Annotated in this window: 58 protein-coding genes (2 of these 58 running past the window's edge); 31 read left to right on the top strand and 27 right to left on the bottom strand. The window is 67.3% G+C overall.

The window, feature by feature from the left end; all coding sequences use genetic code 11:
* The 9 genes from WS54_RS13545 to WS54_RS13505 form a co-directional block, all read right to left on the bottom strand.
* Positions 1 to 788, bottom strand: the 5' portion of a protein-coding gene (locus tag WS54_RS13545) for a branched-chain amino acid ABC transporter permease (RefSeq protein ID WP_059780426.1). It extends 268 nt beyond the left edge of the window; only the first 788 of its 1,056 coding nucleotides appear in the window; its start codon is at positions 786 to 788; the stop codon falls past the left edge of the window.
* 201 nt (positions 789 to 989) lie between these two features.
* Positions 990 to 2,147, bottom strand: coding sequence for an ABC transporter substrate-binding protein (locus WS54_RS13540; protein ID WP_059780427.1), 1,158 nt, complete (start codon positions 2,145 to 2,147; stop codon positions 990 to 992).
* A gap of 82 nt (positions 2,148 to 2,229) precedes the next feature.
* Positions 2,230 to 2,994 carry a hypothetical protein gene (locus WS54_RS33650; RefSeq protein ID WP_159086675.1) on the bottom strand — a complete coding sequence of 255 codons (765 nt, stop codon included), beginning with the start codon at positions 2,992 to 2,994 and terminating at the stop codon, positions 2,230 to 2,232.
* A gap of 212 nt (positions 2,995 to 3,206) precedes the next feature.
* Complete coding sequence (locus WS54_RS13530; protein ID WP_034209655.1) at positions 3,207 to 4,184, bottom strand: branched-chain amino acid ABC transporter permease; 978 nt, start codon at positions 4,182 to 4,184, stop codon at positions 3,207 to 3,209.
* Positions 4,184 to 5,068: a branched-chain amino acid ABC transporter permease gene (locus WS54_RS13525; RefSeq protein ID WP_027783150.1), complete on the bottom strand. Its 885-nt coding sequence runs from the start codon at positions 5,066 to 5,068 to the stop codon at positions 4,184 to 4,186. Before WS54_RS13525 ends, WS54_RS13530 begins: the two co-directional genes overlap by 1 nt.
* A 128-nt stretch (positions 5,069 to 5,196) precedes the next feature.
* Positions 5,197 to 6,396, bottom strand: a complete 1,200-nt coding sequence (locus WS54_RS13520; protein WP_034209656.1) for an ABC transporter substrate-binding protein — start codon at positions 6,394 to 6,396, stop codon at positions 5,197 to 5,199.
* Positions 6,397 to 6,473: 77 nt separating this feature from the next.
* Positions 6,474 to 7,229, bottom strand: a complete 756-nt coding sequence (locus WS54_RS13515; protein ID WP_034209657.1) for an ABC transporter ATP-binding protein — start codon at positions 7,227 to 7,229, stop codon at positions 6,474 to 6,476.
* Positions 7,226 to 8,005, bottom strand: coding sequence for an ABC transporter ATP-binding protein (locus WS54_RS13510; protein WP_027783147.1), 780 nt, complete (start codon positions 8,003 to 8,005; stop codon positions 7,226 to 7,228). Before WS54_RS13510 ends, WS54_RS13515 begins: the two co-directional genes overlap by 4 nt.
* 428 nt (positions 8,006 to 8,433) lie before the next feature.
* The gene (locus WS54_RS13505) at positions 8,434 to 10,122 is read right to left on the bottom strand and encodes a GMC family oxidoreductase (protein ID WP_059780428.1); all 1,689 of its coding nucleotides are present in this window, start codon (positions 10,120 to 10,122) and stop codon (positions 8,434 to 8,436) included.
* Between the two features lie 458 nt (positions 10,123 to 10,580).
* Here WS54_RS13505 and WS54_RS13495 point away from each other — a divergent pair, with 458 nt between their 5' ends.
* Both WS54_RS13495 and WS54_RS13490 read left to right on the top strand, forming a co-directional pair.
* Positions 10,581 to 11,480, top strand: coding sequence for a LysR family transcriptional regulator (locus tag WS54_RS13495; protein WP_059780429.1), 900 nt, complete (start codon positions 10,581 to 10,583; stop codon positions 11,478 to 11,480).
* A 194-nt stretch (positions 11,481 to 11,674) separates the two neighbouring features.
* A complete protein-coding gene (locus WS54_RS13490) occupies positions 11,675 to 12,208 on the top strand; it encodes a class IV adenylate cyclase (protein WP_059780430.1) in 534 nt (177 codons plus the stop codon).
* 64 nt (positions 12,209 to 12,272) lie between these two features.
* Here the strand turns inward: WS54_RS13490 and WS54_RS13485 are convergent, their stop codons facing one another.
* Positions 12,273 to 12,758 (bottom strand): Lrp/AsnC family transcriptional regulator, encoded by a 486-nt coding sequence (locus tag WS54_RS13485; RefSeq protein WP_006408082.1) that lies wholly within the window; start codon positions 12,756 to 12,758, stop codon positions 12,273 to 12,275.
* A gap of 138 nt (positions 12,759 to 12,896) precedes the next feature.
* Here WS54_RS13485 and phhA point away from each other — a divergent pair, with 138 nt between their 5' ends.
* Positions 12,897 to 13,790 (top strand): phenylalanine 4-monooxygenase, encoded by an 894-nt coding sequence (phhA, locus tag WS54_RS13480; protein ID WP_059780478.1) that lies wholly within the window; start codon positions 12,897 to 12,899, stop codon positions 13,788 to 13,790.
* Between the two features lie 101 nt (positions 13,791 to 13,891).
* A complete protein-coding gene (locus WS54_RS13475; RefSeq protein ID WP_257127321.1) occupies positions 13,892 to 14,269 on the top strand; it encodes a 4a-hydroxytetrahydrobiopterin dehydratase in 378 nt (125 codons plus the stop codon).
* Between the two features lie 93 nt (positions 14,270 to 14,362).
* Here the strand turns inward: WS54_RS13475 and WS54_RS13470 are convergent, their stop codons facing one another.
* Entirely contained in the window at positions 14,363 to 14,593 is a 231-nt protein-coding gene (locus WS54_RS13470; RefSeq protein WP_006401493.1) for a DUF3717 domain-containing protein, read from the bottom strand.
* 122 nt (positions 14,594 to 14,715) lie between these two features.
* Between WS54_RS13470 and WS54_RS13465 the strand changes: the two genes are divergently transcribed.
* Together WS54_RS13465 and WS54_RS13460 are read left to right on the top strand one after the other, a co-directional pair.
* Complete coding sequence (locus WS54_RS13465; RefSeq protein WP_006401494.1) at positions 14,716 to 15,408, top strand: response regulator; 693 nt, start codon at positions 14,716 to 14,718, stop codon at positions 15,406 to 15,408.
* A 118-nt stretch (positions 15,409 to 15,526) separates the two neighbouring features.
* The gene (locus tag WS54_RS13460; RefSeq protein ID WP_034209861.1) at positions 15,527 to 17,011 is read left to right on the top strand and encodes a sensor histidine kinase; all 1,485 of its coding nucleotides are present in this window, start codon (positions 15,527 to 15,529) and stop codon (positions 17,009 to 17,011) included.
* Between the two features lie 111 nt (positions 17,012 to 17,122).
* Here WS54_RS13460 and WS54_RS13455 read toward each other — a convergent pair whose 3' ends face one another.
* From WS54_RS13455 to mnmC, 7 genes are all read right to left on the bottom strand, one after another.
* Positions 17,123 to 17,653, bottom strand: coding sequence for an SET domain-containing protein (locus WS54_RS13455; RefSeq protein WP_059780431.1), 531 nt, complete (start codon positions 17,651 to 17,653; stop codon positions 17,123 to 17,125).
* A 177-nt stretch (positions 17,654 to 17,830) separates the two neighbouring features.
* Entirely contained in the window at positions 17,831 to 18,943 is a 1,113-nt protein-coding gene (locus WS54_RS13450; RefSeq protein WP_059780432.1) for an NADH:flavin oxidoreductase/NADH oxidase, read from the bottom strand.
* A 210-nt stretch (positions 18,944 to 19,153) separates the two neighbouring features.
* Positions 19,154 to 19,864: a glutamine amidotransferase gene (locus WS54_RS13445; protein WP_059780479.1), complete on the bottom strand. Its 711-nt coding sequence runs from the start codon at positions 19,862 to 19,864 to the stop codon at positions 19,154 to 19,156.
* A gap of 28 nt (positions 19,865 to 19,892) precedes the next feature.
* Positions 19,893 to 20,531: a MarR family winged helix-turn-helix transcriptional regulator gene (locus WS54_RS13440; protein ID WP_034209663.1), complete on the bottom strand. Its 639-nt coding sequence runs from the start codon at positions 20,529 to 20,531 to the stop codon at positions 19,893 to 19,895.
* Positions 20,532 to 21,038: 507 nt separating this feature from the next.
* Positions 21,039 to 22,154: a YbdK family carboxylate-amine ligase gene (locus tag WS54_RS13435; RefSeq protein WP_034209664.1), complete on the bottom strand. Its 1,116-nt coding sequence runs from the start codon at positions 22,152 to 22,154 to the stop codon at positions 21,039 to 21,041.
* A gap of 14 nt (positions 22,155 to 22,168) precedes the next feature.
* Complete coding sequence (locus WS54_RS13430; RefSeq protein WP_034209665.1) at positions 22,169 to 23,383, bottom strand: cation:proton antiporter; 1,215 nt, start codon at positions 23,381 to 23,383, stop codon at positions 22,169 to 22,171.
* A gap of 669 nt (positions 23,384 to 24,052) precedes the next feature.
* Complete coding sequence (gene mnmC / locus WS54_RS13415) at positions 24,053 to 25,984, bottom strand: bifunctional tRNA (5-methylaminomethyl-2-thiouridine)(34)-methyltransferase MnmD/FAD-dependent 5-carboxymethylaminomethyl-2-thiouridine(34) oxidoreductase MnmC (RefSeq protein ID WP_059780433.1); 1,932 nt, start codon at positions 25,982 to 25,984, stop codon at positions 24,053 to 24,055.
* A gap of 388 nt (positions 25,985 to 26,372) precedes the next feature.
* Between mnmC and WS54_RS13410 the strand changes: the two genes are divergently transcribed.
* Positions 26,373 to 26,651, top strand: coding sequence for an HU family DNA-binding protein (locus tag WS54_RS13410; RefSeq protein WP_006401505.1), 279 nt, complete (start codon positions 26,373 to 26,375; stop codon positions 26,649 to 26,651).
* Between the two features lie 131 nt (positions 26,652 to 26,782).
* Here the strand turns inward: WS54_RS13410 and WS54_RS13405 are convergent, their stop codons facing one another.
* Positions 26,783 to 28,093, bottom strand: a complete 1,311-nt coding sequence (locus tag WS54_RS13405; protein ID WP_059780480.1) for a GTP-binding protein — start codon at positions 28,091 to 28,093, stop codon at positions 26,783 to 26,785.
* A gap of 143 nt (positions 28,094 to 28,236) precedes the next feature.
* Entirely contained in the window at positions 28,237 to 28,722 is a 486-nt protein-coding gene (locus tag WS54_RS13400; RefSeq protein ID WP_059780434.1) for a lytic transglycosylase domain-containing protein, read from the bottom strand.
* Positions 28,723 to 29,102: 380 nt separating this feature from the next.
* Between WS54_RS13400 and gspD the strand changes: the two genes are divergently transcribed.
* Genes gspD through gspF form a run of 3 tightly spaced genes read left to right on the top strand, consistent with a single transcriptional unit; the run spans position 29,103 to position 34,163 of the window.
* Positions 29,103 to 31,445, top strand: a complete 2,343-nt coding sequence (gspD, locus tag WS54_RS13395) for a type II secretion system secretin GspD (protein WP_059780435.1) — start codon at positions 29,103 to 29,105, stop codon at positions 31,443 to 31,445.
* A 5-nt stretch (positions 31,446 to 31,450) separates the two neighbouring features.
* Entirely contained in the window at positions 31,451 to 32,941 is a 1,491-nt protein-coding gene (gene gspE, locus WS54_RS13390; RefSeq protein ID WP_306453340.1) for a type II secretion system ATPase GspE, read from the top strand.
* A gap of 4 nt (positions 32,942 to 32,945) precedes the next feature.
* Positions 32,946 to 34,163, top strand: a complete 1,218-nt coding sequence (gspF, locus tag WS54_RS13385) for a type II secretion system inner membrane protein GspF (protein ID WP_034209670.1) — start codon at positions 32,946 to 32,948, stop codon at positions 34,161 to 34,163.
* Between the two features lie 31 nt (positions 34,164 to 34,194).
* Here the strand turns inward: gspF and WS54_RS13380 are convergent, their stop codons facing one another.
* Positions 34,195 to 34,605, bottom strand: a complete 411-nt coding sequence (locus tag WS54_RS13380; RefSeq protein ID WP_034209671.1) for a type II secretion system protein N — start codon at positions 34,603 to 34,605, stop codon at positions 34,195 to 34,197.
* 175 nt (positions 34,606 to 34,780) lie between these two features.
* Between WS54_RS13380 and gspG the strand changes: the two genes are divergently transcribed.
* The 8 genes from gspG to WS54_RS13340 are packed head-to-tail and all read left to right on the top strand — an operon-like array spanning position 34,781 to position 40,765.
* The gene (gspG, locus tag WS54_RS13375) at positions 34,781 to 35,233 is read left to right on the top strand and encodes a type II secretion system major pseudopilin GspG (RefSeq protein ID WP_027783126.1); all 453 of its coding nucleotides are present in this window, start codon (positions 34,781 to 34,783) and stop codon (positions 35,231 to 35,233) included.
* 39 nt (positions 35,234 to 35,272) lie between these two features.
* Positions 35,273 to 35,842, top strand: a complete 570-nt coding sequence (locus WS54_RS13370) for a GspH/FimT family pseudopilin (protein ID WP_059780436.1) — start codon at positions 35,273 to 35,275, stop codon at positions 35,840 to 35,842.
* Between the two features lie 2 nt (positions 35,843 to 35,844).
* Positions 35,845 to 36,246 carry a type II secretion system minor pseudopilin GspI gene (gspI, locus tag WS54_RS13365; RefSeq protein ID WP_059780481.1) on the top strand — a complete coding sequence of 134 codons (402 nt, stop codon included), beginning with the start codon at positions 35,845 to 35,847 and terminating at the stop codon, positions 36,244 to 36,246.
* Between the two features lie 7 nt (positions 36,247 to 36,253).
* Positions 36,254 to 36,922: a PulJ/GspJ family protein gene (locus tag WS54_RS13360; protein WP_034209673.1), complete on the top strand. Its 669-nt coding sequence runs from the start codon at positions 36,254 to 36,256 to the stop codon at positions 36,920 to 36,922.
* Positions 36,923 to 36,924: 2 nt separating this feature from the next.
* On the top strand, positions 36,925 to 38,034 hold the full coding sequence (gene gspK / locus WS54_RS13355) for a type II secretion system minor pseudopilin GspK (RefSeq protein WP_059780482.1): 1,110 nt from the start codon (positions 36,925 to 36,927) through the stop codon (positions 38,032 to 38,034).
* A gap of 26 nt (positions 38,035 to 38,060) precedes the next feature.
* The gene (gspL, locus tag WS54_RS13350) at positions 38,061 to 39,437 is read left to right on the top strand and encodes a type II secretion system protein GspL (RefSeq protein ID WP_059780437.1); all 1,377 of its coding nucleotides are present in this window, start codon (positions 38,061 to 38,063) and stop codon (positions 39,435 to 39,437) included.
* On the top strand, positions 39,434 to 39,940 hold the full coding sequence (gene gspM / locus WS54_RS13345) for a type II secretion system protein GspM (protein ID WP_034209865.1): 507 nt from the start codon (positions 39,434 to 39,436) through the stop codon (positions 39,938 to 39,940). Before gspL ends, gspM begins: the two co-directional genes overlap by 4 nt.
* A 36-nt stretch (positions 39,941 to 39,976) precedes the next feature.
* Positions 39,977 to 40,765, top strand: a complete 789-nt coding sequence (locus WS54_RS13340) for a type II secretion system protein N (protein ID WP_059780483.1) — start codon at positions 39,977 to 39,979, stop codon at positions 40,763 to 40,765.
* A 25-nt stretch (positions 40,766 to 40,790) separates the two neighbouring features.
* Here WS54_RS13340 and WS54_RS13335 read toward each other — a convergent pair whose 3' ends face one another.
* Both WS54_RS13335 and WS54_RS13330 read right to left on the bottom strand, forming a co-directional pair.
* A complete protein-coding gene (locus tag WS54_RS13335; protein ID WP_059780438.1) occupies positions 40,791 to 42,356 on the bottom strand; it encodes an efflux transporter outer membrane subunit in 1,566 nt (521 codons plus the stop codon).
* 297 nt (positions 42,357 to 42,653) lie between these two features.
* Positions 42,654 to 42,938: a multidrug ABC transporter ATPase gene (locus tag WS54_RS13330; protein ID WP_082725042.1), complete on the bottom strand. Its 285-nt coding sequence runs from the start codon at positions 42,936 to 42,938 to the stop codon at positions 42,654 to 42,656.
* Positions 42,939 to 43,112: 174 nt separating this feature from the next.
* Here WS54_RS13330 and WS54_RS13325 point away from each other — a divergent pair, with 174 nt between their 5' ends.
* The 4 genes from WS54_RS13325 to WS54_RS13310 all read left to right on the top strand — a co-directional run bounded on the left by WS54_RS13325 (position 43,113) and on the right by WS54_RS13310 (position 46,078).
* A complete protein-coding gene (locus WS54_RS13325; RefSeq protein WP_059780439.1) occupies positions 43,113 to 43,601 on the top strand; it encodes a MarR family winged helix-turn-helix transcriptional regulator in 489 nt (162 codons plus the stop codon).
* Between the two features lie 177 nt (positions 43,602 to 43,778).
* Positions 43,779 to 45,341, top strand: a complete 1,563-nt coding sequence (locus tag WS54_RS13320) for a DHA2 family efflux MFS transporter permease subunit (protein ID WP_059780440.1) — start codon at positions 43,779 to 43,781, stop codon at positions 45,339 to 45,341.
* 105 nt (positions 45,342 to 45,446) lie between these two features.
* Positions 45,447 to 45,695 (top strand): type II toxin-antitoxin system Phd/YefM family antitoxin, encoded by a 249-nt coding sequence (locus tag WS54_RS13315; protein ID WP_034209681.1) that lies wholly within the window; start codon positions 45,447 to 45,449, stop codon positions 45,693 to 45,695.
* A complete protein-coding gene (locus WS54_RS13310) occupies positions 45,692 to 46,078 on the top strand; it encodes a type II toxin-antitoxin system VapC family toxin (protein WP_059780441.1) in 387 nt (128 codons plus the stop codon). Before WS54_RS13315 ends, WS54_RS13310 begins: the two co-directional genes overlap by 4 nt.
* A 22-nt stretch (positions 46,079 to 46,100) precedes the next feature.
* On the opposite strand, the gene WS54_RS13305 is transcribed toward WS54_RS13310, so the two are convergent.
* Positions 46,101 to 47,027, bottom strand: coding sequence for a LysR family transcriptional regulator (locus WS54_RS13305; RefSeq protein WP_059780442.1), 927 nt, complete (start codon positions 47,025 to 47,027; stop codon positions 46,101 to 46,103).
* A 141-nt stretch (positions 47,028 to 47,168) separates the two neighbouring features.
* On the opposite strand from WS54_RS13305, the gene WS54_RS13300 reads away from it, so the two are divergent.
* The 5 genes from WS54_RS13300 (at position 47,169) to fliN (ending at position 50,640) form a co-directional block, all read left to right on the top strand.
* Complete coding sequence (locus WS54_RS13300; RefSeq protein WP_059780484.1) at positions 47,169 to 47,642, top strand: CidA/LrgA family protein; 474 nt, start codon at positions 47,169 to 47,171, stop codon at positions 47,640 to 47,642.
* A gap of 13 nt (positions 47,643 to 47,655) precedes the next feature.
* A complete protein-coding gene (locus WS54_RS13295; protein WP_059780443.1) occupies positions 47,656 to 48,378 on the top strand; it encodes an LrgB family protein in 723 nt (240 codons plus the stop codon).
* Positions 48,379 to 48,637: 259 nt separating this feature from the next.
* Positions 48,638 to 49,138 (top strand): flagellar basal body-associated protein FliL, encoded by a 501-nt coding sequence (gene fliL / locus WS54_RS13290; RefSeq protein WP_179955215.1) that lies wholly within the window; start codon positions 48,638 to 48,640, stop codon positions 49,136 to 49,138.
* Positions 49,139 to 49,160: 22 nt separating this feature from the next.
* A complete protein-coding gene (gene fliM, locus WS54_RS13285) occupies positions 49,161 to 50,159 on the top strand; it encodes a flagellar motor switch protein FliM (RefSeq protein ID WP_034209687.1) in 999 nt (332 codons plus the stop codon).
* On the top strand, positions 50,152 to 50,640 hold the full coding sequence (gene fliN / locus WS54_RS13280; protein WP_034209688.1) for a flagellar motor switch protein FliN: 489 nt from the start codon (positions 50,152 to 50,154) through the stop codon (positions 50,638 to 50,640). Before fliM ends, fliN begins: the two co-directional genes overlap by 8 nt.
* Positions 50,641 to 50,656: 16 nt before the next feature.
* Here fliN and WS54_RS13275 read toward each other — a convergent pair whose 3' ends face one another.
* Positions 50,657 to 51,709, bottom strand: coding sequence for an RNA-guided endonuclease InsQ/TnpB family protein (locus WS54_RS13275; RefSeq protein WP_059780485.1), 1,053 nt, complete (start codon positions 51,707 to 51,709; stop codon positions 50,657 to 50,659).
* Positions 51,710 to 51,802: 93 nt separating this feature from the next.
* Between WS54_RS13275 and fliO the strand changes: the two genes are divergently transcribed.
* The 4 genes from fliO to fliR are packed head-to-tail and all read left to right on the top strand — an operon-like array spanning position 51,803 to position 54,250.
* Positions 51,803 to 52,357 (top strand): flagellar biosynthetic protein FliO, encoded by a 555-nt coding sequence (fliO, locus tag WS54_RS13270; protein WP_059780445.1) that lies wholly within the window; start codon positions 51,803 to 51,805, stop codon positions 52,355 to 52,357.
* Positions 52,358 to 52,393: 36 nt separating this feature from the next.
* A complete protein-coding gene (fliP, locus tag WS54_RS13265) occupies positions 52,394 to 53,155 on the top strand; it encodes a flagellar type III secretion system pore protein FliP (protein ID WP_034188215.1) in 762 nt (253 codons plus the stop codon).
* 17 nt (positions 53,156 to 53,172) lie between these two features.
* On the top strand, positions 53,173 to 53,445 hold the full coding sequence (fliQ, locus tag WS54_RS13260; RefSeq protein WP_006491272.1) for a flagellar biosynthesis protein FliQ: 273 nt from the start codon (positions 53,173 to 53,175) through the stop codon (positions 53,443 to 53,445).
* A 22-nt stretch (positions 53,446 to 53,467) separates the two neighbouring features.
* Entirely contained in the window at positions 53,468 to 54,250 is a 783-nt protein-coding gene (gene fliR / locus WS54_RS13255) for a flagellar biosynthetic protein FliR (RefSeq protein WP_059780446.1), read from the top strand.
* A gap of 54 nt (positions 54,251 to 54,304) precedes the next feature.
* Here the strand turns inward: fliR and WS54_RS13250 are convergent, their stop codons facing one another.
* Both WS54_RS13250 and WS54_RS13245 read right to left on the bottom strand, forming a co-directional pair.
* Positions 54,305 to 54,880 carry a CPBP family intramembrane glutamic endopeptidase gene (locus WS54_RS13250; RefSeq protein ID WP_236872785.1) on the bottom strand — a complete coding sequence of 192 codons (576 nt, stop codon included), beginning with the start codon at positions 54,878 to 54,880 and terminating at the stop codon, positions 54,305 to 54,307.
* A 27-nt stretch (positions 54,881 to 54,907) separates the two neighbouring features.
* Positions 54,908 to 55,002 carry the 3' portion of a hypothetical protein gene (locus WS54_RS13245; RefSeq protein ID WP_159086674.1) on the bottom strand. Its footprint extends 133 nt past the window's final position, so 95 of the gene's 228 nt are visible here — the last part of the coding sequence; its start codon lies off the right edge, out of view; its stop codon occupies positions 54,908 to 54,910.

Raw genomic sequence — 55,002 nt, 5'->3', positions numbered from 1 at the left:
ACGCCGAGCCCTGCCGCGAACGTGAACGCGAGCCGCCCGGCTTCGGTCGTGCCGATGCCGACGAGCCGCGCGCCGAGCCGGTTCACCGACGTCGCGCGCAGCGCCTTGCCGGCGATCGTGCGGCCGAAGTACACATAGAGCGCGCCGATCAGCACGAGCGCCGTGACGACGACCAGGATGCTCTGCACCGATACCGTCATGCTGCCGATCGCGAGCGACGCGTCCGAGAATCCGGCGGTGCGCGAGCCCTCCGCACCGAACATCACGAGGCCGAGGCCGACCATCGCGAAATGGACGGCGACCGACACGATCAGCAGCAGCAGCGTCGTGCCTTCGGCGATTGGCTGGTACACGAGCCGGTAGACGAACGGCCCCATCGGCACGACGATCGCGAGCGTCAGCGCGATCTGCGCGAGCATCGGCAACGGCTGCGCGGCAAAGCTGCGCGTGATCGCAAACACCGCGAGCGGCAGCAGCACGTAGCGGCTCGCCAGCGTCGCGAGCGTGCGGCCGAGCGGGTGACGGCGTTCGCGATGGCGGATCAGGCCGCCGACTTCCAGCAGAAAGCACGCGATGCCCATCACGAACAGCAGCCAGCAGGTGGCGGGGAATTTCTGCGCCTGCAACGCGGCCAGCGTCAGCGCACCATAGGCGACGAATTCGCCCTGGGGAATGAAGATCACCCGCGTGACGGAAAACACCAGCACGAGCGCCAGCGACAACAATGCATAAATGGCGCCGGTCGTGATGCCGTCTTGCGCGAGGATCGCCGCAATCGAGAGATCCATACGTTTCGTGTATCGAGAGAATGCTGCGGAGAAACGAAAGGCGGAAAACGCTCGGGACGCGCGCGAAGCGATCGGCACGTCGCGCGTCATGCGGCGGGCCCCGGCGATTCCAGGCGGCATGGGTGCGGCCGTCAGGCGCGCGACCCCGCCGACGGCACAGGCGGCGCCGTTCGCGCCGCCTGTGCCGGTTTCACGTGATGCTTACTCGGCCTGCAACTTCCACTTGCCGTCGACGATCTGCACCATCACGCGCGCACGCGTGTCGAAGCCGTTGTGATCGGTCGCCGTCATGTTGATCACGCCGTGCGAGACGGGCAGGTCCTTCACGCTTTCGAGCGACGCGCGCAGCGCTTCGCGAAACGCCTCGGTGCCCGGCTGGCCCTTCTTCAGCGCTTCCGGGATCGCCCGCTGCAGCAGCAAGCCCGCATCCCACGCATGGCCGCCGAACGTCGACAGCGAGCCCGCGCCGTAGGCCTTCTCGTACGCGGCCTTGTAGCCGAGCGCCGGCTTCTTCACCGGATTCGAATCGGGCAACTGGTCGGTCACGAGCACGGGGCCGGCCGGCAGGATCTCGCCTTCGCAATCCTTGCCGCACACGCGCAGGAAATCGTTGTTCGCGACGCCGTGCGTCTGATACACCTTACCCTTGTAGCCGCGCTCCTTCAGCGTCTTGGCCGGCAGCGCCGCCGGCGTGCCCGAGCCCGCGATCAGCACCGCATCCGGGTTCGAGCCCAGCAGCTTCAGCACCTGCCCCATCACCGACGCGTCGGTCCGGTTGTAGCGCTCGTTCGACACCAGCTTCAGCCCGTTCTTCACGGCCGCCGCGTCGAACGTCTTGTACCAGCTGTCGCCGTACGCATCGGCGAAGCCGATGAAACCGACCGTCTTCACGCCGTGCTTCGCCATGTAGCCGGCGATCGCGTCGGCCATCAGCTGATCGTTCTGCGGCACCTTGAACATCCACGCGCGCTTCGCGTCCATCGGCGCGATGATCTGCGCGCTCGCGGCAAGCGAAATCGCCGGCGTCTTGCCCTGCGACACGGGATCGAGCATCGCGAGCGAGTTCGGCGTGACGGAGGAGCCGATGATCGCGTCGACGTGGTCCTCGTCGATCAGCTTGCGCACGTTCTGCACCGCGCGGCTCGTGTCGGAGGCGTCGTCGAGCACGATGTACTGCACGCTCTTGCCCGCGATTTCCTTCGGCAGCAGCGCGATCGTGTTCTTTTCCGGAATCCCGAGCGAGGCGGCCGGGCCCGTCGCCGACAGCGTCACGCCGATCTTGACCTGCGCCGACGCCGTCGCCGCCGCACACACGAGGCCCGCGGCAAGCATGGCCTCCATCCATCGATTCATCTTCATTTACGTTGTCTCCAAACGCTGCTCGAAAAAACCACGGGTCGCTCGGGCGGCTCCCGGTCCCCAGAAACAGTTAATATCTTAATTATCCGATCCACCCGCGCCCATGCTCGTTTTCCCGTGACGCCGCGCCCATGCGCCGCATGCCGGCCGAAACGGTCATTCGGCCATCACGATGCGCAGCAGCAATGTCGTCAGGATGAAGAAGGCGAATAAAGGGGGGATCGCGCGGAAAATCGGTGCGTGCGCAACGATGGCGGAAACGGCCGCCATACCGGCCCGATGCGGCCCGGTACGCGCGCGACGAAACGTCGGAAAGCCGGCGGCTCATGACGATGCGGATACGGGTGCGAGCACAACGATCGCCGGGGCGTGCATACAGGCCGCAGGACGGCTCGGGACTGCCGCGACGACCCGTCGCGCACCCGATGACGAACGAGCGGCGCCCGCCGCCTCTCCTGCCCCGATCCACCGCGCTGCGCTGCTCATCCAACCGTACTCCCTCTTCTGCATTGTGCTTGTAGGAGAACTGCCGACCGATTTTCCCGACCGCACGGTCGGCGAAAGCCGAGTGTAACGGACGCCTTTCGCGCACGCCAACCGGGTAAGCCCGAAGCGCCTGTGCAGGACTGCGCATCGTCCATGGACGATCGCGGAAAGGGAAAACGGGGGACGCGGCGAAGCGCGGAAAAAACGCGGTGCGAATGCAAACGCGAGAGACGGCCGTCACGCAGGCCGATGCACCATCGATGGAATCCGTGCACGCAAATGAAAAAGCGCTGTTGGATTCCGTCCAACAGCGCTTTGGGGTCCGGGCACTTTGTGCCTCGATTGTCTCCTCGTTCTCCACCTGCAAATTCGTTTCGCGGTGCATCAGAACTAGGGTGAATCTTAAAGAGGCTTAAGCACCACGACAACTTAGCATTTACCCCTATGGTGCATCGCCGCACGAAAATGGGGCACCAGTCTGCCGCGCGGCGCCGGCCCGAACCCGCCGCGACGCCCTTCCCGGGCGTGCCGGATGGTGCTTCGCATCAACGCGCGGCGACGCGCACGGCCTGCTCACGACGACGCTCTCAACGGCTTGATCCGCGCGACCATCTCGCCGACGATGCCGCGCCGGAAGGCCAGCACGCATGCGATGAAGATCAGCCCGGTGACGATCGTCGCCGATTCGCCGAGCGAATGGAACCACGCGACGCCCGTCGTCGACGCGAGCCATTCGCCGATGTCGCCGAGCCGGTCTTCCAGCGCCACGATCAGCGCGGCGCCCAGCAGCGGCCCGAACAGCGTGCCCATCCCGCCGACGAGCGTCATCAGCACGACGAGGCCCGACATCGTCCAGTACGCGTCCGACAGCGTCTCGAAGCCGAGCACGAGCACCTTCAGCGAGCCGGCCAGCCCCGCGAGCGCGGCCGACAGGATGAACGCGAGCAGCTTGAAGCGGTCGGTGTCGTAGCCGAGCGAGATCGCGCGCGCTTCGTTCTCCTTGATGGCGACGAGCACCTGGCCGAACGGCGAATGGACGACCCGCACGATGAACGCGCACGCGGCGACGACCACCGCCAGCACGACGTAGTACAGCGCGACGTCGTTCGACAGGTCGAGCAGCCCGAACAGGCGGCCGCGCGGCACGCCCTGCAGGCCGTCCTCGCCGTGCGTGAACGGCGCCTGCAGATAGATGAAGTAGACCATCTGCGCGAACGCGAGCGTGATCATCGCGAAGTAGATGCCCTGCCGGCGGATCGCGAACAGCCCGACGACGAGCCCGAGCAGCGTCGCGCCGACGGTGCCGGCCAGCACGCCGAGCTCAGGCGTGAAACCGAGCGTCTGCATCGAATAGCCGGTCGCATAACCGGCCGTCGCGAGGAACATCGCATGGCCGAACGACAGCAGCCCCGTATAGCCGATCAGCAGGTTGAACGCGGCCGCGAACAGCGCGAAGGCGAGCACCTTCATCACGAACACCGGATACGCGCCGATGAACGGCGCGGCGAGCAGTGCGGCGAGCAGCACGCCGTAGAGCACTTTTCTCTGCATCATTTTTCCTTGCCGAAGAGGCCCGCCGGGCGGAACAGCAGCACGATCGCCATGATCACGAACACGACGGTGGCCGACGCTTCGGGATAGAACACGCGCGTGAAGCCCTCGATCACGCCGAGCAGCAGGCCCGTGACGATCGAGCCGAGGATCGAGCCCATCCCGCCGATCACGACCACCGCGAACACGGTGATGATCATCGGCTGGCCCATCAGCGGCGACACCTGGATCACGGGCGCGGCCAGCACGCCCGCGAACGCGGCGAGCGCGACGCCGAAGCCGTAGGTGAGCGTGATCATCATCGGCACGTTCACGCCGAACGCCTCGACGAGCTTCGGGTTCTCGGTGCCCGCGCGCAGGTACGCGCCGAGCCGCGTCTTCTCGATCACGAACCACGTCGCGAGACACACCGCGAGCGACGCGACGACGACCCACGCGCGATAGTTCGGCAGGAACATGAAACCGAGGTTGGTCGCGCCGGACAACTGCGACGGCACGTCGTACGGCTGGCCGGACGACCCGTAGATCGACCGGAACACGCCTTCGACGACCAGCGTGAGGCCGAACGTGAGCAGCAGCCCGTACAGGTGATCGAGCTTGTACAGCCAGCGCAGCATCGAGCGTTCGATCGCGATCCCGAACGCGCCCACGAGCACCGGCGCCAGCACGAGCATCGCCCAGTACGGCAGCCCGAAATACGACAGGCCCATCCACGCGAGCATCGCGCCCAGCATGAACAGCGCGCCGTGCGCGAAGTTGATCACGTTGAGCAGCCCGAAGATCACCGCGAGCCCGAGGCTCAGGATCGCGTAGAACGAGCCGTTGACGAGCCCGAGCAGCAACTGGCTCAGCATCGCCGGCAACGGAATGCCAAAGATTTCCATCGACTTAGCCGTCAGAATGAGTTTCGTTGCGTGCGCAACATTCATGCGTCGCGCACGCGGGCGGCGCAGCGGGCACGTCGCCGCAGCCGCCACCGTGCGGCGCGCCCGTGCGCGCCGCTACGCGATGCTTACTTCCACAACGCGCAGCGCGTTTCCTGCTTGGTGCCGAACGCCTGTTCGCCCGGAATCGTCGCGAGCACCTTGTAGTAATCCCACGGCTCCTTCGATTCCGACGGCTTCTTGACTTCCATCAGGTACATGTCGTGGATCATGCTGCCGTCCTGGCGGATATAGCCCTTCGCGTAGAAGTCGCTGATCTTGATCTTCTTCAGCTCGGCCATCACCTTGTCGGAGTCGGTCGTACCGGCGGCCTGCACGGCCTTCAGGTACGTCGTCACCGACGAGTAGTCGGCCGCCTGCAGGCTCGACGGCATCTTCTTCATCTTGCCGAAGTAGCGCTGCGCCCACTGGCGCGACGCCGCATCGCGGTTCCAGTACCAGCTGTCGGTCAGCACGAGGCCCTGCGTCGTTTCGAGGCCGAGGCTGTGCACGTCGTCGATGAACATCAGCAGCGCGGCGAGCTTCATCGTCTTCGTGATGCCGAACTCCTTCGCGGCCTTGATCGAGTTGATCGTGTCGCCGCCCGCGTTCGCGAGGCCGAGGATCTGCGCCTTCGACGATTGCGCCTGCAGCAGGAACGACGAGAAATCCGACGCGGACAGCGGGTGACGCACCGCGCCGAGCACCTGGCCGCCGTTCGCCTTCACGACGTCCGACGTGTTCTTCTCGAGCGCCTTGCCGAACGCGTAGTCGGCCGTCAGGAAGAACCAGCTCTTGCCGCCCTGCTTCACCACCGCCGAACCGGTGCCCTTCGCGAGCGCCATCGTGTCGTACGCGTAGTGGACCGTGTACGGCGTGCACTGCTCGTTGGTCAGCGTGTCGGCGCCCGCGCCGATGTTGATGTAGACCTTCTTCTTCTCGGCCGCGACCTGGTTCATCGACAGCGCGGTCGCGGAGTTCGTGCCGCCGACCAGCAGGTCGAGCCCGCCGCGATCCATCCATTCGCGCGCCTTCGACGCGGCGATGTCGGCCTTGTTCTGGTGATCGGCGTAGACGACCTCGATCGGCTTGCCGAGCACCTTGCCGCCGAAGTCCGCGACCGCCATGCGGATCGCCTCGAGACCGCCCTGCCCGTCGATATCCGCGTAAAGCCCCGACATGTCGGTGATGAAGCCGATCTTCACGGTATCCGCCGCGTGGGCGGCGCCGGCGGTGAACGCGGCGGCCGCGAGCGCGAGACAGGCCTGTGCGAGGGTCTTCATTTTCATTGACGTCTCCTGTTGTTCTGATGCGTTGTGGTTGTTCGAGAGCCGCCACGGCTAGCGGCAACGGAAACGGGGCGGCGTCACACGCCGAGCAGGTCGTGCAGGATCGGCATCTTGCCTTCCAGTTCGGATGCACGGAAATGCTCGACGATGCGGCCATGCTCCATCACGTAGAAGCGGTCGGCGAGCGGCGCGGCGAAGCGGAAATTCTGTTCGACCATCACGATCGTGTAGCCGCGCGCCTTCAACGCGACGATCATCCGTGCGAGCGCCTGCACGATCACCGGCGCCAGGCCTTCGGAGATCTCGTCGAGCAGCAGCAGGTTCGCGCCGGTGCGCAGGATCCGCGCGACCGCGAGCATCTGCTGCTCGCCGCCCGACAGCCGCGTGCCCTGGCTCTGCCGGCGCGACGCGAGGTTCGGGAACATCGCGTAGATCTCGTCGAGCGACATCGCGTGCTCGTGCGGCCCGATCAGCGGCGGCAGCATCAGGTTCTCCTCGCACGACAGGCTCGAGAAGATCCCGCGCTCCTCCGGGCAGTAGCCGATGCCGTAATGGGCGATGCGGTGCGTCGCGAGGCCGATCGTCTCGTGGCCCGCGACCTTGATCGACCCGCTGCGACGGCCCGTGAGGCCCATGATCGCGCGCAGCGTCGTCGTGCGGCCCGCGCCGTTGCGGCCGAGCAGCGTGACGACCTCGCCGCGATGCACGGTCAGGTCGACGCCGTGCAGGATGTGGGATTCCCCGTACCAGGCCTCCAGGCCCGTGATCTCCAGCGCAGGCGTACCGCTCTCGACGCCGCTCAATTCGCGTTCCTCCCGTTCGCTGTGCTTCATGCGTGCGCCCCCGCGAGCGCGGCATCGGCGCTGCCCATGTAGGCCTCGATGACGAGCGGATTCTTCGACACTTCCGCATACGAGCCTTCGGCCAGCACCTCGCCGCGTTGCAGGACGGTGATCGTGTCGGAGATCCCCGCGATCACGTTCATGTTGTGTTCCACCATCAGGATCGTGCGGCCGCTCGCGACCTTCTTGATCAGCGCGGTCACGCGGTCGACGTCCTCGTGGCCCATCCCCTGCGTGGGCTCGTCGAGCAGCATCAGTTCGGGCTCCATCGCGAGCGTCGTCGCGATCTCGAGCGCGCGCTTGCGGCCGTAGGCGAGCTCGACGGTCGGCACGTGCGCGAAATCGGTGAGGCCGACCTGCGTGAGCAGATCCATCGCGCGATCGTCGAGCCGCTTCAGCGTGCGTTCGCTGCGCCAGAAATGGAATTCGGTGCCGAGTGCCCGCTGCAGGCCGATGCGCACGTTCTGCAGCGCGCTCAGGTGCGGGAACACGGCCGAGATCTGGAACGAGCGGATGATGCCGCGCCGCGCGACCTGCGCGGGCCGCTCGTCGGTGATGTCGATGCCGTTGAAGACGATCTGGCCGGCCGTCGGCGTCAGAAATTTGGTGAGGAGGTTGAAACAGGTGGTCTTGCCCGCGCCGTTCGGCCCGATCAATGCGTGGATCGCACCGCGCCGCACACGCAGGTTGACGCCGTTCACGGCGGTGAAGCCCCTGAATTCCTTCGTCAGTCCGCGTGTTTCCAGAATCGTGTCGCCGAGAATCATGTTCCCTTCCGTACGAAGTCAGGCGAAGCACCGGGAAGCCTGGCGCAAGCGGCCGCGAACGGGTCAGCGGATCAGCGGGCTGCCCCCGGGCGCCGTGGTACGCCTCGAGGGTGGTCTCCCGCGCCGACGCGTATGCACATTGCGCAACATTGTCGCGCCGTTGGTGCAGTGCAATCATCGGGATTTGCACTTATAGGGATGGCCGCCTTGTCGGACGCGGCTGCGCACGGTTTTCACCGCGTTTTTTTGATACGTGCATCATCACGCGTTGACCGGTTGCAGGACGTGGTACGTACGTGCCAAAAAAAAGCCGCGCGACGGCGCGGCTTGCACGGATCTTGCCGTTCGAAAGCGACGGCAGCTTGTTTCGCATATCGAATCAGCGGGCAGTCGCATGACGGCCTGCCGACACGCGTGTCAGCGGGCCGTCATGCTGCCGTCACCGCGGCCTCGGTGCGCACCGGCGTCGTTTCGCGCGCCGCACGGCGGTCGGCACGAATCATGTCGCTCGCGCGCTCGGCGATCATCAGCGTCGGCGAATTGGTGTTGCCCGACGTGATGAACGGCATCACCGACGCATCGACGATCCGCAACCCGGCGATGCCGCGCACCCGCAGCCGGCTGTCGACTACCGCGCGCTCGTCGTCGGCGCGCCCCATCCGGCAGGTACCGACCGGGTGGAAGATCGTCGTGCCGACGGCGCCGGCCGCCTCGATCAGTTCGGCCTCGGTCCGGTACTGCGGGCCCGGCAGGACTTCCTCGGGACGATAGCGCGCGAGCGCCGGCGCGGACGCGATCCGGCGCGTGAGGCGCAGCGCGTTCGCGGCGACGTGCCGATCATGATCGGTCGACAGATAGTTCGGCGCGATCGCCGGTGCGCTGCCCGGATCGGCGCTCGTGACGTGCACGCTGCCGCGCGACGTCGGCCGCAAATGGCAGACCGACGCCGTGAAGGCGTTGAAGCCGTGCAGCGGCTCGCCGAAGCGTTCGAGCGACAGCGGCTGCACGTGGTACTGGAGATCGGGGCGCGTGAGTGCGGGATCGTCCGGGTCCGATTTCGCGAATGCGCCCAGTTGCGACGGCGCCATCGACATCGGCCCGCGCTGCAGCAGCGCATATTCGGCGCCGATCATCAGCTTGCCCCACCAGTGCGCGGACAGCGTGTTGAGCGTGCGCACGCCGTCGACGCGAAACGCCATCCGCAATTGCAGGTGGTCCTGCAGGTTTTCGCCGACGCCCGGCAGATCCTGCACGACGTCGATGCCGAGCGCCTGCAGCCGCCGGCCATCGCCGATGCCCGACAGTTCGAGCAGTTGCGGCGAATTCACCGCGCCCGACGTCAGCAGCACTTCCGCCCGCGCCCGCGCGACGTAATCGGCGCCGCCGCCGCGGTACTCGACGCCGACCGCGCGCCGCCCGTCGAAGATCACGCGCTGCGCGTGCGCGCCGGTGATCACGGTCAGGTTCGGGCGCGCCATCGCGGGCCGCAGGAACGCCTTCGACGTATTCCAGCGCACGCCGCGCTTCTGGTTCACTTCGAAGTAACCGACCCCGGCATTGTCGCCGCGGTTGAAATCGTCGGTGGCGGGGATGCCCGTCTGCTGCGCGGCCTGCGCGAACGATTCGAGGATCTCCCAGCGCAGCCGCTGCTTCTCGACGCGCCAGTAGCCGCCCGCGCCGTGCGCGTCGCTCGCGCCCGCATGGTGATCTTCGCTGCGCTTGAAGATCGGCAGCACGCTGTCCCACGACCAGCCGGCGTCGCCGGTTTCCTGTGCCCAGTTGTCGTAGTCCTCGCGCTGGCCGCGCATGTAGATCATCCCGTTGATCGACGAGCAGCCGCCGAGCACGCGGCCGCGCGGATACGACAGTGCGCGGCCGTTGAGCGCCGCTTCGGGTTGCGTCTTGTACAGCCAGTCGGTGCGCGGGTTGCCGATGCAGTACAGATAGCCGACCGGGATATGAATCCAGTGATAGTCGTCCTTGCCGCCCGCTTCGATGAGCAGCACGCTGATATCGGGATCCTCGGTCAGGCGGTTCGCGAGCACGCAGCCTGCGGTGCCCGCGCCGACGATCACGTAGTCGAATTCGCCTTCGAGCGTGCGTTGAGTAGTAGTCACTGCTTGTCTCCTGTCGACCAGCGTAAGCGCTTAAGCGCTTACGCTGGTCCCATGGCGTGGCTGGATGGAGTTAGCGCTTCAGCGCTTACTCCATCCCCACGGCGGTCGATCAGCGTTGGCGCTTTAGCGCTTACGCTGGTCCCATGGCGTGGCCGGACGGAGTCAGCACTCCAACGCTTACTCCATCCCCACGGCGGTCGACCCGAGTTAGTGCTTCAGCCCTTACCCGGCCCCCATGACGTGGCTGGACGAAGTCAGCGCTTCAGCGCTTCCTGCGCTCCATGCAAACCTCTTTGTTGTGCACCGCGCGGCGCAATACCGCGCGCATTTTCAGCATAGTGCGTCGCGCCGCGCCTGCGGCCTGCGCGCCACGACCCGATGAAGCGTACTCCCGCGCCCGGCCGCCGATCCAATGAGTTATGCTGAACTGCGTTATAAGCCGCGCTCATATCACGACGATGGATCTCGCCCTGCTCCGCGCGTTCGCGACGGTCGCCCGCGAAGGCAACCTGACGCGCGCGGCCGCGCAACTGCACCTGACGCAACCGGCCGTCAGCCTCCAGATCAAGCATCTGCAGGAAACGCTCGGCGTCGCGCTGTTCACGCGCACGTCGCGCGGGCTCGCGCTCACGCGCGACGGCCAGACGCTGCTGCCGCATGCGGAACGCGCGCTCGCCGCCGCCGCCGACGTGCAGCGCGCCGCCGCCGCGCTGCGGCACGAGGTGCGCGGCCGGCTGCGGATCGGCACGATTCTCGACCCGGAGTTCCTGCGGCTCGGCGGCTTCCTGCGCGCGCTGGTCGAGACCCATCCGCAGATCGAGACCGCGCTGCGGCACGGGATGTCGGGCTGGGTGATCGAACAGGTGCGCGCGCAGGCGCTCGACGTCGGCTACTACATCGGCCGGCCGGGCGAGGACGATCCGCTCGACGGCGCGCTGTTCCACACCCTCGCGCTCACGCATTTCGAGTACCGCGTGCTCGCGCCGGCCGGCTGGAAGGAGCGCGTGCAGCGCGCGCACGACTGGCGCGCGCTCGCCGCGCTGCCGTGGATCTGGACGCCGCCGGCGTCCGCGCACCATCGGCTGCTGTCGCGGCGTTTCGCGGACGCCGGCGCGCAGCCGGTGAAGGTCGCCGAGGTCGACCAGGAGCAATCGATGCTCGACCTCGTCAAATCGGGGATCGGGTTGACGCTCGCGCGCGATTCGACCGCGCTGGCCGAAGCCCACGTGCATGCGCTGACGATCGTCGAGCGCGTGACGGTGCCGACCGAACTGACGTTCGTGACGCTCGCCGAGCGGCGCGACGAACCGGCGATCGCGGCCGCGCTGCGGCTGATCGAAGCGCAGTGGGCGATATGAGCGTTGCTGATGTCGACGCGGCCGATCGCGCAGCGGGTTTCGATGCCCGACGCATTCCGCGGATCGCCGTGACGGATCGATCGCCCGCCCCGCGTCGTGTCGCCGCGTGCCGTCCGCTCGTCACGCCACCATCGCAGGCTTTTTGCTAGATTGTGCGTTCGCACACCGCGAGACCCCGATTGAAGGAGACCCGCATGGCCCGCAACATCGAGATCAAAGCCCGCGCCCGTGAATTCGACCGGCTGCGCGAACAGGCGGCTCAGCTCGCGACCGAAGCGCCGTTGTTCTATCGCCAGCAGGATTTCTTCTACGACGTGCCGCGCGGCCGGCTGAAGCTGCGCCGCTTCGAGGACGGCACGCCGGCCGAGCTGATCTTCTATCAGCGCGACGATCGCGACGGCCCGAAGGCGTCGTACTACACGCGCAGCCCGGTGACGAACCCCGACGCGATGCATTCGCTGCTCGCGACCGCGCTGACCACGCGCGGGATCGTGACGAAGGAACGGCACGTGTACCTCGCGGGCCGCACGCGCATCCACCTCGACCGCGTCGACGGGCTCGGCGATTTCATCGAGCTCGAAGTCGTGCTCGGCCCGGATGACGACGAAGCCGGCGGCGAAGCCGAAGCGCACGAGGTGTTCGCGAAGCTCGGCGTGGCGCAAGACGATCTCGTCGCGGTCGCGTACGTCGATCTGCTGAACGCCGACGCCCACCCCGAAACGGCCTGAACCAACCCCGCCGAGGGCGCCCCGCGCGGGCCGCTCTCGGCGCCGGCGCCGCGGCCCCTTCCCGTCACGCGGCGCCGGGCGCCAGATGCGCGAGCGGTAGCGCGCCGTTGCGCTTGAAGGTCGTCAGCACGATGTTCGAGCGCACGCTGTCGACGCCCGGTACGCGCATCAGCTTCTTCATCACGAACTGCGACAGCGCGTTGAGATCCGGCGCGACGATCCGCAGCAGGTAGTCGGCATCGCCCACCACCGCATGGCATTCGAGCACTTCCGGCAGCACGTCGATCTGTTGCTGGAACTGCTCGATGATCGAATCGCCGTGATGCTTGAGCTTCAGGCTCGTGAACGCGGTCACGCCGAGCCCGAGCTTTTCGGGCCGCAGCATCACGCGGTAGCCTTCGATCACGCCGGCCGCCTCGAGCCGCTGCAGCCGCCGGCCGATCTGCGACGGCGACAGCGGCACCTCCTCGCCCAGCTGCTGATGGGTCGCGCGACCGAAGCGCTGCAGCACGTCCAGCAGCGCGAGATCGAAGTGATCGAGTTCCAGCATGAGTATTCTCCGCATTGATCCTTGATTTAATGCACGATTATCGCATTATCGAGCAATTCAACGCCAACTATGCGCCCAATCCGCGCACAGCCCGCTCTACACTTGCATGATCTCAACCCCAGCGTGCAGAGCCTGATCATGTCCACCGTCGTCACCGCGAAACTGCAGGAGCAGTTCGACGCGGGCCTCGAAACTCCCGCCGATTTCACCATCGACCAGCCGCTTCAGCGCTACGGCCAGGTCGACCACGCGGTGTGGAAGCAGCTCTATGCACGCCAGTCGACCCTGCTGCGCGGTCGCGCGTGCGATGCATTCGTCGCCGGGCTCGGCAAGATCGAACTGCCGGCCGATCGGGTGCCGTCGTTCGCCGACGTGAACCGCCAGTTGAAGCCCGTGACCGGCTGGGAAATCGTGGCGGTGCCGGGCCTCGTGCCCGACCGCGTGTTCTTCGAGCACCTCGCGAACCGGCGTTTTCCCGTCACCTGGTGGATGCGCCGTCCCGACCAGCTCGACTACCTGCAGGAACCCGACTGCTTCCACGACCTGTTCGGCCACGTGCCGTTGCTGATCGATCCGGTGTTCGCCGACTACATGCAGGCGTATGGCCGCACCGCGCTCGCGGTCGCCGACGACGAAGCAGCGCTGGCGCGGCTCGCGCGCCTCTATTGGTATACGGTGGAATTCGGGCTGATCCGCGACCCGCGCGGGGTCGACGGGCTGTCGATCTACGGCGCCGGGATCGTATCGAGCAAGGGCGAAAGCCTGTACAGCCTCGAAAGCGCGGCGCCGAACCGGCTCGGGTTCGACCTCGAGCGCGTGATGCGCACGCAGTACCGGATCGACACGTTCCAGAAGACCTACTTCGTGATCGACGATTTCGCGCAGCTGTTCGCGCTCGCCGACGTCGACGGCCGCGCCCTGGCCAGCCGGCTCGCGGCGCTGCCCGAATTTCCGGCCGGCGCGGTGCTGGAGACCGACCGCGTGCTGCATCGCGGCACGGGCGAGGGTTGGCCGGACGACGACGACGCGTGATGCGCCGGGCGCCGCGGCGCCCGCCGGTTGCCCGTCGCCGGTTGCCCGTCGCCGGCCGCCCGTCGCCGGCTGCCCGTCGCCCTTCCCGCAACTATGAAACAATGAACGACGCCGGCTTCGCCGCGCGGCGCAGCCGCGGGCGGACGCCGTTACCGAACGAGAGGTGCAAGATGATTCACAAGCTCACATCCGAAGAACGCAAGACCCGGCTCGAAGGCCTGCCGCTCTGGACGGCCGTGCCGGGCCGCGACGCGATCCAGCGCCGCCTGCGCTTCGCCGATTTCAACGAGGCATTCGGCTTCATGACGCGTGTCGCGATCAAGGCGCAGGAGATGAATCACCATCCGGAATGGTTCAACGTGTACAACCGCGTCGACGTCACGCTGTCGACCCACGACGCCGACGGGCTGACCGAACGCGACATCGAACTCGCGCGGTTCATCGACGGCGCCGCCGCGCACGCGCAACCGGGCGCCTGAGTATCGCCTCTACCGCCGCGCGTCCTTTCGATGCGCGGCGCGTCAACTTTTCATTTCGCTAAACGTTTTCTAGGATGTACTCAGCGAAAGCCTTCAGCTTTCCAAGCCATCCTTAAGGCGCACGTAAGTCTCGTACGCTTTCCGCGCCTTGGGGTCCAATCCTTCCAGTTGCAGCGCGCTTTCGCGCTGTACAATCAGCAGCGCATACGGCTTGGAGAGCGCGCTGGCCTCTTCGCAGAGTTTGAGTTCGTCGCCGCTCGACGGCGAGCGGGCGCGCCAGAAATTGATCGCGGCTTCTAGGTCGTGGATCGAAATATCGGACATGATTGGATCTAATCGTTCGCTGGCCGCCATGCTTGATGTCAGGCGATGCGGCGTCCCTGTGGAAACGGCTTCGTGCTGTCCGCGTGCCTGAACCGCCAACCCATTGTACTTGAGCGAACTTCATGCGACTCCTTCTGATCGAAGACGACCGCCCCATCGCACGCGGTATCCAGAGCAGCCTCGAGCAGGCTGGCTTCACCGTCGACATGGTGCATGACGGCATTTTTGCCGAGCAGGCGCTGGCACAGAACCGCCACGAACTCGTGATCCTCGACCTCGGCCTGCCGGGCATCGACGGGATGACGCTGCTCACGCGCTTTCGCCAGACCAACCGCCACACGCCCGTGATCGTGCTGACCGCGCGCGACGAGCTGAACGACCGGATCCAGGGCCTGAACTCCGGCGCCGACGACTACATGCTCAAGCCGTTCGAGCCGGCCGAGCTCGAAGCGCGCATCCGCGCGGTGATGCGCCGCAGCGGCCCGCACAGCGACATGCCGCGTCCGGAAGTGTCGCTCGGCGGCGTTCGCCTGTCGGGCGTCGACCGCCGCATCTTCAACGACGACAAGCCGCTCGAACTGTCGCCGCGCGAATTCGCGGTGCTCGAGATGCTGCTGCTGCGTCACGGCCGTGTCGTCAGCAAGGCCCAGTTGCAGGATCACCTCACGCACTTCGGCGGCGATCTCGGCGACACCGCGATCGAAGTCTACGTGCACCGCGTACGCAAGAAACTCGAACAGTGCCGGGTCGAAATCGTCACGGTGCGCGGCTTCGGCTACCTGCTGCAGGAAATCCGCCAAACGGCGAGCGTCTGAGCGACGCCGCGCGCCGGTCGGCCGCGTGCCGCCGGCGCATGCGCTGCTCCGCGTCGCCGCTCCCGGCGCACGACCGCGCCGCTCCCCGTGAGCGGCGCTTATCCATTTGCCCGTCGAAATGTCCCCTGATCCGGCTGTGACCACCAGCCTGCGCCGCTCGCTGCTCCGGCGCCTCGCCGCGCCGCTGTCGATGCTCGCGCTGATGAGCGGCCTGATCGCCTACTGGCTCGCGTGGCAATACACGCAGCACGTGATCGACCGCTCGCTCGCCGATCTCGCGACCGCCATCTCCAAACAGATCCAGATCGCCGGCCCCGACGCGCCGTTCACGGTGCCGCCGCTCGCGCAGGCGATGTTCTCCGATCCGGCCGAAGCGCTGATCTACCGGATCAGCGACGGCGAGCAGGAACTCGCCGGCGATCCGAAGCTGCCGCTGCAGGGCATCAACGTGCGCCGCATGCATCATGCGTACGTGTTCGAGGCCGAATACGACAACCGCGCGGTGCGGGTCGCGCAGGTGCGCGTCGACAACGTCGAAGGCGGCCGGCCGATGGTCGTCGAAGTCGCGCAGCCGGTGCGGCACCGCTACCGGATCGCGGCCGAATTCCTCGTCGCGATCATGATGCCGCTGCTGCTGTTGCTGCTCGCGGGCTGGGGCATCGTGTGGCGCGTCGTGAACCAGCAACTGGGCCCGCTCACGCATCTGGCCGATTCGCTGAACCGGCAGACCCACACGTCGCTGGAACCGGTCGACGAAACCGACGTGCCGCTGGAGATCCGGCCGCTGACGAGCGCGATGAACGCGCTACTCGGCCGTCTGAAGACCGCGCTCGACGCGCAGCGCAAGTTCATCGCCGATGCCGCCCACCAGTTGCGCACGCCGCTCACCGCGGTGAAGCTGCATGCCGAGCAGGCGGTGGTCGCGCGCGACCCGCACCAGACCTTCGCCGCGGTGCGCGAGCTGCGCGCGGCCGCGGACCGCGCGGTGCGGCTGTCCAACCAGTTGCTGTCGCTCGCGCGTGCCGAGCCGGGCGAACAGGCCGCGCGCTTCGTCGACGTCGATCTCGCGGCGATGGCGTTCGAGACGGGCGCCGAATGGGTGCCGCGCGCGCTCGCGTCGCATGTCGACCTCGGCTTCCAGCGCAGCGACGACGCGGGCGACGACGAGACGCTGATCGTGCGCGGCAACCCCGTGCTGCTGCGCGAGGTGATCGCGAACCTGCTCGACAATGCGCTGAAGTACGTGCCGCTCGCGCGGCCGGACGGCGCGCGGATCACGGTGAACGTCGCGCGCGCCGCGCTCGAGGACAGCCAGCCTGCCGCCGAGATCGTCGTCGAGGACAACGGCCCCGGCGTGCCCGCGAACCAGCAGGCCGACCTGTTCAAACGCTTCTTCCGCGGCGACGCGCAAAGCGGCAACGGCGTCGAAACGGGCGCCGGGCTGGGGCTCGCGATCGTGCACGACATCATCGCGATGCACGGCGGCACCGTGTCGTACGAAGATGCACCGGAAGGCGGCTCGCGCTTCGTGGTGAGGGTGCCGCTCGCCGCGCGCACGGAGAAGCCGGCCGGCGAAACGCCGGCTGCGGCGCCGACGCACTGAGCGATTCGCGGCGGGCGGCCCGCCGGAGAAGGACAGCGAACGACGGCCGCTACAACGCGCCAACCGTCGGCCGAAACGACAGCGGCAGCGCGAAATGCGCTGCCGCCTGCATCACTTCCGGTTCTTCTTGTCCTTCGAACCGGACACGGATTTGCCGTCCTTCTTGTCCTTCTTCTTTTTCTTCTTCCCGCCTTCGTCGGACGTCGCGAGCAACGTGCCGCGGCACGACTCCGCCCCGCAGTGGCACGCGTATTCGCGCTTGAGCTTCTTCGTCAGCTTCGCATCGATCACGAGGCCGTAGTCGTAGAACAGCTCCTCTTCCGGCGCGATGTCGCGCAGCGCGTGGATGTACACGCGGCCCTTGACTTCCTCGGCTTCGCAGTTCGGCGCGCACGAATGGTTGATCCAGCGCGCGCTGTTGCCGTCGATCTTGCCGTCGATCACGCCACCTTCGTCGAGTGCGAAGTAGAACGTATGATTCGGCTCGCTCGGGTCGTGCGGATGACGACGCAGCGCTTCCTTCCAAGAGATTCGCTCGCCCTTGTATTCCACTACGCGCTCGCCGGCCTTGATCGGCGCCACGGCGAACACGCCCTTGCCGTGTACTCCCGAGCGGCGCACCGCGATCCTGCGTGAACTCATCGAACGAATCCTTGTGAAGACGACTTGTATGGAAGCGACCGCGAACGCGGCCGGGCGCCGCGCCAAACGAAAACGCGGCACCAGTCGGTGCCGCGTCGGGGCATGCGGCGAATCACCCGCATCCTACACGTTCAAGATTGCTTCGTTCAACATCGCGCGCAATATTGCGCGATGCGCTCAGCGCTGGCCGAATGCGACGTCGCCGAACAGCGCCTTGTGCTCGCGCGGCTGCGAGCGCCAGTATTGCGGCGGCGCCGTCACCTGCGCGCCGAGTTCGGCCGCCGCGTGCCACGGCCAGCGCGGGTCGTACAGCATCGCACGCGCCATCGCGACGAGATCGGCATCGCCGGCCTCGATCAGCCGGTTCGCATGCTCGGGTTCGTTGATCAGGCCGACCGCGATCGTCGGCATGCCGACCGCCCGCTTCACGGCCTGCGCGAACGGCACCTGGTAGCCGGGCGACAGCGGAATCTTCTGCAGCGGCGACACGCCGCCGGACGACACGTCGATCCAGTCGCAGCCGCGGCGCTTCAGTTCGTGCGCGAACGCGATCGTATCGTCGAGCTCCCAGCCGCCTTCGACCCAGTCGGTCGCGGACACGCGCACGCCGACCGGCCGGTCTTCCGGAAACGCGGCACGCACGATCTCGAAGATCTCGACCGGAAACCGCATCCGGTTTTCGCGCGAGCCGCCGTATTCGTCGGTGCGCCGGTTCGCGAGCGGAGACAGGAACTGATGCAGCAGGTAGCCGTGCGCCGCATGCACTTCGATCGCATCGATGCCGAGCCGCGCAGCCCGCCTGGCCGACGCCGCGAAGGCTTCCCGGATGCGGTTCAGACCCGCGGCATCGAGTGCGAGCGGCGGCGTCTCGCCGTCCTTGTGCGGCACGGCCGACGGCCCGTGCGGCAACCAGCCGCCCTCGGCGACCGGCACGAGCTGGCCGCCTTCCCACGGCGCCGCGCTCGACGCCTTGCGCCCCGCATGCGACAACTGCATCGCGACGCGGACCGGCGAATGCTTGCGGATCGCGGCCAGCACCGGCTTCAGCGCGGCTTCGGTCACGTCGTCCCACAGGCCGAGGTCGCCATGCGTGATGCGCCCGTCGGGTTCCACCGCGGTCGCTTCGATGCACAGCAGCCCCGCGCCCGACAGCGCGAGATGGCCGAGGTGAATCATGTGCCAGTCGGTCGCTTCGCCGCGTTCGGCCGAGTATTGGCACATCGGGGAGATCACGATCCGGTTCGGAAGGGTCACGCCGCGCAGCGTGAACGGGGAAAACAGCGCAGTCATGGAAGCCGCTCGCCAGGAAAGGGAAAGAGCGGACGAGCGTAGCACGCACGCCCGAAGCGTGCAGACGGCGCGATCGACAGTAAGCGGATGGTCAGGTGCGGCCGGCCGGATGCCGGCGATGCGCGGAATGTGCGGTGTCCGGCGACGCGCCGGCCCGCACCGGATGCAGGCCGGGCTCAACCGTTGCAGCGGGCGGGACTGCCCGCGACGTCAGAGCCCGACGCTGTCGAGCCACTCCGCGAACATGCGCCGTGCGGCCGTCTCGAGCGCGGGGCCGTGCTGCGCGGTATCGGCACGCAGCTGGCGCGCGTCGACGCCGGGCGTCGCGGCGATTTCGCCGGCGTTCGCGATCAGCCACGGTTCAAAGCGATCGGTACGGATCTCGGGATGACATTGCAACGCCAGCACGTGCTGCCCCCATGCGAATGCCTGGTGGCGACAGGCCGGCGTCGACGCGAGATGGATCGCACCGCCCGGCAGGTCGAACGTATCGCCATGCCAGTGCAGCATCGACGTCGTCGCGCCGTCGAGATGGCGCAGCGGCGACGCGCGGCCCGCGTCGGTGAGCGTCAGCGGCGCCCAGCCGAGTTCGTGCCGGGCAGCCGGATAGACGTGCGCCCCGAGCGCCCGCGCGATGAACTGCGCGCCGAGGCAGATGCCGAGGATCGGCAGCCCCGCGTCGATGCGCTGGCGCACGAGCGCCAGGAGCGGCGCGATCGTCGGATACTGCGCATCGTCGTACACGCTGAGCGGCCCGCCGAGCACGACGAGCAGCGACGGCTCGAGCACGTCGAGCACCTCGACCCGCGACGATCCGACATCGACATAGCGCACCCGTCGACCGCGTTCGCCGAGCACCTGCTCGAAGCTCCCGAGATCCTCGAAATGCACGTGGCGGATCGCCACGACTTCAGCGTTCATCATCGGCCTCCCGGTCGATCGACGGACGTCAGCCAGCGAAAATCTTCCAGGTCTTCTTCTGCGTCGCCGCGTCGGCTTCTTCCTGCACCGCGCAGTCGAGACGCAGATCGCTGTCGGACATCGAGATGTCGAGCGCCGCGCAGTGATGCACGGTCTTCTTCGACAGCTTGCCCGGCTGGAAATGCGTGCACGTGAGGCACATGCGTTGCGGCGGCGTCGCGCCGGCCACCTGCAGCTCGCGCAGCGTCTTCAGCAGCGCGCGATACAGCGTGCCCTGCTCGTCCGCGCCGAGCTTGCCGACCGCTTTCGTCAGGAATTCAGGCCATTGCAGTGCCTTCTTCGCGGCCGTGCGGCCACGCGCCGACAGGCGCACGGCCAGTGCCCGGCCGTCGTCCAGCGCACGGCGCTTCTCGACGAGCCCCTTCGTCTCGAGCGTGCTGACCGCATCGCTCGTCGTGGCCGCAGTGAGCTGCGTCTCGCGCGCGATCTCGCCGAGCCGCATCGGGCCCTTCCGCTGCAACAGCAGCACGAGAATCTCGCCCTGCGTCGGCGTGAGGCCAGCGCCTTCCGCCCAATCCCATGCCTCGCTCCGCATGGCCGTGCTCAACCGCAGCAAGCTGTGGGTCACACGTCCCGCAGCCTGGTTCCCGTAAACGCCTTCGCTCATAGTCTTTTCGCTTTTCCGCCGCCCGGTTGGCCGAGCGGCCGTAGTGTGGAGATCGAATCCCGTCTCAAAACAGACGCACGCTCTCGAATGCGTCAGCACGGCCGTCGCGAGGCACACGCGGCGGTCGCGTTCGCGGCGACCGGAGAGACACGCATCGTTTCCGGCATCCGCAAAGCCGACATTCTAAGCGAGAGCGGAAAATCGCACAGCTAAGTTATCCCCTGCACACTGTGGAAAATCACTGGATAACCGCAATTTTTCGTTGTGCGCTCAATGTCGCGTGCCCGCGAAGCAGGGTGCGCCGGTATTTTCCCGTTCGAATCGGCCCCCGGCCGCACGCGGGTGATCCACCGGGTTATCCCACCCGCAGAGCGTTGACTTTGCAGTGGAATATCGGGTTATCCACAGATTTTCAGGACGACTGGCGACGCGTTCGGCCGGACACGGCAGCGCGCGCCATTCAGCGAATCGCGCCGCGGTCGATCCCGCAATCTGCAAAACATTTTTTCACCCGCGCCAACGTAAGCACTGCTGCCGGACCGTCTCGTTCAGCGATTTTTCCTGTTTGAAAACGGTTCTCAACCACGATGCGTCGTTCACGCGCGCCTTCGCGAGCGCGCCGATCTCGTCGAGCGCCGCGCGCGAACCGAGCGCGGCCGCATGCGGCGCGATCCGGTCGAGCGTGTCGAGGATGTCTTCCGCGATCGTGCGGCGCTCGCCCGTCTGAGGATTCACGCAGGTGCCCTCGAGCCCGAAGCGGCACGCTTCGAAACGGTTGAACGTGTAGACGAGGTAATCGTCCTCCGACAGCTTCAGCGGTCGGTCGGTCAGCAGGTAGCGTGCGAGCGTCTGGATGTAGCAGGCGATCGCCGCCGCGCGATCGACCGACAGCGGCGTGTCCATCACGCGCACCTCGATCGTGCCGTAGCCGGGCTTCGGCCGGATATCCCAGTAGAAGTCCTTCATCGAGTTGACGACGCCCGTGTTCACCATCTTCGTGAAGTACTCCTCGAAGCCGTCCCACGTCAGCACGAACGGCGCGCGGCCCGACAGCGGGAACGCGAACACCGAATTCAGGCGTGCCGAATGGAAGCCCGTATCGACGTTCTGCACGAACGGCGACGACGCGGACAGCGCGATGAAGTGCGGAATGAAGCGCGACATCGAGTGCAGCAGGAACAGCGCGCTGTCGGGATCGGGGCAACCGATGTGCACGTGCTGGCCGAACACGGTGAACTGCTTCGCGAGATAGCCGTACAGCTCGGAGATGTACTGGAAGCGCGGCGCATCGTAGATCTGCCGGTCGCTCCATTGCTGGAACGCATGCGTGCCGCCGCCGGCCAGCCCGACGTTGAGCTGGTCGGCCGCCTTCACGAGCACGTCGCGGATCGCATGCAGCTCGCTGACGGCCTGCTCGTGCGAATGGCAGATGCCGGTCGACAGCTCGATCATGCTTTCGGTGATTTCCGGCGTGATGTTGCCCGGAAAGGTCTCGCCCTGGATCAGCCGCATCAGGTCGGATGCCGCTTTGGTCAGATCGTAATTGTGCGTGTTGACGACCTGGATCTCCAGTTCGACGCCGAACGTGAACGGTTCGGAATTGACGAAGGTTTCGAGTGCCATGGCAGGTTCCGGAATCAGTTGCCGTCGCTGCGTTCGCCGACCGCCGACAGGCAGCGGTAGACGACGAACGGGCTGACGAGCTGCAGGATCACGATCGAGCACATCACGATCGCGCGCAGGTGCGGGTCGAAATTCGGATAGAGCTGGTAGGTGTCGTCGACGAGCAGGTACGACAGCGCGGACATCGGCGTGAGCGCGATGCCGAGCGCGACGCCCTGCTTCATCCCGAGACCGCTCGGCTTCGCGAACGCGACCACGCCGGCCAGCTTCGCGGCGAGCCGCGTGACGATCAGCACGATCGCGAGCAACCCGCCGAGCGCGATGTCGCCCCACGTGAACGACGTGAGCGTCAGCACGAACAGCACCACCGTCAGCAGCCAGCCGGCCGTGCCGAAATGCTCGGGCCACAGCTGCGGCCGCGCTTCGAGGTTCTTCACGATGATGCCGGCGAGCAGCAGCGTGAGCAGCGTCGACAGCTTCAACGCCTGCGCGACGGCGATCGCGAGCATCACGAGCCCGAACAGCGCGACGAACGAATGCTCGTCGCGCATCGTCGCGGTCATGTGGCGGAACAGGTAATTGCACGAACGCGCGACGAGATACGCGACGATGAACGAACCGGCGAGCAGGTAAAGCGGTTGCAGGATCGTCGCGAAAACGTTGCCGTACGCTTCCTGGTGCAGCCAGCTCGTCACGAGCTTGGTCAGCACGATCGCGTACACGCTGTTGAGCGCGGTGAGCGTGATGAGGCGTTGCGACACCTGCCCTTCCGCGCGCAGTTCGGTCTTGAGCTGGATCACCATCGACGGCGACGTCGCGATCGCGATCGCCGACAGCACCAGCGCGACCATCCCCGATACGCCGAGCGCGAGCATCACGAACAGCACGAGCACGAACGTGAGCGTGGCTTCCGCGAGGCTCGACGCGACGAGCCACGGATTGCGCCGGATCCAGCGCAGGTCGAGGCGGCTGCCGAGTTCGAACAGCAGCAGGCCGAGCGCGACGTCCATCAGCAGCCGCGAGGTTTCGTCGGTGCTCGCGTCGATCACGCCGAAGCCGAACGAACCGGCGATCAGGCCGATCACGGCATAGCCGGTGATGCGCGGCAGACGCCACGCGCGATAGCACAGCTCGCCGCACAGGCCGGCTGCAAACAGCGCGAGCCCGGCCCAGAACACGGCATCCGGCGCGAGCGGCCAGTTGGGCAGGAATGAGAACGCCGACTTCATCGTGGTGACTTCTCCTTTGGAAGCAACCGCCAGCGACGCGGGGTCAAGCGACAGGAATGGATACGCGCCGGCTGGGTATTGCCCCGAATGTGATTGTTGTGCTCGACGACGGCGGTACATGGGGTCCGCCTGTTCCGCCACAGGGTGGAACGTCGTTCAGGTTGCCGATCTGGATTGTCGGCCTGGTGTGTGAACGGACTGGCGGACTCGAAGATTCAGATTCGAAATCGTGCCGACCGTTCCGTTGAAGCATGTCCGGCGCCTGGCCGAACGAACGCGAAGGAAACCGATTGTGCCACAGCTTTTTCGTTCCGGAACCGACCGAATCGACTCGCGGCGCTGTGCGGCACCACAGGTCTTTGGTTTCAAAGGTTTACTCGTATATATACGTAGTAGAAGTTAACAAAGGACGCACAGTTCTGTGGATAACTCCGGTTTACGCTGTTGGATCAATGCGTTGGCGAAACCATAACCGGTTGCACAGGCTGTTCGTGCACAGACGTTTGAGTTGAGCAACTTTTGGGCCGCTTCACAGCTGTGCGGAGTTGCCCAGTTTACGTCCACTGTGATTACACACGAAGTACGCGCGGATTCCGCGCGGTTATCCACAGCATTGCGTGGATAACCTTGCACCGGAAAATCGGGAAACTGTGAGGAAGGCGCGGCCGATCAGCCCGTCGAACCGACGCGGCGTGCGCGCAGCGCGCGGATCAGGAAGCGGGCGGGATCGACCGCGTCGGCGAGTTCGCGCTCGAGCGGCCACGGCTCGCCTTCGAGTTGCGAGGCGATCAGCTCGGCGCCGAGCGCGGCCCACACGAGGCCGCGCGAACCGAAGCCGAATGCGCCGTAGAGGCCGGGCAGGCGCGGCAGGTCGCGCGCCTGCGCACCGCCGAGCGCGCGGGCGTTCGCGGTGGCCTGCGCTTCGTCGGCGAGCGGGCCGACGAGCGGCAGGCGGTCGCCGACGACCCAGCGGAACGCCACGCGCCCGCGCAGCGTGGCGGGGTCCGGCAGATCGCCGATCAGGCCCGGCAGCAGATGTCGCACGCGTTCGAGGTTCTCGACGTGGCCGGCCGTACGCATCGCGGGATCGGTGTCGTCGGGTTCGAACGTCGCGCCGATCAGCAGCGTGCCGTCGGCGAGCGGGACCGCGTAACCGTCGCCGATCGCCGGACACGGCAGCGGCGCCGTCGTGCCCGGCGGCAACAGCGTCAGCTGGCCGCGCACCGGTTGCAGCGCGACATGCCGCAGCCCGGCAAGACGCGCGGCGTCGCCCGCGTTCGCGAGCACGACGACGGGCGCATCGGCCAGCGTGGCGCCCGTATCGTCGAGCGCATGCCAGGTGTCGCCCCGTCGGTCGAGCCGCGCGACGCAGGTGGACGCAAGCAGGCGCACGCGCTCGCCGGCCGCCGCATATTGCGCGGCGCACAGCCCGGCCGGCCAGACGGCGCCGCCGTGCGGAAACAGCAGGCCGCCATGCGCGACCGGCAGATTCAGGTGCGCACGCGCGGCATCGGCATCGAGCAGCGTCACGTAGTCGGACGGCGCGCCGAACGCATCGAACGCATCGCGCATCCGCGCGAAATCGTCGGCCGATTCGGCCAGATGGATCATCCCGTGCGTGCTGTGGGCGAACGCATGCCCGGCGCGTTCGAGCGCGTGCCAGCGTGCCAGTGCGTGCAGGAAGCCGCCGCGCGTGAGCCGGCTCGCGACGTTGTCGTCGCGCGTCATCAACGGATGGAAAACGCCGGCCGGGTTGCCCGACGCTTCGCTGGCGATCCGTTCGTGCCGCTCGATCAGCGTGACGTCCCAGCCGCGCGCAGCCAGGCGTTCGACCACCGCGCAGCCGGCGAGGCCCGCACCGATCACGATCGCACGGCGCGCTGCAACGGGCAGCGCACGCGGTGGCTCGTGCCGGCGCGCGCGCCAGCGCGGCGCATATTCGCCGACGAGACGATCGTCGACTTCGCGGAACGTGAAACCCGTTTCGCCGAGCGCGTGTTTCACGTCGTCGGACTTTGCATGGGTCGCAAACGTCGCGTGTTCGCCGGCGATTTTCGCGAGTGCGCGGATCCCGTCGGCCGAGGCCGCGGCGCCATCGAGAAAAAACGCGTCGGCGCGCGCGACGAGCTTCTTCGACAGCTCGATCGCATCGCCGAACGCGAGCGTGAGCACCACGCGCCCTTCGTCGAATTCGAGCCGGTGCAGGCCCGGCACGAGGATCGGCCATGCATCGATCAATGCATCGGCGTCTGCCGATATGGTTGTGTCTGCAACCATATGCGAAACCGCGCGGCGCAGGTCGTCGCGCGAGAACGGGTGCGGCTCTAGCGCGACGACATGCAGCCGTTCGCAGCGCGCAGGATCGTCGCGCCACGCGGCCCAGGCTGCGAGGAAGCCGGCGCCCGCGCCGAATCGGGTCGTGACGATCGTGAACGTTCGACGGCGCTGCCAGCGCGCGGGCAGCCCGTTGCCCGCGACGAACGCGCGATGCGCGTGCGCGAGCGCGCCGGATGCGCCGCGATGGAACTCGCCGAACTCGGGCGAGACGAGCGTGCCGTCGTCGCGAAGTGCGAGCGTGGCGTAAACAAGTCGGTCGGGCATGCGAAACAAAAAACGTGGCAGCCAAGCCTGGCAAGGGATTGCGGGAGGCCGTCCGACCGGCCGTTGGAAAAGGGCAACGGGGCGACGGACGGGCGGACCCCGCTGCGTATCCTGTCCGGTTGGCGCAGGTCAAAAAACGGGCAATCGACGATTCATTCGGCGAAATACCGATGAAAATCTTTGAAACCCTTGTCGTTATTGGGTTTGCGCTGCGCTATCATAGCAACGCCGTACCGCGGGGTGGCCGCCGGCAAGCCGGAGGGCGCGTCGCGCGGGCCAGGATTCGGCGCTGTGTCGTCGGAGTCTGACTCTCGACGGCACGGTTCGCGCACGTATAATCGGCGCGTTCGCGCTGTTCGTGTCAACCTAACCTGATAAAGGAACCTTAATGAACAAACAGGAACTGATCGACGCCGTCGCCGCCCAAACGGGCGCCAGCAAGGCTCAAACCGGCGAAACGCTGGACACGCTGCTCGAAGTCATCAAGAAGGCCGTGTCGAAGGGTGATGCGGTTCAGCTGATCGGCTTCGGCAGCTTCGGTTCGGGCAAGCGCGCAGCACGTACGGGCCGCAACCCGAAGACGGGCGAAACCATCAAGATCCCGGCAGCCAAGACGGTCAAGTTCACGGCCGGCAAGGCGTTCAAGGACGCCGTCAACAAGCGTTAAATCCGCGCCTGTTCCAGAAAAAAACCCGCCTCTCGGCGGGTTTTTTGTTGGGCGCGCGCGGCATTTTCGCCACAGTTCGCGCCGCTCTTGCAAAAATTAACGGTTATTTTTACGAGCCGTTACCACACGCTTCACGCGTGCACGATCTGCGTGTCGCCGTGATCGTCGTCGTGCGAATCGACGTCCCACGCCGGGAACGGATCGTCGAACGCCGCCCATCCCGTCGCGCCGAGCGCGAACTCCGCATCGGTCAGCAGGCATGCGTCGAGTTTCGCGCGCCACGCATCGGCGTCGAGTGCGATGCCGATCAGCACGAGTTCCTGCCGGCGATCGCCGACCGCGCGATCGTCGAGATCGCCCAGCCATTCGGCGCGGATTTCAGCGAGTAGCTCGTCGTCGTCCGGCCATTCCGCGCGATCCTGCGCGGCCCACCACGAACCGGCCGGCCCGTGCCGGCATACGCCGCCCGCCTGCGACAGCGAACCCGCGATGTCGTTGCGCGTCGCGAGCCAGAAGAAACCCTTGCTGCGCAGCACGCCCGGCCACTCCTGATGCAGCAGCGCCCAGAGCCGTGCCGGGTGAAACGGCCGGCGCGCGCGGTAAACGAAATTGCCGATCCCGAATTCGTCGGCTTCGCCGTGCACGTGCGCATGATGGTCGTCCTGGCAGTCGGGGTCGTCGCAATGCGTGTGAGCGCGGTCGAGCGACGCGAGCCAGCCCGGCGCATTCGCGGCTTCGTCGAAATCGAAACGGCCGGTGTTCAGCACTTCGTCGAGCGGCACGTTGCCGAACGTCGACACGACCTGGTGCGCGCGCGGATTGAGGCGCGCGAGGATGTGCTGCAGGCGCGCGAGATCGTCCGCGCCGACCAGGTCGGCCTTGTTGATCACCAGCACGTCGCAGAATTCGATCTGCTCGATCAGCAGCTCGACGAGCGTGCGGTCGTCGTCTTCCGACGCGGCGATGCCGCGCGTCGCGAGCGCGTCGTCGGAGCCGTAGTCGCGCAGGAAGTTGTACGCGTCGACCACGGTGACGAGCGTGTCGAGCCGCGCGATGGCCGACAGCGACGTGCCGTCGTCGTCGACGAACGTGAACGTTTCGGCGATCGGCATCGGCTCCGCGATACCGGTCGATTCGATCATGATCGCGTCGAAGCGGCCTTCTGACGCGAGGTTGCGGATCTCGACGAGCAGGTCGTCGCGCAGCGTGCAACAGATGCAGCCGTTCGACATTTCGACGAGGCGTTCCTCGACGTGCGACAGCGCCTGCGCATCGCGCACGAGCGACGCGTCGATGTTGACCGCCGCGAGATCGTTGACGATCACCGCGACTTTCAGGCCCGCGCGGTTCGCGAGGACGTGGTTGAGCAGCGTGGTCTTGCCGGCGCCGAGGAAGCCGGACAGCACGGTGACGGGCAACGGCTGTTTCATTGCCGGATTCATGATGATATGCACCAACGGAAAAGATGAAAAAGCGGCCGCGGCGCCCTGCGGGGGCGCGACCGGCCCGCACGCGGGCGAAACGGCGGCGTCAGCCCGCATTGTGCATCAAACGCGCGCCGGCCGGCCGGCGCCGCCGCGCGGCATCACTGCGCGGCCGGAGTAGCTTGGGCGGCCTGAGCCGTCTGCTGGGGCGGCAGCAGCTTCCATTGCGTCAGGATGCCGGCGATCTGCCGCGCGTACTTGTCGCGCAGCGACGGCGTTTCCGAATGATAGGCGCCGACCGCCTGCCACGTGTTGCCGTAGCGGTTCATCTTCTGCCGGAGATGCCACGCGGCGATGTACACGTTCTTGCACGGTTCCATCAGCGTGTCGCGGCCGATCCCGTAGCGCGACAGCGTCGGCAGGTGGATCGAATTGATCTGCATCAGGCCGTAGTCGACCGAGCCGTTCGTATTCTTGTTCAGCGCATCGGGCCGGTTGCGCGACTCCTGCCACGCGATCGCGCGCAGGATCAGCGGATTGACCTGCTGGTATTTGGCTGCTTCGTCGAAACAATCCGCGCGTGCGTTGCCGCTGGCGAACCACGCGCCGGCGGCGAGCAACGCGATCGAAGCGAACCGTTTGTTCATCGTGCGGAAACGAAAAGGAATTGCGCGGGGCTCGGGGAAAACCCGTGCCCGTTATTAGTGCGACGAGAAACGCGCCGCCCGTATCATACCGGCAGACCGTCGGAGTGCGACAGGCAGGAATACGAGAGCCCGGTTATACCGCATTTCCGTGTCGGTTCATCGCGAAACGGGAGCGACGACGGAGGCGACGGCCGGCATGCGGAGTGTGACATCGATCCTTACATTTTACATACGACATGCCGGATACATGTCGTATGTGAGACAGTCTTCGGATCAATGTGATATTTCGGACATGAAAAACTGCTAATGTCGCCTCTTTCGGACCTGGATCCCAGCACTACCGCCGGAAGTGGCCTGAGCCGGCATCGACCCATTCATCCATGACAAGAAATCGCTTCGTTATGCGGCGTATCGCCACGACCCTGCTCGTGGCCGGCATCATCGTCTCGCAGGCCGCCTATGCTCAGGTCACGCTCAACTTCGTGAATGCGGATATCGACCAGGTCGCGAAAGCGATCGGCGCCGCGACCGGCAAGACCATCATCGTCGACCCCCGCGTGAAGGGGCAGCTCAATCTCGTGGCCGAACGGCCGGTGCCGGAAGACCAGGCGTTGAAGACGCTGCAGTCCGCGCTGCGCATGCAGGGCTTCGCGCTCGTACAGGATCACGGCGTGCTGAAGGTCGTGCCGGAAGCCGATGCGAAGCTGCAGGGCGTGCCGACCTATGTCGGCAATGCGCCGCAGGCGCGCGGCGACCAGGTGATCACGCAGGTGTTCGAGCTGCACAACGAATCGGCGAACAACCTGCTGCCCGTGCTGCGGCCGCTGATCTCGCCGAACAACACGGTGACGGCCTACCCGGCGAACAACACGATCGTCGTGACCGACTACGCGGACAACGTGCGCCGCATCGCGCAGATCATCGCGGGCGTCGACAGCGCCGCGGGCGCGCAGGTGCAGGTCGTGCCGCTGCGCAACGCGAACGCGATCGACCTCGCCGCGCAGCTGCAGAAAATGCTCGACCCGGGCGCGATCGGCAACAGCGACGCGACGCTGAAGGTATCGGTCACGGCCGACCCGCGCACCAACTCGCTGATGCTGCGTGCGTCGAGCGCGTCGCGCCTCGCGGCCGCGAAGCGCCTCGTGCAGCAGCTCGACGCGCCGAGCGCGGTGCCCGGCAACATGCACGTCGTGCCGCTGCGCAACGCCGATGCGGTCAGGCTCGCGAAGACGCTGCGCGGGATGCTCGGCAAGGGCGGCAACGACAGCGGCTCGTCGGCGTCGTCCAACGATGCGAACAGCTTCAACCAGAACGGCGGCTCGTCGTCGAGCGGCAACTTCTCGACCGGCACGTCGGGCACCCCGCCGCTGCCGTCGGGCGGCCTGGGCGGCTCGTCGTCTTCGTCGGCGTACGGCGGCGGCTCGTCCGGCGGCGGCGGGCTCGGCACGGGCGGCCTGCTCGGCGGCGACAAGGACAAGAGCGACGACAACCAGCCGGGCGGGATGATCCAGGCCGACTCGGCGACCAACTCGCTGATCATCACCGCGTCCGATCCGGTTTACCGGAACCTGCGCTCGGTGATCGACCAGCTCGACGCACGGCGTGCGCAGGTCTACATCGAAGCGCTGATCGTCGAGCTCAATTCGAATACGTCCGGCAACCTCGGCATCCAGTGGCAGGTGGCGAGCGGCCAGTTTCTCGGCGGCACGAACCTGAATCCGCCGGGCGGTCTGGGCAACAGCATCGTCAACCTGACGGCCGGCGGCTTGACCAATGCCGCTGGCGGGATCACCGGCGGCGGGCTTGCCGCCAATCTCGGGCAGTTGTCGCAAGGGCTCAACATCGGCTGGCTGCACAACATGTTCGGCGTGCAGGGCCTCGGCGCGCTGCTGCAGTATTTCTCGGGCGTGAGCGACGCGAACGTGCTGTCGACGCCGAACCTGATCACGCTCGACAACGAGGAAGCGAAGATCGTCGTCGGCCAGAACGTGCCGATCGCGACCGGTTCGTATTCGAACCTGACGAGCGGTACGACGAGCAATGCGTTCAATACCTACGACCGTCGCGACGTCGGCCTGACGCTGCACGTGAAGCCGCAGATCACCGACGGCGGGATCCTGAAGCTGCAGCTCTACACGGAGGATTCGGCGGTCGTCAGCGGCACCACGAACGCGCAGACCGGGCCGACCTTCACGAAGCGCTCGATCCAGTCGACGATCCTGGCCGACAACGGCGAGATCATCGTGCTCGGCGGCCTGATGCAGGACAACTACCAGGTGTCGAACAGCAAGGTGCCGCTGCTCGGCGACATCCCGTGGATCGGCCAGCTGTTCCGTTCGGAATCGAAGCAGCGGCAGAAGACGAACCTGATGGTGTTCCTGCGCCCGGTGATCATTTCCGATCGCAGCACCGCGCAGGAAGTGACGGCCAACCGCTACGACTACATCCAGGGCGTGACGGGCGCATACAAGTCGGACAACAACGTGATGCGCGACAAGGACGACCCGGTCGTCCCGCCGATGCCGATCGGCCCGAGCCAGGGCGGCACGGCCGCGGGCAACCTGTTCGATCTCGACAAGATGCGTCGCCAGCAGCTGCAGCGCCAGGTGGCGCCGGTGCCGGCCCAGCCGTTGCCGGAGGCGACGCCCGCGCAGCCGCAGAGCGTGCCGCAGCAGGCGGTGCCGCAACAGCCGCTGACCACCGCGCCGGGAGCCTCGCAGTGAGCGACGTGCTCGCGTCTTCCACTCACGACGGCGCGCCGGGCGAACGCCAGCCGCCGTCGCCGCTCGCCGCGCGCCTGCTGCCGTACGGCTTCGCGAAGAGCGGCCAGGTGCTGATCGCGCATCAGCTCGACGACACGCTCGAGGTGTGGATCAGCGAACGCACGAGCGACGCCGCGCTCGCGGAAATCGCGCGCAACTTCGGCTCGATCGCCGTGCATCGCGTGCCGGCCGACGAGCTCGCGCAGGCGATCAACCAGGCCTATGCGCGCCAGGACGGCAGCGCCGCGCAGGTGGTCGGCGAGGTCGAGGGCGAAGTCGACCTGTCGCGGCTGATGCAGGACATCCCCGAAGTCGAGGATCTGCTCGAATCGGAAGACGACGCGCCGATCATCCGGATGATCAACGCGCTGCTCACGCAAGCGGCACGCGAACAGGCGTCGGACATTCACATCGAGCCGTTCGAGAATGCGTCGGTCGTGCGCTTTCGCGTCGACGGCACGCTGCGCGACGTCGTGCGCCCGAAGAAGGCGCTGCACGGCGCGCTGATCTCGCGGATCAAGATCATGGCGCAGCTCGACATCGCGGAGAAGCGCCTGCCGCAGGACGGCCGCATCACGCTGCGCGTGGGCGGCCGGCCGGTCGACGTGCGGGTGTCGACGCTGCCGACCGGGCACGGCGAGCGCGCGGTGCTGCGTCTGCTGGAAAAGGATGCGCAGCGCCTGAACCTCGAAGCGCTCGGGATGGGCCGCGACACGCTCGTGCAGTTCGACAAGCTGATCGCGCGCCCGCACGGCATCGTGCTCGTCACGGGCCCGACCGGTTCGGGCAAGACGACCACGCTGTACGCGTCGATGTCGCGGCTCGAAACCGCGACGACCAACATCATGACCGTCGAGGACCCGATCGAATACGACCTGTCCGGCATCGGCCAGACGCAGGTGAACGAGCGGATCGGGATGACCTTTGCCCGCGCGCTGCGCTCGATCCTGCGCCAGGACCCGGACGTGATCATGATCGGCGAAATCCGCGACCTCGAAACCGCGCAGATCGCGGTGCAGGCGTCGCTGACGGGCCACCTCGTGCTCGCGACGCTGCACACGAACGATGCGGCGTCCGCCGTCACGCGCCTGACCGACATGGGCGTCGAGCCGTACCTGCTCGCGTCGTCGCTGCTCGGCGTGCTCGCGCAGCGCCTCGTGCGCCAGCTCTGCCCGGTCTGCAAGGAGGAGCGGCACGAGGACGGCCGCACCGTGTGGCATCCGGTCGGCTGCGACAAGTGCGGGCATTCGGGCTACGCGGGCCGGCGCGGGGTCTACGAACTGCTGCTGGTCGACGAGTCGATCCGCACGCTGATTCACCGCAACGCGGCCGATGCCGAGATCCTGGCCGCCGGCCGCGCGCAAGGCATGCGCACGCTGCGCGACGACGCGGAGCGCTGGCTCGCGGCCGGCGCGACGTCGCTCGAGGAAGTGCTGCGCGTGACGGGAGGCGCATAGCGCGATGCCGGCATTCCGTTTCGAAGCGATCGATGCGGCGGGACGCGCGCAGAAAGGCGTCATCGATGCCGACAGTGCGCGCAGCGCGCGCGGCCAGTTGCGCACGCAGGGGCTTACCCCGCTCGTCGTCGAGCCGGCCGCGAGCGCGACGCGCGGCGCGCGCTCGCAGCGGCTCGCGTTCGGCCGCAAGCTGTCGCAGCGCGAACAGGCGATCCTCACGCGCCAGCTCGCGAGCCTGCTGATTGCGGGGCTGCCGCTCGACGAGGCGCTCGGCGTGCTGACCGAGCAGGCCGAGCGCGACTACATCCGCGAACTGATGGCCGCGATCCGCGCGGAAGTGCTCGGCGGCCATTCGCTCGCGAATGCGCTGGGTCAGCATCCGCGCGATTTTCCGGAAATCTATCGCGCGCTGGTCGCGGCCGGCGAACACACCGGCAAGCTCGGCATCGTGCTGTCGCGCCTGGCCGACTACATCGAGCAGAGCAATGCGCTGAAGCAGAAGATCCTGCTGGCGTTCACGTATCCGGGCATCGTCACGCTGATCGCGTTCGGCATCGTCACGTTCCTGCTGAGCTACGTCGTGCCGCAGGTCGTCAACGTGTTCGCGAGCACGAAGCAGCAGCTGCCGATCCTCACGGTCGTGATGATGGCGCTGTCGGAATTCGTGCGGCACTGGTGGTGGGCGATCCTGATCGCGGTCGCGCTCGTCGTGTGGTTCGTGAAGGCGACGCTGTCGCGCGCCGGGCCCCGGCTCGCATTCGATCGCTGGGTGCTGACCGCGCCGCTCGCGGGCAAGCTCGTGCGCGGCTACAACACGGTGCGCTTCGCGAGCACGCTCGGCATTCTCACCGCGGCGGGCGTGCCGATCCTGCGCGCGTTGCAGGCGGCCGGCGAGACGCTGTCGAACCGCGCGATGCGCGCGAACATCGACGACGCGATCGTGCGCGTGCGCGAAGGCTCCGCGCTGTCGCGCGCGCTGAACAACGTGAAGACGTTTCCGCCGGTGCTCGTGCACCTGATTCGTTCGGGCGAAGCGACGGGCGACGTGACGACGATGCTGGATCGCGCGGCCGAAGGCGAAGCGCGCGAGCTGGAACGCCGCACGATGTTCCTGACGAGCCTGCTGGAGCCGCTGCTGATCCTCGCGATGGGCGGCATCGTGCTCGTGATCGTGCTGGCCGTGATGCTGCCGATCATCGAGCTGAACAACATGGTGCAGTGACGCGGCGGCCCGCTTGCCGGGCCGCCGCCGTTCAGCGCATGTAGATCGCGGGGGACGGCGTGTTGGCCGGGAGCTGGATTTCGGCGCGGGCGCCGTTGCGGTCGACGACGATCGAGCGCGGGCGCACTTCGGCGAGCTTCGCGCCGGGCGTGACTTCCGCGCCGAGCGACACGGCGCGCGGCGGTTCGCCGCCGATGCCGACGATCGCCGCGCCGCCGTGATCGAGCGCGAGAATGCCGAACAGGTGGATGTCCTGGACGGGATTCTTGTCGAGCTGACCGCCGAAGAGCGCGGCGGCGTCCTCGGTGCGGATCGGCAGCCGCGCGGCGGCGGCGGGCAGCGGCGCTTCGCGGGCCGACAGCGTGACGACCCAGTAGGTGGCCGTCGCGCACAAACCCGCGAAGAGGGCGAGGGATAGGATCCGGATCGAGAGCGCGTTCATGCGCGCTATTGTACGGATGTATATGAAATTTGCGTTGGGTGAAAGCCCTCGGCGATGCGCGCCTTACAATGCGTGCTCCGCGCCCGCCGGTCCGGAAGGTTGCCGTCAGGCAATCGTCCGGTGCGCCGGGTGCGTCACTCAATCGACGACATTTTTTGGAAAGAGGTAGTCAGTCATGCAAACGTGGATCACTCGCCGCAACGCGGCCGTGCGTCGTCAGCGCGGTTTCACGCTGATCGAGATCATGGTGGTGGTCGCGATCCTCGGGATCCTGGCGGCGCTGATCGTGCCGAAGATCATGAGCCGTCCGGACGAGGCGCGCCGCATCGCCGCGAAGCAGGACATCGGCACGATCATGCAGGCGCTCAAGCTGTACCGTCTGGACAACGGCCGCTATCCGACCCAGGAGCAGGGCCTGAACGCGCTGATCCAGAAGCCGACCACCGATCCGATCCCGAACAACTGGAAGGACGGCGGTTATCTCGAGCGCCTGCCGAACGATCCGTGGGGCAACGGGTACAAGTACCTGAACCCGGGCGTGCACGGCGAGATCGACGTGTTCAGCTACGGCGCCGACGGCAAGGAAGGCGGCGAGAGCAACGACTCCGACATCGGCTCGTGGCAATAAGCCGGCGCTGATCGACCCGACGTTTCATTCCCGCTCTTCATGCTCGCCATTCGCACGACCTCCCGCTGCGGCCGCGATCGCCGTGTGCGTCGCGGGGCGGTGCCGTCCGTACCGGCCGGCGCCGATGGCGACTTGACGAAGCGCCGTGCGTCGCGGCGTCGCGCGCGCGGCTTCACGCTGCTCGAAATGCTGGTCGTGCTCGTGATCGCGGGGCTGCTCGTGTCGCTCGCGTCGCTGTCGCTGACGCGCAATCCGCGCACCGACCTGCGCGAGGAAGCGCAGCGCATCGCGCTGCTGTTCGAGACGGCCGGCGACGAAGCGCAGGTGCGCGCGCGGCCGATCGCATGGCAGCCGACCGCGCACGGTTTCCGTTTCGACGTGAGCTCGCCCGACGGCTGGCGCACGCTGCGCGACGACCTGCTGCGCCCGCGCGACTGGGACGGCGGCGTCACCGGCGCCGACATCGATTACCCGGGCTCGGACACGCACGCGAATCGCGTCGTGTTCGGCACCGAGAGCATCGACACGCCGGTGCGCGTGACGCTGCATTCGGCCGCCGGCAGCGCGACGATCGTCGGCACCGGCAACGGCCGCTACGAGGTGCAATGACGATGCGTCGTCGCCTGCCCTTCCCCGTTGCTTCATCCCGCGGCTTCACGATGATCGAGGTGCTGGTCGCGCTCGCGATCATCGCGGTCGCGCTCGCCGCGTCGATCCGCGCGGTCGGCACGATGGCGACCAACGCGTCCGACCTGCATCGCCGGCTGCTCGCCGGCTGGAGCGCCGACAACGCGCTTGCGCAGTTGCGGCTCACGCATGCGTGGCCGGAGGTCGGCGAACAGAGTTTCGACTGCTCGCAAGGCAACGTGCAGCTCGTCTGCACGCAGCGCGTGAGCACCACGCCGAACCCGGTATTCCGGCGCGTGCGGATTTCGGTGAGCATGCCCGGCCGCGCCGGCGTGCTCGCGCAGATGGTGACGGTGGTCGCGAATGAAACCAGCCGTCCGCTCTGACGCGCCGATGCGCCGCCTGTCCGCTCCCTCGGGCCGCCCTGCCCGCGGCTTCACGCTGATCGAGCTGATGATCGCGATCGCGATTCTCGCGGTGGTCGCGATCCTCGCGTGGCGCGGGCTCGACCAGATCATGCGCGGCCGCGACAAGGTCGCGTCCGCGATGGAAGACGAGCGCGTGTTCGCGCAGATGTTCGACCAGATGCGCATCGACGCGCGGCTCGCCGCCACCGACGACGAGGCCGGCCAGCCGGCGATCGGCGTCGCCGGCAATACGCTGCAGATCGTGCGCGAACTCGACGTGCCGGGCGTCGCGCCGCGGCTGCAGGTGGTCCGCTACCGGATCGCCGGCGGCCGGGTCGTGCGCTATGCATCGCCGCCGATCGACGACACGAACCGGCTGCGCACCCTGCTGAAGGACAGCAGCGTCGAAGGCTGGAGCTGGGTCGCGCTGATGGGCGGCGTCGGCGCGATCGACGCGAAGCTGTACGTGCCGCGCGTGGGCTGGACCACCAACCTGCAGACGGCCGACGAAGCGCTCGCACAGAACAACGACGCGCTCAAGGTGCCGCAGATCGGCAACGCACCGCCCGCGCGCGCGGTGACCGGGCTGCAGGTCAGCATCGGCGCGACGTCGCTGCGCGTGCCGGTCACGCGCATCTTCCTCGTCGGGGAATGACGATGCGTGCGCGCCTTGCCCGCCGAACGCCCGCCCGCCGCCAGCGCGGCGCCGCGATCATCACCGCGCTGCTCGTGGTCGCGCTGTCGGCGATCCTCGTGTCGGGGATGCTGTGGCGCCAGCAGGTGCAGATCCGCCGCATCGAGAACCAGCGCACGATCGCGCAGGCGCAGTGGGTCGCGCGCGGCGCGCTCGACTGGACCCGGATGATCCTGCGCTCCGAAGGCGACACGGCGCCCGGCATCACCTATCTCGGCGGGATCTGGGGCGTGCCGATCGCGAAGACGAAGCTGTCGGATTTTCTCGGCCGGATCGGCTCGCCCAACGAGGGCGGCGGCGAAGACACCTATATCTCCGGCTCGATCGAGGACGCGCAGGCGAAGTTCAACCTGCGCAACCTCGTGTCGTCGCCGGCGCCCGGCGTGCTGCAGTTGAACGTCACGCAGATGCAGGCATTTCAGCGCCTGCTGACGACGCTCGGCTACGACAGCGCGTTCGCGAAGCGCATCGCGCTCCAGGTGCGCGCGGGCCTGCTGCATTCGGCCACGCGGTTCCAGATGCCGAACCTGCCCGGCGGCGGCGCGACCGCCGCGAACGCCGCGACCGCACCGGTGACGAGCGGCGACATGCAGGGCAGCGGCTTCACCGACGATCCCGGCATGGCCGGCGGGGACCGCGGGCCCGCGCCGCTGATGATGACGCGCGTGGACAGCCTGCTCGACGTCGACGGCGTGACGCCCGAGATGGTCGCGCGGCTGCGCCCGTTCGTCACCGTGCTGCCGACCACGACCCCCGTGAACATGAACACCGCGCCGGCCGAAGTGATCGCGGCGCTGGTGCCGGGGATGAGCGTGTCGTCCGCGCAGGCGCTGGTGTCGCGCCGCGAGACCGTGTTCTTCCGGAACGTCGGCGACGTGCAGCTCGCGCTGCGCGGCGCCGGCGCGCCGCCGAACGTGACGATCGACTCGAGCCTCGTCGACGTCAATTCGAGCTATTTCATCGTGCATGGCCGGATCCAGCACGAACGCGCGGAGGTTGACCGCACCTCGCTCGTGTATCGTGATCCGACCACGCACTCGACGCGGGTCGTGCGTATCCGCGACCAGCTATAACGACGCCAATCGGGAGAGGAGCTCTTGTGAGCACGTTGATTGTTTCTTTGCCGCCGCGCGAGCCTGCCGTGCCGTTGCAGGAATGGCAGTGGCCCGAGCTGCCGTTCATGCTCGTCGACAAGGGCGGCCAGGTGCAGCGCGCCGGCCGCGCCGCGCTGGCGCTGCTGCCGCGGGCGAACGCGACGGTGCTGATCGTCGCCGCGCGCGACGTGCTGCTGCTGGCCGCGACCGTGCCGCCGCTGAAGGGGCCGAAGCTGCGCCAGGCGCTGCCCAACATCGTCGAGGATCAGCTGATCCAGGATCCGCTCGGCTGCCACATCGCGCTCGACCCGGCCGCGCTGCCGGACGGGCGCCGCGTGCTGGCCGTCGTCGATCGCGCGTGGTTCCGCACGATCTGCGACGCGTTTACCGCGGCCGGCCACCGGCACCTGAGCGCGGTGCCCGCGACCCGCTGCCTGCCGACGCCGCGCGCGCCGGCCGAAGCGGCATCCGTCGTGCCGGCGGCCGACGACGAGGCCATCGACGCCGCCCCGCTCGTCGCGGCCTCGACCGAGCTGCCCGCCCGCCCGACGACGGTCGCCGCGGTGCTCGGGCTCGCGACGGCGGTCGAACCGGTGCTCGTCGAAGCCGGCGCGTTGCCGGCGGCGGCCGGTGCGCCGCGCCTCGAGCTGGCCGTCGCGCGCGGCGCGCTCGGCGAAGGCTTCGCGGCGCCCGCGTCGCGCGCGGCCGGCACGCTGACCGCGCTCGCCGGCGGCGGCGACATCGAACTGTACGAACTCGGCGAACCGGGCGCGGAGCCGCGGCTCGCATCGGTTGGCCGCACCGACGGCCCGCTGCTGCCGGGCGCCGCGCCGCTGTCGTTCGACACGTTCGCGCGCCGGGCGCTGACCGAGCCATTCGATCTGTGCCAGTTCGAATTCGAATCGCAGCCGTGGCGCTTCGACCGCGCGACGCTCAAGCGCCTGCGCGTGCCGATCGCGCTCGCTGCGGCGACGCTCGGCGTCGCGGTGATCGGGATGAACCTGCACTGGTGGAAGCTGTCGCGCGAGCGCGATGCGCTGTCCGCGCAGATCACCGAGACGCTGCTGTCCGCGTTCCCGAAGACGACCACCGTGCTCGATCCGCCCGCGCAGATGCAGCGTCAGCTCGACCAGCTGCGCCTCGCGGCCGGCGAGCTGTCGCCGAACGATTTCCTCGCGCTGTCGAGCGGCTTGTCGCGCTCGATGGGCGCGCTGCCGCTGAACGGCATCGCGTCGCTCGACTATCACGACCGTCGGCTCGACGTCGGCTTCAAGCCGGAGGTCAAGGTCGATCCCGATTTCACGCAGCGCCTCGCGCGTAACGGACTGTCCGGCGAAGTCGACAGCAACACGGGCAAATGGACGATCCGGAGCCGCTCATGAAAACCGAACAACTGAACCAGACGCTGACCCAGTTCTGGGGCGAGCGCTCGCCGCGCGAGAAGACGCTGCTCGGCTGGGGCGGCGCCGTGCTGGCGGTCGCGATCGCGTATTCGGTGCTGTGGTCGCCCGCGCAGGAAGGCCGCGCGCGGATCCAGCGCGAATTGCCGACGATGCGTCGCGAACTCGCGCAGATGACCGCGCAGGCGAACGAGGCGAAGTCGCTGACGGCCGCCGCGCAGGGCGTCGCGCCGACCGGCCTCGCGCTGAAGGACGCGCTGACCGCGTCGCTGTCCGATCACGGGTTGCAGGGCGCGCAGGTGCAGATCGTCGGCAACGGCGTGCAGATCCAGATGAAGAACGTGTCGTTCCCGGCATGGACCCAGTGGCTCGACGATGCGCGCCGGCAGTTCAAGGTGCAGGTCGGCGAAGCGCACGCCACGGCGCTGAAGGAAGACGGCCAAGTGGACCTGACGGCCGTGATGCAACCTTCCGTCCAGAAGTAGATGACGGCAGTGGATGACGCAAACGAAGGGCGGCCGATGCGGCCGTGGGCAAGGCGGCTCGTCGCCGTATTGCCGTGGGTGCTGGCGGGCGGCCTGGCGACGGCGGTGACGCTCGTCGCGCTCGCGCCGGCTGCGTGGATCGCGCCGCAGTTCGCGCGTGCGACCGGCGGCCACGTGAATCTCGTCGATCCGGACGGGTCGCTGTGGCACGGCTCGGGCACGCTGATGCTCGCGCCGGGCGCCGATCAGAGCGCGGCGACGCTGCTGCCGGGCCGGGTCGAATGGACCACGCGGTTCTGGCCGCTGCTGACCGGGCGCGTGCAGATGCGCATGCGGCAGACGGAAGCGATGCCCGATGCGGTCACGCTCGATGCGACGTGGCGCGGCGCGGTGCTGTCGGCGGGCACGATGGCCGTGCCCGCGTCGCTGCTCGCGGGGCTCGGCACGCCGTTCAACACGCTCGACCTGCAGGGCGACGTGCGGCTCGGCTGGAGCGACTGGCGGCTCATCGGCACCAACGCGTTCGGCCAGTTGACGGTGACGATCGATTCGATGAGTTCGCGCGTGTCGCGCGTGAAGCCGCTCGGTTCGTACCGGGCGGTATTGCAGGCGAAGGGCGCGGGTGCCGATCTCGACCTGTCGACGACGCAGGGCCCGCTGTTCCTCGACGGGCACGGCAGCTTCGGCCCCGGCCAGGGCTCGTTCCGCGGGACCGCGCATGCGGCGCCCGAGCAGCAGGCGAACCTCGCGGGGTTGCTGAACCTGCTCGGGCATCCGATCGGCAACAACCAGGTGTCGCTGATCTTCGGCGACGCGCAGCGCTGAACGCGCGCGTCGGCCGCTTCCCTTCTTACTTCTGCGCGAGCGGCGCGGCGGCCGACGGTGCGGTGGCCGCGGGCGCACCGGACGCCGGCAAAGGCGCCGGCGCCGCCATGTCGCCGTTCTCGCGCGCCATCTCCGCTACGTTCCAGCCGCCGCCGAGCGCCTTCACGAGCCCGACCGACGACACCATCCGCTGCCCGGCGATCGTCGCGAGCTTTTGCTGCGCGGTGAACGCGGTGGTCTGCGCGGTCAGCACGTTCAGGTACGCGACCGTGCCGGCCTTGTACTGGTTCGTGACGATCGCGAGCGCGTGCTCGGCGCTGTCGACGGCCTGCCGCTGCACGTCGATTTCCTGCGCGAGGATGCGCTGCGACGCGAGGTTGTCCTCGACGTCCTGGAACGCGGTGAGCACCGCGAGGCGATAGGCGGCAACGTCCTGGTCGTAGGTCGCGCGCGCGGCGTCCGTCTGCGCGGCGCGCAGCCCCGCGTCGAACAGCGTGGCCGCGAGCTGCGGGCCGACCGTCCAGAAGCGCGCCGGCAGCGTGAACAGCTGCGACCACACCGAGCTCTGGAAGCCGCCGCTGGCCGACAGCGTCAGCGTGGGGAAGAACGCGGCGATCGCGACGCCGATCTGCTCGTTCGCGGCCGCCGCGCGGCGCTCGGCCGCCGCGACGTCGGGCCGGCGCTCGAGGATCGCCGACGGCACGTCGACCGGCGTGATCGGCGGCTCGGCCGCGAGCGGGGCCGGCGGCAGCGAGAAGGTCGACGCCGGTTCGCCGATCAACGTCGCGATCGCATGCTCGTACTGCGCGCGAGCCACGCCGTTGTCGATCTGCGCGGCCTGCGCGCTCTGCAACTGCGTCTGCGCCTGGATCACGTCTGCGCGCGCGGCGACGCCTTGCGCGTACTGGTTCTGCGTGAGCTGCAGCGACCGTTCGTACGACTTCACGGTGTCGTCGAGCAGCTTTTGCAGCGCGTCGGACGTGCGCAACTGGAAATAGGTCTGCGCGAGCAGCGCCTGCTGCGACAGCCGCGCGTTCGCGAGATCGGCCGCGGCGGCCGCTTCGCCGGCGCGCTGCGCGCTGACGGTGCGGCTCACCTTGCCCCACAGATCGGGTTCCCAACTGGCGTCGAGGCCGACGCTGTAGCTGTTGTTGATCGACCCCGTCGATCCGCTGCCGAAATTCGACGACGAGCTCGACGACAGCGACGTGCGCGGCGTCCGCGCGCGCGAGCCCGATGCGCTCAGCCCGACGGTCGGGAAATACGCGGCGCGCGCCTCGGTGACGAGCGCGCGCGCCTGCCGGTAGGCGGCCGCCGATTGCGCGATGGTCTGGTTCGACGCGTTGAGCTTGCCGATCAGCATATCGAGCTGCGGATCGTTGTAGACCGTCCACCATGCGCCGCGGTCGGCGCGATCGGCGGGCTGCGCGACTTTCCAGCCGGCCGGCGCTTCCTTGAAGGCGGCGGGGATCGACGTGTCGGGCCGGTGATAGTCGGGCCCGACGGCGCAGCCGGCGAGCAGCACGGCCGTCGCAATGGCGACGGCGGCGCTCAGCGGGCGAACGGCGCGCGGGAGGGAGGCGTACGGCATGGTGGTTTTCCTGTCTGGGCGTGGCGGCCGGCGAGCGGCGCCGCGCGATGCGGTCGTCGTGCCGCTGGCGGACAAATGGTAACTGACGGCGAGAAAGCTGCGCAGCCCTAAGGGTACGGTGCGCGGCGGCCCGGATGTGTTACCGGCGCGGCGGGCCGGGTTACCGGCCATTACGGCTTGCTTGCGGGACGGCAGGCGGGCGAACGGGCATACGACGCCGGCCGCGCGTGACGCGGCGGGCGATCGGACAGACTGGAATCGGGCCGGGATAGTGTGGCGCGCGGAAGCGGTGCGGCGTCAGTGGCAGCGCACGGGCGCCGGGACGGGTTCGGCGGCGGCGCGCCATGTCGACGGCTCCGTCGCGGCCGGCTGGCTCGTGCGGCGCGCGCCGCCCTTCGCGTTGCGCTGCCGACGATGATCGAACCATGCGAACCCGAGCGCCGCGAGCGAGCCGCCAGGCACGACCAGCATCGTCACGTACAGCGCGATTTTCCAGCCGCGGTGCGGCCCGGAAAACACATGATGAGCGGTATCGGTCAGATTGCGGCGCAACGCGCCGGCGGCATTTTTCAGGAACAGCATCGCGAACATCCTCGGGTGCCCGGCAGCGCGGGCTGATCGGTCAGAACATAGTCTCCGGCAGTGCAACATGCACGTCGTAACTGGTTGACTCAAATAATATTGACTAAGCAATCATTTTTCAAGATACTGGGCGCGTTTTAACCCGAAACGCACTATTGCTGCGCGCGCAATCGTATGACCGGCGGCCTCTACGATCCCGAGAACATCGCGCTGGAAACGAGCCTCGGCTATTACCTGTCGAAGGCGAAGCAGGCGCTCGTCGAGCGGATGGATCGTGCGCTCGAGCCGTTCGACCTTACCGCGCAGCAGATCGGCGTGATCCTGCTGCTGTCGCGCGGCTACGCACGCACGCCGTTCGAACTGTCGCGCAAGATGTCGTACGACAGCGGGTCGATGACGCGCATGCTCGACCGGCTCGAACGCAAGGGGCTGATCGCACGCACGCGCAGCGAGCAGGACCGCCGGATGATCGAGCTGACGCTCACCGAGCGCGGCGTCGAAGCCGCCCGCGCGCTGCCGTCGCTGGTCGCGACCGTGCTCAACGCGCAGCTCGAAGGCTTCTCGGCCGACGAACTCGCGACGCTCACCGGCCTGCTGCAGCGCTTCATCGCCAACGGGCCCGGTTCGACCGGCTGCCCGAAGCCTGACGAAGCCGACTGCTGATGCGCGTGGAGCCCTCATGTCTCAGTTAAACATTCGCTTATTTCTCTGTCTGGGCAGAAGATGACGAGGCACGCGCTCCACCTTTCCCCTTTTTCATTCCACCCGGCCGGGCCGCGCTGCGTCGCGCGTCCGTGCGTTGTGCCGGCGCGTCGCGCGCGCCGCGTCTAGGAGATTCCGATGTCCGCCACCACGGCATCCGCCCCCTCCCCCGCTGCCGAACCGGCACCGCTGACCGGCGGTGCGCTCGCGCTGCTGACCGTCGGGCTCGCGCTCGGCACCTTCATGGAAGTGCTCGACACGTCGATCGCGAACGTCGCGGTGCCGACCATCTCGGGCAGCCTCGGCGTCGCGACGAGCGAGGGCACGTGGGTGATTTCGTCGTACTCGGTCGCGTCAGCGATCGCGGTGCCGCTCACCGGCTGGCTCGCGCGGCGGGTCGGCGAAGTGAGGCTGTTCACGCTGTCGGTGCTCGCGTTCACGATCGCGTCGGCGCTGTGCGGCCTCGCGTCGAACTTCGAGACGCTGATCGCGTTCCGGCTGCTGCAGGGCCTCGTGTCGGGGCCGATGGTGCCGCTGTCGCAGACGATCCTGATGCGCAGCTACCCGCCCGCGAAACGCGGGCTTGCGCTCGGGCTGTGGGCGATGACGGTGATCGTCGCGCCGATCTTCGGCCCGTTGCTGGGCGGCTGGATCAGCGATAACTACACGTGGCCGTGGATCTTCTACATCAACCTGCCGATCGGCGTGTTCTCGGCGACCTGCGCGTACTTCCTGCTGCGCGGCCGCGAAACGAAGACGTCGAAGCAGCGGATCGACGCGATCGGCCTCGCGCTGCTCGTGATCGGCGTGTCGTGCCTGCAGATGATGCTCGACCTCGGCAAGGACCGCGACTGGTTCAACTCGTCGTTCATCGTCGCGCTCGCGCTGATCGCGGTCGTGTCGCTCGCGTTCATGCTCGTGTGGGAGGCGACCGAGAAGGAGCCGGTGGTCGACCTGTCGCTCTTCAAGGACCGCAACTTCGCGCTCGGCGCGCTGATCATCTCGTTCGGCTTCATGGCGTTCTTCGGCTCGGTCGTGATCTTTCCGCTGTGGCTGCAGACGGTGATGGGCTACACGGCCGGCAAGGCCGGCCTCGCGACCGCGCCGGTCGGGCTGCTCGCGCTCGTGCTGTCGCCGCTGATCGGCCGCAACATGCACCGGCTCGACCTGCGGATGGTCGCGAGCTTCGCGTTCATCGTGTTCGCGGGCGTGTCGATGTGGAACGCGACGTTCACGCTCGACGTGCCGTTCAACCACGTGATCCTGCCGCGGCTCGTGCAGGGCATCGGCGTCGCGTGTTTCTTCGTGCCGATGACGACGATCACGCTGTCGAGCATCTCCGACGAACGGCTCGCGAGCGCGTCGGGGCTGTCGAACTTCCTGCGCACGCTGTCGGGCGCGATCGGCACCGCGGCCAGCTCGACGTTCTGGGAGAACGACGCGATCTACCATCATGCGCGGCTGTCCGAATCGGTGAGCGTCTACGCGCAGAACACGACCGACTACCAGGGCGCGCTCGCGCAGCTCGGCATCGTCGGCCAGACGGCCAATGCGCAGCTCAACCAGCTCGTCACGCAGCAGGGCTTCATGATGGCGACCAACGACTTCTTCCACCTGTCGGCGGTGGTGTTCATCGCGCTCGCGGCGCTCGTGTGGATCACGAAGCCGAAGAAGGGTGCGGGGCCGGCGATGGGGCATTGAGGACACGCCGGGCGGCTTTGTATCGGGCGACCGCGGACCTTGCGGACGTGTCCCCCGTGAACTAAGCTAACAAATTGACTAAACTTAGTTCATTTGAGGGATGCCATGCAGACCTACAACATGCATGACGCGAAGACGAACCTGTCGCGTCTGATTGACGAGGCAGTTCACGCGGGTGAACCATTCGTGATCGCGAAGGCCGGCAAGCCGCTCGTCAAGGTCGTGCCGATCGATGCGCCCGAGGCGCCCCGGCCGGCGCGGATCGGCTTCATGAAGGGGCAGATCGTCGTGCCGCCCGACTTCGACACGATGGGCGACGAGGCCATCCGGAAGCTGTTCGAGGGCGACGCGTGAAACTGCTGCTCGATACGCACCTGATCCTTTGGGCGGCGGCGGACGCGACCGAATTGCCGGATCAAGCCCGCACGCTCATCGAGGATCCCGCCCATATCCTGTTGTTCAGCGTCGCAAGTCTGTGGGAGATCGTGATCAAGCGCGGGCTCGACCGCAATGATTTTCAAGTCGATCCGCACGTGCTGCGTCGCAATCTGCTCGACGCCGGCTACGTCGAATTGCCGATCACGAGCGAGCACGTTCTCGCCGTGGAACAACTGCCGGCAGTGCATCGTGATCCGTTCGATCGGGTCCTGATCGCCCAGGCGATTTCGGAAGGCGTCACGTTGCTCACGCACGACCATACGGTGGCCCGGTATCCGGGCCCGATTCGGCACGTCTGATCGCGCCGAGCCTGAGCGACCCTCACTCCCTCGCCCGCAACCCCCCGAACGCCAGATCGTCGCCCGCCGCGAGCGGCAGCGTCGCCCGCGCGACGTCGAGCCATGCCCGCGCCGCGTGCGACAGGTAGCCTTTCTTCAGCCAGCCGAGCGCGATCGCCCACGTGATTTCCGGCTCGACGATCGGCCGGCACGTGAACTGACCCGCGTCGAGCCGCCGGCAATACGGCTCGGGCAGCAGCGCGATGCCGACGCCCGCATGCACGAGCGCGGCCATGAAATCCCAGTGGCCGCTGCGGCTCACGATCGACGGCGTGAAGCCGGCCTGCCGGCACGCATCGAGCACCGCATCGTGCAGCGCGAGGCTTTCCGCATAGAACACGAACGATTCGCGTGCGAGATCCGCGAGCGGCACGGCCGCGTGCTCCTCCCAGCGCGACTCGCGCGGCGCGACGAGCCACAGCGGCGCGCGCACCATCGGCAGCCGCTCGAACGTGCCCGGATCGACGGGCTCGAGCAGCCCCCCGAGTTCCAGCTCGCCCGACGTCAGCGCGGCCTCGATCATCCGCGCACCTTGCTCGAACAGCTTCAGCTCGATGTTCGGATAGCGCTGCTTGTATGCGGCGATGATCGGCGTGAACAGCGAACCGCCGAGCGGCGGAATGCCGATGGTCAGCTCGCCGCGTCCGAGCGTGCCGAGATCGTTCAGCTCCGATTGCAGCTGCGCCTGCGCGGCGAGCACGTCCTGGCCGCGCTGGAACACGATCCGCCCGGCGTCGGTCAGCACCATCTGCCGGCCGTCGCGCAGCAGGAGCGGCGAACCGATCTCGTCTTCCAGCGCCTTCACCATCTTGCTGATGGTCGGTTGCGTGACGAACAGCTTGTCGGCCGCCGCAGTGAAGCTCTGCTGGCGAACCACCTCGACGAAGTATCGCAGCGCGCGCAATTCCATCGATCACTCCCCAGATTGGTGCGGCAACATCAAAACGAATTCCGAATTGGAATGATAAGGATAGAGACAAGTCATTTTATTTATGGTTAGGGGAAACCCTATACTGACGCCATCGACAGAAACATCCGTATGGAGCCCGTCATGAACAAGCCGACCGCCACTGCCGCCGCCCGCCCTGCCGCGTCGGGCAGCCTCGCGCACACGGGCCGGATCGTGCTGCAGGCCACCGCGCTCGGCGTGCTGTGGATGGCGGTCGACTGGGCCGTGCGCAAGGTCGGGCTGCCGATTCCGTCCGGTGTGATCGGCCTCGCGGTGCTGCTCGTGCTGCTGTTCTCGGGTCGCGTCGCGCCGGCGTGGGTGAAGGACGGCGCGAACTGGCTGCTGTCCGACATGCTGCTGTTCTTCGTGCCGGCCGCCGTCGCGGCCGTGCAGTACGGCGGGCTGTTCCGCGAGGACGGCTGGCGCATCGCGCTGGTGATGCTTGCCGGCACCGCGTTCGTGATGGTCGCGGTGGCCGTGGCGGTCGATCTCGCCGCGAAGCTCGAACGCCGGCTCGCCGCGCAGCGCGTATTCGCCGCGCGCCGCCGTACGCGCCTGAGCGCCATCGCTCACTGAGCCGGAGCCGCCCATGTTCGCCGCGCTGTCGAACCTGCCCGCCGACCGCGTGAATACCGCGATCTCCGTCGGCTGCTTCGTGCTGACGGTCGTGCTGTATTTCGCGTCGAAGCGGCTCTATGCGTACAAGAAGACGCTGCTGTTCTCGCCGCTCGTATTCGTGCCGGGCGTGCTGGTGCTGCTCGTGCTGCTGACCGGCATCCCGTATTCGGTCTATTTCCGCGACACGCGCTGGCTGATGTGGCTGCTCGGCCCGGCGACGATCGCATTCGCGGTGCCGATCTACGAGTATCGCGAGCTGATCCGCCGCCACTGGCTGTCGCTGTCGGTCGGCGTCGCGGTCGGGATCACCGCGGGCGTATGCGGGTCGCTGCTGCTCGCGAAGCTGCTGCACCTGTCGCCCGAACTGCAGCGCTCGCTGATGACACGTTCGGTGTCGACGCCTTTCGCGCTCGCCGTGTCGGACAAGATCCACGCGCCGAAGGATCTCACCGCCCTGTTCGTGATCGCGACGGGCATCTGCGGGATGCTGCTCGGCGAACTGGTGCTGGCGCTCGTGCCGATGCGCACCCGGCTCGCACGCGGCGCGCTGTTCGGCGCGGCCGCCCACGGCGTGGGCACCGCGAAGGCGCGCGAGATCGGCAGCGAGGAAGGCGTCGTGTCGAGCCTGACGATGATGATCGCGGGCGTCGCGATGGTGCTGATCGCGCCGCTGCTCACGCTGCTGCCGATCTGACGATGCACGGGCGGGCGCAGCCGCCCGCCCCGCCGTCGCGCCCGCTCGCTTCCTCCGCCGGCCCGGTTCCGGCCCGCCGCGCTCCACCCTCGCCCCCTCGTTCGTTTTCCCCGCCGTTGCCGTCCGGCGTCGAGCCGACACCCGGCCGACCGTCGGGACAATCGGCTGAGATAGCCGCAATTCCCCCCTCTTTTCCGCCCATCGGCGTCGGCCCGGATGCCGAACAATGCATGCTACGAGACATCACGCACGCATTCACATGGCCACGACCGCAACCCCGACCGCCGACAAGCCGGCTTCGTCCGGCAAGTTCAAGCGCATCGCGCTCATCGCCGTCATCGCGCTGGGCGCGGCTGCCGCCGCCGCCGGCGGCATGTACGTGTTCCTGAGCAAGGCTGGCGTCGGCCATGCGAGCGCGCCCGCCGAGCCGGCGCCGCTTGCCGCGCCGACGTTTTTCGCGCTCGACCCGCTGACCGTGAACCTGCAGTCCGACGACGGCGCGCAGCACTACCTGCGCGTCGGCCTGTCGCTGAAGCTCACCGACCCGAAGGCGCAGGAGCAACTGACCGCGCGGATGCCGGAGATCCGCAGCCGGATCCTGCTCGCGCTGTCGAACAAGCATCCCGAGGAACTCGCGACGCCGGACGGCAAACGTGCGCTCGCGAACGAGCTGCGGGACCTGATCGAGCAGCCGACGCAGCCGGGCAACCAGCGCGCGAAGGTCGACGACGTCCTGTTCACCGAGTTCGTCGTCCAGTAACGCGGCCGCGAAAGGAGCGCGTATGGGTCACCAGGAGTTCATGTCCCAGGAGGAGGTCGATGCCCTCCTCAAGGGCGTCACGGGCGAAACCGATGCGGTCGACGAGCAGCGCGACACGTCGGGCGTCCGCCCCTACAACATCGCGACGCAGGAGCGCATCGTCCGCGGCCGGATGCCCGGCCTCGAGATCATCAACGACCGCTTCGCGCGCCTGTTGCGGATCGGCATCTTCAACTTCATGCGGCGCACGGCGGAAATCTCCGTCAGCCAGGTGAAGGTGCAGAAGTACAGCGAATTCACCCGCAACCTGCCGATTCCGACGAACCTGAACCTGGTGCACGTGAAGCCGCTGCGCGGCACGTCGCTGTTCGTGTTCGACCCGAACCTCGTGTTCTTCGTCGTCGACAACCTGTTCGGCGGCGACGGGCGCTTCCACACGCGCGTCGAAGGCCGCGATTTCACGGCCACCGAGCAGCGGATCATCGGCAAGCTGCTGAACCTCGTGTTCGAGCACTACACGACCGCATGGAAAAGCGTGCGGCCGCTGCAGTTCGAATTTGTGCGCTCGGAAATGCACACGCAGTTCGCGAACGTCGCGACGCCGAACGAGATCGTGATCGTCACGCAGTTCTCGATCGAATTCGGGCCGACGGGCGGCACGCTGCACATCTGCATGCCGTACTCGATGATCGAGCCGATCCGCGACGTGCTCAGCTCGCCGATCCAGGGCGAGGCGCTCGAAGTCGACCGCCGCTGGGTGCGCGTGCTGTCGCAGCAGGTGCAGGCCGCCGAGGTCGAGCTGACCGCGAATCTGGCCGAGATCCCGTCGACGTTCGAGAAGATCCTGAACCTGCGCGCGGGCGACGTGCTGCCGCTGGAGATCGAGGACACGATCACCGCGAAGGTCGACGGCGTGCCGGTGATGGAGTGCGGCTACGGAATTTTCAATGGTCAATATGCGTTGCGCGTGCAGAAGATGATCGGCGCGAGCGATTCGATGAAGGAAGGTGGATATGAGTGAGCTGAACCAGACGCCCGACGACGACATGCAGGCGATGGCCGATGCGGCCCTCGCGGCGTCGGCCGCCGACGCGCAGGCGCCGGCCGCGGCCGACGAGGATCCGGGCATGGACGACTGGGCGGCCGCGCTCGCCGAGCAGAACCAGCAGCCGGTGCAGGCCGGGGCGACGGGCGCCGGCGTGTTCCAGCCGCTGTCGAAGGCCGCGGCGAACTCGACGCACAACGACATCGAGATGATCCTCGACATCCCGGTCAAGATGACCGTGGAGCTCGGCCGCACGAAGATCGCGATCCGCAACCTGCTGCAGCTCGCGCAGGGTTCGGTCGTCGAGCTCGACGGCATGGCCGGCGAGCCGATGGACGTGCTCGTGAACGGCTGCCTGATCGCGCAGGGCGAGGTCGTGGTCGTCAACGACAAGTTCGGCATCCGCCTGACCGACATCATCACGCCGGCCGAGCGCATCCGGAAGCTCAATCGTTGACGTCCTCCTCCACCGCCTAAGGGTGGAAGATTCCCACAGCTGGCGATGCACGTCCGCATCGGAGAATGTTCAACGCGGCATTGGTATCACGATCATGGAAGACACCACAGCCATCGCAGGCCCACTCCCTCATTCGCAGTCCCGCGATACCTTTCGGCCGAGTCGTGCTGTCTTTCGAACCGCACGCCGAGCAGGACTGGGTCGAACCGCTTTCGTTCACTTCCTCGAGCGTGGCTCCGTGCGCCATCGCCTTGTAACGGAGCTTGTTTCGGAAGGACGACCAGGATGCGTCGTAGACGCTCTTCGCCATCCTGGTTCTGGCGAGTTTCGCGGCCGATACGTTGCCGACCGCAATGTAATCGAACCGCCGCACCAGATCGAGCGCGAGCTTATGCTGGAAATCGGCGCGGGCATTCGCGATCTTGGCGTGCAGCTTCGCAATATGTCGCTTGTGCTTTCTTGCTCGTTGCGCTTTCGCCAGCTTTTCCGCCGCTCGTCGACCGAACTGGTCATTGGGCAGCTTCTCGCCCGTCGAAAGCGTGGCGAAGTCTTTCAGGCCGAGATCGATGCCCACACCGGAACGGATAGGCCGGGCCGGAACATCCGGCATCTCGATCACGATGTTGAGAAACCAGTTACCGCGTGCATCCTGCGCAAAGTTGGTCCCGTCCCTGATCTTGCCTTCGGGAAGCGGTCGGCTGTTAAACACGCGGAAGGTGTTGCCGGCGAAACGGAACGCGTCGCCCTCGCGCTTCAAGTCACGCCCCTTCAGCGGCACCCAGCCCAGCGATTTCCTGCCGCGATAGCGCAGGTAGGGCCGACGGTGCTGACTGCGAGACTTCGCGTATTGCTCGCACGTTGCGTTGACCGTGCCGGAGTGGATACCGAGCGCCTTGCTGCTGCCGGTCGTGAGCACATTCAAGTCGAAGCCGGTCGGCCACTTCTTGTTCCACTTCAGCGCGTGCTTCTGCGTATCGTTGCAGAAGTTCCAGACGTAGTTCACCGCACGGCTCTGCTTGTTGAGCAGTCCGTTGAGCGACTTCACCCGGTAGCGGTAGACAAGGATCATGCAGGTGATCCTAACCTGTGGGAAAAGCTGCCTGTCAACAGCACACCTTTCCTTCCCGGCCATCCAGGGCGGGGTTTCTCGGAGCAAAGTCTGATGAGATTAGCGCCGTCCGGCCGCTGCGCGGCTGCGTTCGTCGCCAGCGCGTTTGTCGCCGAGGCGGCCGGCGCCGCCGACATGAACGCGGTGAACCACGCCGGCTCGATCGCGTCGAGCGTGACGGTCGGTTCGGCCGCGCCGTCGCTCGGCATCGGCGCGGTGCTGCAGACGCTCGTCGGGCTCGCGGTCGTGATCGGCCTCGTGTTCGCGTGCGCATGGCTCGCCCGCCGCTTCGGCTTCCAGCCCGCCCGGCGCGGCGGCCCGCTGAAGGTCGTGTCGAGCGTCGGGCTCGGCGCGAAGGAAAGCGCGACGATCGTCGAGATCGGCGACACCTGGCTCGTGCTCGGCGTCGCGCCGGGCAACGTGCGCCTGCTGCATACGCTGCCGGCCGGTTCGGTCGCAGCCGCCGCGACCGCGGGTTCGGCCCCGGCCGACGCGGCCGCCGGCGGCCATGCATCCGACGCCGGCCTGCCCGGCACGTTCGGCTCGCGGTTTCGCGCCGCGCTCGCGGGCGAAGCCGCGAAACGCCTCGGTCGCGGCAAGGACCGCTGACATGGCGCCGCGCCCTCTTTCCGACCTCGCATTCCGATGAAACACGCCTTCCTGCGGCGCGCGGCGCGCGTCGCGCCCGTGCTGATCCTCTGTCTCGCACCCGCGCTCGCCTGCGCGCAGGCGAACGGCCTGCCCGCGTTCAACGCGAGCCCGGGCCCGCACGGCGGCACCACCTATTCGCTGAGCGTGCAGACGATGCTGCTGCTCACGATGCTGTCGTTCCTGCCGGCGATGCTGCTGATGATGACGAGCTTCACGCGCATCATCATCGTGCTGTCGCTGCTGCGCCAGGCGCTCGGCACCGCGACGACGCCGCCGAACCAGGTGCTCGTCGGCCTCGCAATGTTCCTCACCTTCTTCGTGATGTCGCCGGTGCTCGACCGGGCGTACAACGACGGCTACAAGCCGTTCTCCGACGGCTCGATGCCGATGGAGCAGGCCGTGCAGCGCGGCGTCGCGCCGTTCAAGACCTTCATGCTCAAGCAGACCCGCGAGACCGATCTCGCGCTGTTCGCGAAGATCTCGAAGGCCGCGCCGATGCAGGGCCCCGAGGACGTGCCGCTGTCGCTGCTGGTGCCCGCGTTCGTCACGAGCGAGCTGAAGACCGGCTTCCAGATCGGCTTCACGGTGTTCATCCCGTTCCTGATCATCGACATGGTCGTCGCGAGCGTGCTGATGTCGATGGGGATGATGATGGTGTCGCCCTCCACCGTGTCGCTGCCGTTCAAGCTGATGCTGTTCGTGCTGGTCGACGGCTGGCAACTGCTGATCGGCTCGCTCGCGCAGAGCTTCACGTAAGCGGAGGAACACGCGCGATGACGCCCGAACAAGTGATGACGCTCGCGCATCAGGCGATGATGGTCGGCCTGCTGCTCGCGGCCCCGCTGCTGCTGGTCGCGCTCGCGGTCGGCCTCGTCGTGAGCCTGTTCCAGGCCGCGACGCAGATCAACGAAGCGACGCTGTCGTTCATCCCGAAGCTGCTCGCGGTCGCCGCGACACTCGTGATCGCCGGCCCGTGGATGCTGACGACGATGCTCGACTACCTGCGGCAGACGCTGCTGCACGTCGCGACGCTCGGCGTCGGCTGAGCCGCGCACAGCGCCGGCGGCGATGTTCTCGGTTACCTACGCGCAGCTCAACGGCTGGCTCACGGCGTTCCTGTGGCCGTTCGTGCGGATGCTCGCGCTCGTCGCGACGGCGCCCGTCGTCGGCCACGCGGCGGTGCCGGTGCGCGCGAAGATCGGCCTGGCCGCGTTCATGGCGCTGGTCGTCGCGCCGACGCTCGGCGCGATGCCGGACGTCACCGTGTTCTCCGCGCCGGGGATCTGGATCCTCGTCACGCAATTCCTGATCGGCGTCGCGATGGGCTTCACGATGCAGCTCGTGTTCGCGGCCGTCGAGGCGGCCGGCGACTTCATCGGGCTGTCGATGGGCCTCGGCTTCGCGACCTTCTTCGACCCGCACACGAGCGGCGCGACACCGGCGATGGGCCGCTTCCTGAACGCGGTCGCGATGCTCGCGTTCCTCGCGGTGGACGGCCACCTGCAGGTGTTCGCGGCGCTCGCCGCGTCGTTCCAGTCGCTGCCGGTGTCGGGCGACCTGCTGCACGCGCCGGGCTGGCGCACGCTCGCCGCGTTCGGTGCGACCGTGATCGAGATGGGGCTGCTGCTCGCGCTGCCGGTGGTCGCGGCGCTGCTGATCGCGAACCTCGCGCTCGGCATCCTAAACCGCGCGGCGCCGCAGATCGGCGTGTTCCAGGTCGGCTTTCCGGTGACGATGCTCGTCGGGCTGTTGCTCGTGCAACTGATGGTGCCGAACCTCGTGCCGTTCGTGTCGCACCTGTTCGACATGGGGCTCGACGCGATGGGGCGGGTGTTGATCGGCTGGCGCTGACGGGCGAGTCATTCATCCCGAGGTACCGGCGCCGCCTCGACCGAGGCATTCGCGTCAGACGAGGATACTTGCCAGCGTGTTGCGGGCGGCATGTGCGGTGGCGACGACCAAAAAGGGACGGCCACCGGGGTAATCACGCAGCACGAAGACCGTTGCGAAAATCAGCCCGCCCCATAAAGCAACCGCCACGTACAGGATGCTGTAGCCGTGCGTTGCACCGAACGCAAGAGTCGAAGCACAGATCGCAGACCAAACATTCCCTCCGAATGTGCGGCGAATCAACCGAATGGGAAGCCACTGGAAAAGAAATGTTTCCACTATCGGTGCAGCGAGCGAACCAACAAACAGGCGGGTCAATAGGTCGTACTTCACTATTTCAGGCAGCGCACCGGAGGAAGGGCCGAATGGAAGTCCGAAGATAAATTGGCCACTCCAGACAAAAAGGCCGGCGACGTATGTGAGAGCGCAAGCCAGAAGGGCGGAAACGAGTACCGGGCTATGCGAGATAGTGCGAATCACGCTGTTATCAGGGCAGTCTTTCATTGCGATCCACCCCCGATTCAGAGGGAAGTCTCTGGATAAAATTTCGAAAATATACGCTCGATATTTTTTAAATCCCGGATCCTGCATCTGCCCGGCACTCCAAAGTGTCAAAAATCATTGACCGTCCGCGTCGTTTCCTTGGTTGTTAAAGTCGCCCATGGCGTTGTACATGGTTATATCATTGACTTCCACTTTATTTCTAGAAATCC

The organism is Burkholderia sp. NRF60-BP8, from assembly GCF_001522585.2.
In the GTDB taxonomy this organism is placed as follows: Bacteria; Pseudomonadota; Gammaproteobacteria; order Burkholderiales; family Burkholderiaceae; genus Burkholderia.
The sequence above is the reverse complement of the archived record's forward strand: the minus strand, read 5'-3'. Positions and strand labels throughout refer to the sequence as shown.

Coding starts and splice junctions, on each gene's coding strand:
- WS54_RS13275 (WP_059780485.1), bottom strand. CDS start 51,709: ATGATCCTTGTCTACCGCTACCGGGTGAAGTCGCTCAACGGACTGCTC.
- WS54_RS13465 (WP_006401494.1), top strand. CDS start 14,716: ATGCGACTCCTTCTGATCGAAGACGACCGCCCCATCGCACGCGGTATC.
- WS54_RS13495 (WP_059780429.1), top strand. CDS start 10,581: ATGGATCTCGCCCTGCTCCGCGCGTTCGCGACGGTCGCCCGCGAAGGC.
- fliL (WP_179955215.1), top strand. CDS start 48,638: ATGGCCACGACCGCAACCCCGACCGCCGACAAGCCGGCTTCGTCCGGC.
- WS54_RS13410 (WP_006401505.1), top strand. CDS start 26,373: ATGAACAAACAGGAACTGATCGACGCCGTCGCCGCCCAAACGGGCGCC.
- fliP (WP_034188215.1), top strand. CDS start 52,394: ATGAAACACGCCTTCCTGCGGCGCGCGGCGCGCGTCGCGCCCGTGCTG.
- WS54_RS13405 (WP_059780480.1), bottom strand. CDS start 28,093: ATGAATCCGGCAATGAAACAGCCGTTGCCCGTCACCGTGCTGTCCGGC.
- WS54_RS13305 (WP_059780442.1), bottom strand. CDS start 47,027: ATGGAATTGCGCGCGCTGCGATACTTCGTCGAGGTGGTTCGCCAGCAG.
- WS54_RS13340 (WP_059780483.1), top strand. CDS start 39,977: ATGCGGCCGTGGGCAAGGCGGCTCGTCGCCGTATTGCCGTGGGTGCTG.
- WS54_RS13430 (WP_034209665.1), bottom strand. CDS start 23,383: ATGAAGTCGGCGTTCTCATTCCTGCCCAACTGGCCGCTCGCGCCGGAT.
- fliO (WP_059780445.1), top strand. CDS start 51,803: ATGAGATTAGCGCCGTCCGGCCGCTGCGCGGCTGCGTTCGTCGCCAGC.
- WS54_RS13370 (WP_059780436.1), top strand. CDS start 35,273: ATGCTCGCCATTCGCACGACCTCCCGCTGCGGCCGCGATCGCCGTGTG.
- gspM (WP_034209865.1), top strand. CDS start 39,434: ATGAAAACCGAACAACTGAACCAGACGCTGACCCAGTTCTGGGGCGAG.
- WS54_RS13485 (WP_006408082.1), bottom strand. CDS start 12,758: ATGCTGGAACTCGATCACTTCGATCTCGCGCTGCTGGACGTGCTGCAG.
- mnmC (WP_059780433.1), bottom strand. CDS start 25,984: ATGCCCGACCGACTTGTTTACGCCACGCTCGCACTTCGCGACGACGGC.
- WS54_RS13325 (WP_059780439.1), top strand. CDS start 43,113: ATGACCGGCGGCCTCTACGATCCCGAGAACATCGCGCTGGAAACGAGC.
- gspK (WP_059780482.1), top strand. CDS start 36,925: ATGCGTGCGCGCCTTGCCCGCCGAACGCCCGCCCGCCGCCAGCGCGGC.
- WS54_RS13440 (WP_034209663.1), bottom strand. CDS start 20,531: ATGAGCGAAGGCGTTTACGGGAACCAGGCTGCGGGACGTGTGACCCAC.
- WS54_RS13450 (WP_059780432.1), bottom strand. CDS start 18,943: ATGACTGCGCTGTTTTCCCCGTTCACGCTGCGCGGCGTGACCCTTCCG.
- WS54_RS13460 (WP_034209861.1), top strand. CDS start 15,527: ATGTCCCCTGATCCGGCTGTGACCACCAGCCTGCGCCGCTCGCTGCTC.
- phhA (WP_059780478.1), top strand. CDS start 12,897: ATGTCCACCGTCGTCACCGCGAAACTGCAGGAGCAGTTCGACGCGGGC.
- WS54_RS13455 (WP_059780431.1), bottom strand. CDS start 17,653: ATGAGTTCACGCAGGATCGCGGTGCGCCGCTCGGGAGTACACGGCAAG.
- WS54_RS13335 (WP_059780438.1), bottom strand. CDS start 42,356: ATGCCGTACGCCTCCCTCCCGCGCGCCGTTCGCCCGCTGAGCGCCGCC.
- WS54_RS13510 (WP_027783147.1), bottom strand. CDS start 8,005: ATGATTCTCGGCGACACGATTCTGGAAACACGCGGACTGACGAAGGAA.
- WS54_RS13400 (WP_059780434.1), bottom strand. CDS start 28,722: ATGAACAAACGGTTCGCTTCGATCGCGTTGCTCGCCGCCGGCGCGTGG.
- WS54_RS13515 (WP_034209657.1), bottom strand. CDS start 7,229: ATGAAGCACAGCGAACGGGAGGAACGCGAATTGAGCGGCGTCGAGAGC.
- WS54_RS13320 (WP_059780440.1), top strand. CDS start 43,779: ATGTCCGCCACCACGGCATCCGCCCCCTCCCCCGCTGCCGAACCGGCA.
- gspG (WP_027783126.1), top strand. CDS start 34,781: ATGCAAACGTGGATCACTCGCCGCAACGCGGCCGTGCGTCGTCAGCGC.
- WS54_RS13380 (WP_034209671.1), bottom strand. CDS start 34,605: ATGAACGCGCTCTCGATCCGGATCCTATCCCTCGCCCTCTTCGCGGGT.
- fliM (WP_034209687.1), top strand. CDS start 49,161: ATGGGTCACCAGGAGTTCATGTCCCAGGAGGAGGTCGATGCCCTCCTC.
- WS54_RS13525 (WP_027783150.1), bottom strand. CDS start 5,068: ATGGAAATCTTTGGCATTCCGTTGCCGGCGATGCTGAGCCAGTTGCTG.
- WS54_RS13470 (WP_006401493.1), bottom strand. CDS start 14,593: ATGTCCGATATTTCGATCCACGACCTAGAAGCCGCGATCAATTTCTGG.
- gspD (WP_059780435.1), top strand. CDS start 29,103: ATGACAAGAAATCGCTTCGTTATGCGGCGTATCGCCACGACCCTGCTC.
- WS54_RS13490 (WP_059780430.1), top strand. CDS start 11,675: ATGGCCCGCAACATCGAGATCAAAGCCCGCGCCCGTGAATTCGACCGG.
- WS54_RS13300 (WP_059780484.1), top strand. CDS start 47,169: ATGAACAAGCCGACCGCCACTGCCGCCGCCCGCCCTGCCGCGTCGGGC.
- fliQ (WP_006491272.1), top strand. CDS start 53,173: ATGACGCCCGAACAAGTGATGACGCTCGCGCATCAGGCGATGATGGTC.
- gspF (WP_034209670.1), top strand. CDS start 32,946: ATGCCGGCATTCCGTTTCGAAGCGATCGATGCGGCGGGACGCGCGCAG.
- WS54_RS13250 (WP_236872785.1), bottom strand. CDS start 54,880: ATGCAGGATCCGGGATTTAAAAAATATCGAGCGTATATTTTCGAAATT.
- WS54_RS13540 (WP_059780427.1), bottom strand. CDS start 2,147: ATGAAGATGAATCGATGGATGGAGGCCATGCTTGCCGCGGGCCTCGTG.
- WS54_RS13295 (WP_059780443.1), top strand. CDS start 47,656: ATGTTCGCCGCGCTGTCGAACCTGCCCGCCGACCGCGTGAATACCGCG.
- WS54_RS13330 (WP_082725042.1), bottom strand. CDS start 42,938: ATGCTGTTCCTGAAAAATGCCGCCGGCGCGTTGCGCCGCAATCTGACC.
- WS54_RS13315 (WP_034209681.1), top strand. CDS start 45,447: ATGCAGACCTACAACATGCATGACGCGAAGACGAACCTGTCGCGTCTG.
- WS54_RS13520 (WP_034209656.1), bottom strand. CDS start 6,396: ATGAAAATGAAGACCCTCGCACAGGCCTGTCTCGCGCTCGCGGCCGCC.
- fliN (WP_034209688.1), top strand. CDS start 50,152: ATGAGTGAGCTGAACCAGACGCCCGACGACGACATGCAGGCGATGGCC.
- WS54_RS13475 (WP_257127321.1), top strand. CDS start 13,892: ATGAACGACGCCGGCTTCGCCGCGCGGCGCAGCCGCGGGCGGACGCCG.
- WS54_RS13530 (WP_034209655.1), bottom strand. CDS start 4,184: ATGCAGAGAAAAGTGCTCTACGGCGTGCTGCTCGCCGCACTGCTCGCC.
- WS54_RS13435 (WP_034209664.1), bottom strand. CDS start 22,154: ATGGCACTCGAAACCTTCGTCAATTCCGAACCGTTCACGTTCGGCGTC.
- fliR (WP_059780446.1), top strand. CDS start 53,468: ATGTTCTCGGTTACCTACGCGCAGCTCAACGGCTGGCTCACGGCGTTC.
- gspI (WP_059780481.1), top strand. CDS start 35,845: ATGCGTCGTCGCCTGCCCTTCCCCGTTGCTTCATCCCGCGGCTTCACG.
- WS54_RS13445 (WP_059780479.1), bottom strand. CDS start 19,864: ATGAACGCTGAAGTCGTGGCGATCCGCCACGTGCATTTCGAGGATCTC.
- WS54_RS13360 (WP_034209673.1), top strand. CDS start 36,254: ATGCGCCGCCTGTCCGCTCCCTCGGGCCGCCCTGCCCGCGGCTTCACG.